General features: G+C 38.5%; 46 protein-coding genes, 1 tRNA gene, 6 pseudogenes and 2 other annotated features. Of the genes and pseudogenes, 28 read left to right on the forward strand and 25 right to left on the reverse strand.

Annotated elements, in window-relative coordinates:
• Positions 1-331: 331 nt before the first annotated feature.
• Both AAV35_RS13840 and AAV35_RS13845 read right to left on the reverse strand, forming a co-directional pair.
• Complete coding sequence (locus AAV35_RS13840; RefSeq protein WP_008591922.1) at positions 332-631, reverse strand: helix-turn-helix domain-containing protein; 300 nt, start codon at positions 629-631, stop codon at positions 332-334.
• 4 nt (positions 632-635) lie between these two features.
• Positions 636-899, reverse strand: a complete 264-nt coding sequence (locus AAV35_RS13845) for a hypothetical protein (RefSeq protein ID WP_008591923.1) — start codon at positions 897-899, stop codon at positions 636-638.
• Between the two features lie 525 nt (positions 900-1,424).
• Between AAV35_RS13845 and AAV35_RS13850 the strand changes: the two are divergent.
• A pseudogene (locus tag AAV35_RS13850) lies at positions 1,425-4,386 on the forward strand (Tn3 family transposase).
• Here AAV35_RS13850 and AAV35_RS13860 read toward each other — a convergent pair.
• The 3 genes from AAV35_RS13860 to AAV35_RS13875 form a co-directional block, all read right to left on the reverse strand.
• Positions 4,372-4,773 carry a hypothetical protein gene (locus tag AAV35_RS13860; RefSeq protein ID WP_008591929.1) on the reverse strand — a complete coding sequence of 134 codons (402 nt, stop codon included), beginning with the start codon at positions 4,771-4,773 and terminating at the stop codon, positions 4,372-4,374. The pseudogene AAV35_RS13850 and the gene AAV35_RS13860 overlap by 15 nt on opposite strands.
• Before the next feature lie 254 nt (positions 4,774-5,027).
• On the reverse strand, positions 5,028-5,417 hold the full coding sequence (locus AAV35_RS13870; protein WP_008591934.1) for a hypothetical protein: 390 nt from the start codon (positions 5,415-5,417) through the stop codon (positions 5,028-5,030).
• A 557-nt stretch (positions 5,418-5,974) separates the two neighbouring features.
• Positions 5,975-6,730, reverse strand: coding sequence for a GNAT family N-acetyltransferase (locus tag AAV35_RS13875; protein WP_008591937.1), 756 nt, complete (start codon positions 6,728-6,730; stop codon positions 5,975-5,977).
• 178 nt (positions 6,731-6,908) lie between these two features.
• Between AAV35_RS13875 and AAV35_RS13880 the strand changes: the two genes are divergently transcribed.
• The 5 genes and pseudogenes from AAV35_RS13880 to AAV35_RS13900 form a co-directional block, all read left to right on the forward strand.
• Positions 6,909-7,451, forward strand: coding sequence for a DUF6423 family protein (locus tag AAV35_RS13880; protein ID WP_008591938.1), 543 nt, complete (start codon positions 6,909-6,911; stop codon positions 7,449-7,451).
• 74 nt (positions 7,452-7,525) lie between these two features.
• Complete coding sequence (locus tag AAV35_RS13885; protein WP_008591939.1) at positions 7,526-8,761, forward strand: MFS transporter; 1,236 nt, start codon at positions 7,526-7,528, stop codon at positions 8,759-8,761.
• Between the two features lie 31 nt (positions 8,762-8,792).
• Positions 8,793-10,166: an NAD(P)-binding domain-containing protein gene (locus AAV35_RS13890; protein ID WP_008591941.1), complete on the forward strand. Its 1,374-nt coding sequence runs from the start codon at positions 8,793-8,795 to the stop codon at positions 10,164-10,166.
• A 38-nt stretch (positions 10,167-10,204) separates the two neighbouring features.
• Positions 10,205-10,552, forward strand: a complete 348-nt coding sequence (locus tag AAV35_RS13895) for a hypothetical protein (protein WP_008591944.1) — start codon at positions 10,205-10,207, stop codon at positions 10,550-10,552.
• 237 nt (positions 10,553-10,789) lie between these two features.
• Positions 10,790-11,208: pseudogene (locus AAV35_RS13900) on the forward strand (transposase); the annotation flags it as partial.
• Between the two features lie 85 nt (positions 11,209-11,293).
• On the opposite strand, the gene AAV35_RS13905 reads toward AAV35_RS13900, so the two are convergent.
• The 7 genes from AAV35_RS13905 to AAV35_RS13935 form a co-directional block, all read right to left on the reverse strand.
• The gene (locus AAV35_RS13905; RefSeq protein WP_008591948.1) at positions 11,294-11,848 is read right to left on the reverse strand and encodes a recombinase family protein; all 555 of its coding nucleotides are present in this window, start codon (positions 11,846-11,848) and stop codon (positions 11,294-11,296) included.
• Positions 11,849-12,028: 180 nt separating this feature from the next.
• On the reverse strand, positions 12,029-12,214 hold the full coding sequence (locus AAV35_RS13910; protein WP_008591949.1) for a hypothetical protein: 186 nt from the start codon (positions 12,212-12,214) through the stop codon (positions 12,029-12,031).
• Between the two features lie 323 nt (positions 12,215-12,537).
• Entirely contained in the window at positions 12,538-13,086 is a 549-nt protein-coding gene (locus AAV35_RS13915; protein ID WP_008591951.1) for a hypothetical protein, read from the reverse strand.
• A 141-nt stretch (positions 13,087-13,227) separates the two neighbouring features.
• Positions 13,228-15,375 carry a glycoside hydrolase domain-containing protein gene (locus tag AAV35_RS13920; RefSeq protein ID WP_065757374.1) on the reverse strand — a complete coding sequence of 716 codons (2,148 nt, stop codon included), beginning with the start codon at positions 15,373-15,375 and terminating at the stop codon, positions 13,228-13,230.
• A gap of 496 nt (positions 15,376-15,871) precedes the next feature.
• Entirely contained in the window at positions 15,872-16,075 is a 204-nt protein-coding gene (locus AAV35_RS13925) for a hypothetical protein (protein WP_008590940.1), read from the reverse strand.
• Complete coding sequence (locus AAV35_RS13930; RefSeq protein ID WP_156330904.1) at positions 16,072-16,569, reverse strand: sigma-70 RNA polymerase sigma factor region 4 domain-containing protein; 498 nt, start codon at positions 16,567-16,569, stop codon at positions 16,072-16,074. The genes AAV35_RS13925 and AAV35_RS13930 overlap by 4 nt, the downstream gene beginning before the upstream one ends.
• A 122-nt stretch (positions 16,570-16,691) precedes the next feature.
• The gene (locus AAV35_RS13935) at positions 16,692-19,673 is read right to left on the reverse strand and encodes a Tn3 family transposase (protein WP_008591736.1); all 2,982 of its coding nucleotides are present in this window, start codon (positions 19,671-19,673) and stop codon (positions 16,692-16,694) included.
• A 202-nt stretch (positions 19,674-19,875) separates the two neighbouring features.
• Here AAV35_RS13935 and AAV35_RS13940 point away from each other — a divergent pair, with 202 nt between their 5' ends.
• Positions 19,876-20,442, forward strand: a complete 567-nt coding sequence (locus tag AAV35_RS13940; protein ID WP_008591734.1) for a site-specific integrase — start codon at positions 19,876-19,878, stop codon at positions 20,440-20,442.
• A gap of 242 nt (positions 20,443-20,684) precedes the next feature.
• Here AAV35_RS13940 and AAV35_RS13945 read toward each other — a convergent pair whose 3' ends face one another.
• Together AAV35_RS13945 and AAV35_RS14645 are read right to left on the reverse strand one after the other, a co-directional pair.
• A complete protein-coding gene (locus tag AAV35_RS13945; protein ID WP_008591733.1) occupies positions 20,685-21,866 on the reverse strand; it encodes an MFS transporter in 1,182 nt (393 codons plus the stop codon).
• Positions 21,867-21,987: 121 nt separating this feature from the next.
• Positions 21,988-22,122: a hypothetical protein gene (locus AAV35_RS14645; protein ID WP_272947622.1), complete on the reverse strand. Its 135-nt coding sequence runs from the start codon at positions 22,120-22,122 to the stop codon at positions 21,988-21,990.
• 514 nt (positions 22,123-22,636) lie between these two features.
• Between AAV35_RS14645 and AAV35_RS13950 the strand changes: the two genes are divergently transcribed.
• From AAV35_RS13950 to AAV35_RS13965, 3 genes are all read left to right on the forward strand, one after another.
• Positions 22,637-22,882 carry a glutaredoxin family protein gene (locus tag AAV35_RS13950; RefSeq protein WP_065757375.1) on the forward strand — a complete coding sequence of 82 codons (246 nt, stop codon included), beginning with the start codon at positions 22,637-22,639 and terminating at the stop codon, positions 22,880-22,882.
• A gap of 1 nt (position 22,883) precedes the next feature.
• Positions 22,884-22,957, forward strand: a tRNA-Cys gene (locus AAV35_RS13955).
• Positions 22,958-23,232: 275 nt separating this feature from the next.
• Complete coding sequence (locus tag AAV35_RS13965) at positions 23,233-23,382, forward strand: YvrJ family protein (protein WP_073992000.1); 150 nt, start codon at positions 23,233-23,235, stop codon at positions 23,380-23,382.
• Between the two features lie 1,015 nt (positions 23,383-24,397).
• On the opposite strand, the gene AAV35_RS13975 is transcribed toward AAV35_RS13965, so the two are convergent.
• The gene (locus AAV35_RS13975) at positions 24,398-25,081 is read right to left on the reverse strand and encodes an N-acetylmuramoyl-L-alanine amidase (RefSeq protein ID WP_008591807.1); all 684 of its coding nucleotides are present in this window, start codon (positions 25,079-25,081) and stop codon (positions 24,398-24,400) included.
• A gap of 216 nt (positions 25,082-25,297) precedes the next feature.
• The gene (locus tag AAV35_RS13980) at positions 25,298-26,260 is read right to left on the reverse strand and encodes a S8 family peptidase (RefSeq protein ID WP_008591806.1); all 963 of its coding nucleotides are present in this window, start codon (positions 26,258-26,260) and stop codon (positions 25,298-25,300) included.
• Positions 26,261-26,571: 311 nt separating this feature from the next.
• Between AAV35_RS13980 and AAV35_RS14650 the strand changes: the two genes are divergently transcribed.
• Both AAV35_RS14650 and AAV35_RS13985 read left to right on the forward strand, forming a co-directional pair.
• Positions 26,572-26,700, forward strand: coding sequence for a hypothetical protein (locus AAV35_RS14650; RefSeq protein WP_280522078.1), 129 nt, complete (start codon positions 26,572-26,574; stop codon positions 26,698-26,700).
• A 236-nt stretch (positions 26,701-26,936) separates the two neighbouring features.
• A complete protein-coding gene (locus tag AAV35_RS13985) occupies positions 26,937-27,206 on the forward strand; it encodes a hypothetical protein (RefSeq protein WP_008591701.1) in 270 nt (89 codons plus the stop codon).
• A 45-nt stretch (positions 27,207-27,251) separates the two neighbouring features.
• On the opposite strand, the gene AAV35_RS13990 is transcribed toward AAV35_RS13985, so the two are convergent.
• A complete protein-coding gene (locus AAV35_RS13990) occupies positions 27,252-28,028 on the reverse strand; it encodes a phospholipase A2 family protein (protein ID WP_008591703.1) in 777 nt (258 codons plus the stop codon).
• A gap of 971 nt (positions 28,029-28,999) precedes the next feature.
• On the opposite strand from AAV35_RS13990, the gene AAV35_RS13995 reads away from it, so the two are divergent.
• Entirely contained in the window at positions 29,000-29,254 is a 255-nt protein-coding gene (locus AAV35_RS13995; protein ID WP_008591704.1) for a hypothetical protein, read from the forward strand.
• A 205-nt stretch (positions 29,255-29,459) separates the two neighbouring features.
• Positions 29,460-29,885, forward strand: coding sequence for a hypothetical protein (locus AAV35_RS14000; protein WP_008591706.1), 426 nt, complete (start codon positions 29,460-29,462; stop codon positions 29,883-29,885).
• Positions 29,886-30,252: 367 nt separating this feature from the next.
• Here the strand turns inward: AAV35_RS14000 and AAV35_RS14005 are convergent, their stop codons facing one another.
• Together AAV35_RS14005 and AAV35_RS14010 are read right to left on the reverse strand one after the other, a co-directional pair.
• Positions 30,253-30,522 (reverse strand): DUF5839 family protein, encoded by a 270-nt coding sequence (locus AAV35_RS14005; RefSeq protein ID WP_008591708.1) that lies wholly within the window; start codon positions 30,520-30,522, stop codon positions 30,253-30,255.
• Between the two features lie 261 nt (positions 30,523-30,783).
• The gene (locus tag AAV35_RS14010; protein WP_008591710.1) at positions 30,784-32,286 is read right to left on the reverse strand and encodes a primase C-terminal domain-containing protein; all 1,503 of its coding nucleotides are present in this window, start codon (positions 32,284-32,286) and stop codon (positions 30,784-30,786) included.
• A gap of 548 nt (positions 32,287-32,834) precedes the next feature.
• Here AAV35_RS14010 and AAV35_RS14015 point away from each other — a divergent pair.
• From AAV35_RS14015 to AAV35_RS14035, 6 genes and pseudogenes are all read left to right on the forward strand, one after another.
• The gene (locus AAV35_RS14015) at positions 32,835-33,980 is read left to right on the forward strand and encodes a ParM/StbA family protein (protein ID WP_008591712.1); all 1,146 of its coding nucleotides are present in this window, start codon (positions 32,835-32,837) and stop codon (positions 33,978-33,980) included.
• Positions 33,981-33,985: 5 nt separating this feature from the next.
• Positions 33,986-34,387, forward strand: coding sequence for a hypothetical protein (locus AAV35_RS14020; protein ID WP_008591715.1), 402 nt, complete (start codon positions 33,986-33,988; stop codon positions 34,385-34,387).
• Between the two features lie 710 nt (positions 34,388-35,097).
• Entirely contained in the window at positions 35,098-35,754 is a 657-nt protein-coding gene (locus AAV35_RS14025; RefSeq protein WP_008591717.1) for a hypothetical protein, read from the forward strand.
• A gap of 26 nt (positions 35,755-35,780) precedes the next feature.
• Positions 35,781-36,784 (forward strand): annotated as a pseudogene (locus tag AAV35_RS14030) (DNA/RNA non-specific endonuclease).
• Positions 36,785-36,968: 184 nt separating this feature from the next.
• Positions 36,969-37,133: a hypothetical protein gene (locus AAV35_RS14510; protein ID WP_008591718.1), complete on the forward strand. Its 165-nt coding sequence runs from the start codon at positions 36,969-36,971 to the stop codon at positions 37,131-37,133.
• Positions 37,134-37,235: 102 nt separating this feature from the next.
• Positions 37,236-37,458: a binding site (T-box leader), on the forward strand.
• A gap of 30 nt (positions 37,459-37,488) precedes the next feature.
• Positions 37,489-37,711: a binding site (T-box leader), on the forward strand.
• A 49-nt stretch (positions 37,712-37,760) separates the two neighbouring features.
• On the forward strand, positions 37,761-38,273 hold the full coding sequence (locus AAV35_RS14035) for a TGS domain-containing protein (protein ID WP_008591720.1): 513 nt from the start codon (positions 37,761-37,763) through the stop codon (positions 38,271-38,273).
• A gap of 38 nt (positions 38,274-38,311) precedes the next feature.
• Here AAV35_RS14035 and AAV35_RS14040 read toward each other — a convergent pair whose 3' ends face one another.
• Complete coding sequence (locus AAV35_RS14040) at positions 38,312-39,502, reverse strand: IS256 family transposase (RefSeq protein WP_065757343.1); 1,191 nt, start codon at positions 39,500-39,502, stop codon at positions 38,312-38,314.
• A 102-nt stretch (positions 39,503-39,604) separates the two neighbouring features.
• Between AAV35_RS14040 and thrS the strand changes: the two are divergent.
• Positions 39,605-41,038 (forward strand): annotated as a pseudogene (thrS, locus tag AAV35_RS14045) (threonine--tRNA ligase); the annotation flags it as partial.
• A gap of 227 nt (positions 41,039-41,265) precedes the next feature.
• Here the strand turns inward: thrS and AAV35_RS14050 are convergent.
• Complete coding sequence (locus AAV35_RS14050) at positions 41,266-42,468, reverse strand: IS110 family RNA-guided transposase (protein WP_008591815.1); 1,203 nt, start codon at positions 42,466-42,468, stop codon at positions 41,266-41,268.
• Positions 42,469-42,837: 369 nt separating this feature from the next.
• On the opposite strand from AAV35_RS14050, the gene AAV35_RS14055 reads away from it, so the two are divergent.
• A complete protein-coding gene (locus AAV35_RS14055; protein ID WP_008591910.1) occupies positions 42,838-43,215 on the forward strand; it encodes a hotdog family protein in 378 nt (125 codons plus the stop codon).
• A 387-nt stretch (positions 43,216-43,602) separates the two neighbouring features.
• Complete coding sequence (gene xerS, locus AAV35_RS14060; protein ID WP_082409548.1) at positions 43,603-44,679, forward strand: tyrosine recombinase XerS; 1,077 nt, start codon at positions 43,603-43,605, stop codon at positions 44,677-44,679.
• Between the two features lie 461 nt (positions 44,680-45,140).
• Here xerS and AAV35_RS14065 read toward each other — a convergent pair.
• From AAV35_RS14065 to AAV35_RS14075, 3 genes and pseudogenes are all read right to left on the reverse strand, one after another.
• Positions 45,141-46,102, reverse strand: a pseudogene (locus tag AAV35_RS14065) (IS256 family transposase).
• 283 nt (positions 46,103-46,385) lie between these two features.
• Positions 46,386-47,315, reverse strand: coding sequence for an ABC transporter ATP-binding protein (locus AAV35_RS14070; protein ID WP_008591914.1), 930 nt, complete (start codon positions 47,313-47,315; stop codon positions 46,386-46,388).
• On the reverse strand, positions 47,316-48,005 hold the full coding sequence (locus AAV35_RS14075; RefSeq protein ID WP_008591916.1) for an ABC-2 transporter permease: 690 nt from the start codon (positions 48,003-48,005) through the stop codon (positions 47,316-47,318). It abuts the gene before it with no gap.
• A 214-nt stretch (positions 48,006-48,219) separates the two neighbouring features.
• On the opposite strand from AAV35_RS14075, the gene AAV35_RS14080 reads away from it, so the two are divergent.
• Both AAV35_RS14080 and AAV35_RS14085 read left to right on the forward strand, forming a co-directional pair.
• The gene (locus tag AAV35_RS14080; RefSeq protein WP_008591917.1) at positions 48,220-48,516 is read left to right on the forward strand and encodes a DUF2089 family protein; all 297 of its coding nucleotides are present in this window, start codon (positions 48,220-48,222) and stop codon (positions 48,514-48,516) included.
• Between the two features lie 2 nt (positions 48,517-48,518).
• Positions 48,519-48,803: a hypothetical protein gene (locus AAV35_RS14085; RefSeq protein ID WP_008591918.1), complete on the forward strand. Its 285-nt coding sequence runs from the start codon at positions 48,519-48,521 to the stop codon at positions 48,801-48,803.
• 305 nt (positions 48,804-49,108) lie between these two features.
• Here the strand turns inward: AAV35_RS14085 and AAV35_RS14450 are convergent, their stop codons facing one another.
• Positions 49,109-49,267, reverse strand: coding sequence for an aureocin A53 family class IId bacteriocin (locus AAV35_RS14450; protein ID WP_156330908.1), 159 nt, complete (start codon positions 49,265-49,267; stop codon positions 49,109-49,111).
• 344 nt (positions 49,268-49,611) lie between these two features.
• Between AAV35_RS14450 and AAV35_RS14090 the strand changes: the two genes are divergently transcribed.
• From AAV35_RS14090 to AAV35_RS14595, 3 genes and pseudogenes are all read left to right on the forward strand, one after another.
• The gene (locus AAV35_RS14090; RefSeq protein ID WP_008591919.1) at positions 49,612-50,139 is read left to right on the forward strand and encodes a PH domain-containing protein; all 528 of its coding nucleotides are present in this window, start codon (positions 49,612-49,614) and stop codon (positions 50,137-50,139) included.
• The gene (locus AAV35_RS14095; protein WP_008591920.1) at positions 50,132-51,640 is read left to right on the forward strand and encodes a PH domain-containing protein; all 1,509 of its coding nucleotides are present in this window, start codon (positions 50,132-50,134) and stop codon (positions 51,638-51,640) included. Before AAV35_RS14090 ends, AAV35_RS14095 begins: the two co-directional genes overlap by 8 nt.
• Positions 51,641-51,934: 294 nt before the next feature.
• A pseudogene (locus tag AAV35_RS14595) lies at positions 51,935-52,388 on the forward strand (tyrosine-type recombinase/integrase).
• The last annotated feature ends 284 nt before the right edge of the window (positions 52,389-52,672 follow it).

Consider the following 52,672-nt stretch of genomic DNA (forward strand, 5'->3'; position numbering starts at 1 on the left):
GTTTCCGGAGCGTAGCTTCACCATTTTCGAGTCGGAAGACGCAGCTTCTTTGGTTCGATCTCATCGTCACCTAGATCCTTCTTACCTAACGAAGAGCGTAGCTACATTCAAGGAGATGCGTCGCACCTCTCACTCGCCAGGAAAACGAACGTAACCTTCAAAGATAGAGATAGTGCAGTTAGTAAAAGGTGTATGAAAATCGTATTAAGAAAGATACCATTATTTCTTTGATCTAGAAGTTTACCGATGATAGAACAAAAAAACGGCCACCTCCAGCGTGAAGAAGGTGGTCAGAAATTTGTCATAGGTATGCCTTTGCATGCTTACACACCTACTCACTTATAGATTGCTGAGCCTTCTCAAAGAGAGTCGCATACTCCCGCGGCGATATACCGAGCGCTCGAAACAGCTTGTCATACATACGGACCTCAAGACCACCTGAACCGCCCTCGGCTCGTGTGACGGTTTTAAGATCAACACCGGCTTTCTCGGCAAGCTCTTTCTGCGTGAGCGACGCTTCCATGCGGGCGGAAAAGACAGCGCTTCCCAATATCGCACCGATACCGTGGAAGAATACCTCAGTCTCCGGAAGTTCTTTGACGATGTCCTCGGTACGAGTCAGGTCCTTCATCGAATCATCTCCTTTTAAGTATCTTCGTATACGTATCCTTTACCGAAAATACGTCTCGGGATTCTCCTGAATGGTACGTAACCACCTCCCCGGACAACGCCTCGCATAACCTGTCGTAGTCCCCGTCCACCGGTTCGTGGGTGAACCGTACTTCTTTCCCGGGTAGCGTTTGATTCCGGTACGGATCCTCGTCAAACAGGCTTTCCGTATCGATACTCTTGCTGCGCCAGCTGCTTCCGTCGTAACTAATTCGCTGATAAATATACATAAAAATTCGCCTCCTTATCTTATAATCGTGACAAGGAGGCGTTTTGGTGTCATGGAATAATAAAAAGATGGGAGATTAACCGTCGTAGAAGTCACTTTCAATCAGTCGCTTGTGCCGAATAAAGAAATCCTGGACGTCAGGGTCGTCTTCGTAGGGGATGAGGGAGTAGATATAAGTAGTAGGTGTTTCTTCGAGGGAGCCAACATCGCGCACCGTAGTGTATCGGTCACCGTCCGTCTGTAAGGTGCAGGCGATGATCTAAAACTGTCCTTCTCCTTTCATATCTCTGATTATTTGCGTTGCTTCGTTCCTTAAAAAAGCTTCTGGTCGTTTCTTCTCCATCCCATCGCTCCTTTTTCAATACATACACTTACTTATTCGGCACATATCGAACGTTTCCTTTATTTTTAACCATATTAAAAGTTCGTAGTTCCCATAATACAATTATATTATCGATCACACGATTACACTCTATTGATATAATCAAAAGAGAAAAGTGAATATTCTAAGAAATGGGTGAAGTAAATGTCTATTGCTAGAGGGAGAGAATTGCTCACTAATGAACAAAGGCAATCCTTTATAAAGGTTCCTGAAGACGAACTCGTAGTTGGAACATACTACACATTCTCTAATTCGGATTTAGAACTGATTAACAAGCGTAGAAGGGATGAAAATAGACTGGGATTTGCAGTACAATTAGCTGTTCTCCGACATCCGGGGTGGTCATATACACACATTAAAAACATTCCTACATCCCTTCTCACATATATAGCCAATCAAATTAATGCTGATCCATCTTCGATTCGCCGTTATCCCCAAAGGGAAAACACCTTATGGGATCATTTAAAGGAAATACGAACCAAATTTAAATTTGTAGCTTTTACATTGAAGGAATATCGTAAAACGTTTAAACACCTTTATCAGTTAGCTTTAGAAAATGGAGAATCCATGTATTTACTAGATGAAGGCTTGAAGTTCTTAAGAAAAAATAAAGTTATCTTACCTGCTATCACAACACTGGAAAGAATGGTGTGAGAAGCTAGGGCGATGGCTGAAAAGAAAATATTTAATTCAATTGGAAATGCTCTGACGTGTGAACAAAAAGAAAAGCTTGAAGAAATGATAAGTTCTCACCGTGGAAAAACTAAGACCATATTAGGTTGGTTGAAGGAACCACCTGGTTATCCTTCCCCTGACACATTCATTAAAGTTATAGAAAGGCTTGAATATATTCGCGAAATGAAGTTGGAAGCCATTAGCTTAAGCGATATACATCAAAATCGTTTGTTGCAGCTATCCCGTTTGGGATCTAGGTACGAGCCTTACGCTTTTAAAGATTTTCCAGAGAATAAACGTTACTCCATTTTAACCGTCTATTTATTACAACTCATGCAACAACTTACAGATAAAGCTTTCGAAATTCATGATCGGCAAATTCTTAAACTGCTGTCCAAAGGGCGAAAAGTTCAAGAGGAGATCCAAAAACAAAATGGTAAAAAGCTCAACGAAAAAGTTATTCATTTTTCTAACATAGGAAGAGCATTAATTAAGGCTAAATCCGAAGAATTAGATGTGTTTGAGGTCTTGGAATCCGTTATTGAATGGAATACTTTTGTGTCTTCCGTAGAAGAAGCAAAGGAATTAGCCCGTCCGGATGATTATGATTACTTAGATTTGTTGCAGAAACGTTTTTATTCTCTTAGAAAATATACTCCAACTCTCCTAAAGGCCTTGGAGTTTCAATCGACCAAATCCAATGAACCTCTTATGGAAGCCGTCGAAGTTATACGTACAATGAATGATACAGGAAAGCGAAAGGTACCTGACAATGTACCTGTGAGTTTTGTTTCGAATCGTTGGAAAAGGCACATATACGATGAAGATGAAACGATTAACCGTCATTATTATGAGATGGCTGTATTAACAGAATTAAGAGAACACATTCGAGCAGGTGACGTTTCGATTGTGGGAAGTAAACAATATAGGGATTTTGAGGAGTATTTATTTTCAAAGGATTCGTGGACACAAACCAAAGAAAATAATAAATTATCCGTTAGTTTATCATTTGGAGACTACATTCAAGAAAGAAAACAAAGCCTAAATGAAAGTCTTAAGTGGATATCAGCTAACAGTAACAAATTAGAGGGTGTTTCGATTGAGAAAGGGAAATTTTCTATTCGAAGGCTAGAAAAGGATGTACCAGAGGAAGCAAAAAAACTAAGCGCTAGTCTTTATCAGATGCTTCCAAGAATAAAACTAACAGATTTACTTATGGATATTGCCCATATCACCGGATTTCATGAACAATTTATTCATGCATCGAGTAACCGGAAGCCAGATAGACAGGAAACCATTATTCTAATGGCTACCCTTTTAGGGATGGGAATGAATATTGGTTTAAGCAAAATGGCAGAAGCAACACCCGGTATTACATATAAACAGTTAGCAAATGTGTCCCAATGGAAAATGCATGAAGATGCTATGAATAAAGCACAGGCCGTTTTTTTAGTCAACTTTCAACATAAATTAGACTTGTCATCCTATTGGGGAAGATGGTACGACTTCTTCATCCGATGGGATGAGAATGCAGCTGGGTGTTTCATCTCTACATGCTGACTCTAACCCTCATTATGGAACGGGTAAAGGAACAACAATCTACCGGTTTACGAGTGATCAGTTTTCTTCCTACTACACAAAAATCATCCACACGAATTCTAGGGATGCAACTCATGTTCTAGATGGTCTATTGCACCATGAAACAGATTTAAAAATTGAAGAACACTTTACAGATACAGCAGGTTACACCGATCAAATTTTTGGTTTGACTCATTTATTAGGCTTTAAGTTTGCCCCTCGAATCAGGGATTTATCGGATTCGAAGCTTTTCACACTAGGCAAAGTAACTGACTATCCAAAATTAGAACCCATTATGCGTGGCCAAATAAATGAAAAAGTAATAAAAGATAATTAAGACGATGTCTTGCGTTTAGCACATTCCATACGAGAAGGGTCCGTTACCGCATCACTTATTATGGGGAAAATTGGTTCCTACGCTAGACAGAACAGCTTAGCTACAGCTCTGCATGAAATGGGGAGAATAGAAAAGACGATACTTATTCTGAATTATCTTCAAAGCGAAACGTTAAGAAGAAAAATACAAAAGGGGCTCAATAAAGGGGAAGCCATGAGTGGCCTTGCTAGAGCTATATTCTTTGGCAAACAGGGGGAGTTTCGTGAACGAACTTTACAACACCAACTACAAAGAGCAAGTGCCTTAAATATTTTGATCAATGCCATAAGCGTATGGAATACACTGCATTTATCAAAAGCAACCGAATACTTAAGTAAAGCAAGTGAATTCGATAAAGACCTGTTGCATCATATTTCACCTTCAGGATGGGAACATATTAATTTGTTAGGAGAGTATCATTTTGATTCGAAAACAGTTGTATCAAGTGATTCCTTAAGGCCATTAAAACTCCCTTAACTTTGTTGAAAACAGGATTGCACTCGGGAAAATGCACTTAACGTTGTAAATCCGCATTTTCCTGACGCTACCCCTATACGACATGTCCGAAAGGTCAGATACTCCAAACAGCATTATACTGAAAATATAGAACCCTACGGCGACTGTCATAAATACAGATGCTGCCTGTTCTTTCAAAACGGCTTTCCAAATACCAAAAGTAACCATTGTAAGGAGTGCAGCAACGGCTGAAGCAATAAGGGTGTCCATAAGCTCTTTAATCACTTCAAAGTGTTCTATGCTTTTGATTCCCGTTGTCACTGGCAAACTAATTACCATAACCAGTAGCCCGATTGCCATCCCATCCATTCCGAAGTATTCCACTCTCTTATTCAAATGTTCTCGCATCGTTCATCCATCCTTTCGTTTTTAAAGTAAATCTTTCTTCATCATTGTTCTACACACTAGTCAACCAATACATTCACCGGACTCTTCGAGAGCATGAAGCGTCGAATACTCGAGAAGGCATGTATCGTTGTAACAGTGCGTGCACTCAATCCATCCTCCAAAGGCTCCCTTGTTGAGTCCTGAAACCTTTCGGTGACACTGAGGGCATTGCTTTATTTTTGATTCGTCCAACCGTTCTACAATTTCATATCTCATCATTTGCATACTCCTATTATCTCTACATTGCCGTTCAATTCGAGAAGCAATTCGAGAATTTCTCCTGGAGTCATGCCTGATGAGTCCACTCCTTCTTCAGTATCGACTCTTTTTAAAAATAGTAAATTCCCTGACAATTCGACATCTTCATAAGGTGTATGGACTCTAATCACAGGATTTCGAGATACAAACAACCCTTCATCACCCACTACAATGTCGTATTTATCATTGAACCTCACAATATCGATATATTGGGAACCGATGATCGAGTTATAGGTTTGATAATCTGCTTCTGCAGGAATATCCACGACACTCTCTTGGAACCTCGATTCCTCTAAATTGAACCCCAAGCGAAGTCCTTTACCAGCTTTCTTCATTGTTTTTTCCATGTTATTAGCCCCTTTTTAAATTAATTTGAATTTGAAACCTCTTTCTTCCTCGTGTGACAGCTCAGTTCTACAACTGCGTTGATCACTCCATTTTCATCACCCTCTTCACTGATTTTTTGCATATAAAAAAGACCATTAGGAAGTCACTTCTAGTCAGAAATGATGCTAATCGTCTTCAAAATATCGCTCTATGATTGTTTTAAGATAATCCACTCGAATTCTTGTGTAGCTTGTTACATACCACGCTCTGCCTCAAAGGGCATGAGTTTAATAACTGTGTTGATTCTCCTGCAAACGGAGAGACAACTGCTCCAAAGAGCAAAAATAACTAGTAATATGTATTCATTATACTTTTACCTGTTCACCATTTCAATATCTAATATAAAATGACTCGAAACATCTTTGTTTCAAAGCATACTCTTACGATGAAGCAAACTTGTATTAAGGGAAAAATGAAAATGAGTTCGGTTAATTAAGCTCCATGGTCAGGGATCAAAGTAAAGTAAGAAAGCACGCTCTTGAAACAAGAACCTACAGATATATCAACCGACCATTTATCACTTTTTCTTATCGGCTGTGTTTCCTAAAAACTGATAAGTTATTCTTTCATCAAAAAATTTACAATTATTATCTTTAAAAACATTCTGCATTATATGATTTTTATGGCCCGTTGAACCAATGTAATAACCCGCCTTTAATTGTTTAAGATATTGTAGAGATTTTTTGTGAATTAACCTACCAAGTCCTTTTCCTCTATACTCTGGGAGTAGTCCAAAGTAAAAAATACGCCCCTCATCCAATTTTCCCTGCTCAATATGAGGTATGGTAACACCTATAGGAATGTTGTTTTTCGATATAGTCAAACAATTACCCTTGTAATTATTCCCTATCTCTGACTTCATCCCCTCAAATTGTCTTTCAATAGTCGTTTGGGATGGGGCATTTAATGAATATACCATAGATTGCTCCCAGATTTTTTTAAATAAATACTCATCATTCCATTTAAGAGAACTTAATGAAATTGAATCCAATTCATTTGAAATATGAAGTTGTTCTAAATTTCGATAATAAAAATACTGAATTTCATGTTGAAAAAATCCCCTTTTTTCCAGGTATTCAAGGTAGCTAGTATTCAGGGCTTCCTGATTATTTAGTACAATAGATACTTTTTTTATATTTTTATTTACAACAAACTTCATGGTTTCTGCTATTAATTGTTCAAACTCATGAGTACCTTTGAGTTCTCCTATTTCTTCTATTATTAAATAATCGGGAGACCCATTTATTATCTTACTATTAAATAACTGCCTCATTAATCTTCTCTCCTTTTAGTGCAAAAAATTAATAATTTTGAACTTTATTACACATCTATCTAGAACATAACACATTATTATTTTTATAAATTATATCTAAATATTTAGAAAATATTGAATTATCGACAAAAAGTTGTTAAAATGAAAGCGATTTCAAAATTAAGGAGGGAGTTTCAAGATGAGAGCAACTGATATTCATACTACTGCAGCCATTGATGAAAAACGTAGAATTGTGATGTTAACTGGGGCAATTGATGCAAGTGGATATGTGATTAATATGAGAACTCCATTACCGAGCGCAGGAGAATGGACTGTGGTAAAAGCCGAGACTAACTTAAGCAATCACACTTGGGCAACTTGGCAGATGGTTCTAGGGGAAAATGTTTCTGTAGCGATGGATGGAGATTCTCCTGAGTTGCTGATGTCTAGGAATTTTGAAAACGTTAGATACATTCCCGAAAAAAATGTGGTGGTTTACTATGGAGGTAAACCAGTAAGACCTGGTGAAACAGTTCTTAAGTTTTTCAAAGTACACACAAAGGTTCCTGAAATCTTAACTGCCCATCCAGCTAGAATAGCTCCTGATAACCCAGATTATGATGATGTAATCACGGGGGTCCAAACTAATCAACATTTACCTAAAATGGAGATTGTTCCTGTGGTGCAAAATGTTAACTTGCCAGAAGTATATAATTTAGAAAATCATGCAATATCTCAATAAGTAATATATAAGAACATGACATCCATTAGTGGTGTTATGTTCTTATATCTATCAACGGGCAGGTGCGTCTCTAGGTGATACCAAAACTCTTGAAAGTTCGTACATTTCGGATCTTATGGGTAGGGAGATTCGCATCTATATTTGGATCTAGGTTTTTAGATTTTGCATTTCCTTGGTTAGTACTTGAAATGACCGGATCTCCACTAGCTGCTGGTATAGTATTAGCAACTGAACAGGTTGCACCTATAGTTTTTGCTCTGCCAGCTGGTATTTGGATAGAAAAGTTGCCAAAAAAAAGTACTGCCCTTGTTTCTGAGACCATAAGAATACTTATAATTTTATCATTAATATTTCTTATATTAACAGAAAGCTTATCTGTTTGGGCATTTATGTGTATAGCTCTAATATTGGGTTGTGTAGAGGTATTTTTTGGTACTTCATATAAATTATTTTTATTGTATGCAGTGGGAAGAGAACATTTAAGAGAAGCCTATAACCTTACTGAAGGAGCCGACTCAATAGCTTCTGCTATTGGTCCAGCAATCGCTGGAATTATTTTCTTAAACTTCGGAGCTGAATGGGCTATAGCTGTAACTGCACTAGGCTTTGTAGTCTCACTTTTAACTATTGCCATTGTTAAAGTAAAAGAACCAGCTAATGAAAAAGAAAGTCATCAGAGGTTAACTTTTAATTTTGCTCTAATTTGGAAGGACTTGAAAGAAGGGATTACATATATATCTAAAACTAAATTTCAAAGTAGCTTTTTATTAATCAATATAATTTTAGGTTTTTGTGCAATGTCCTCGATTCTTCTAATTACTATTTTAGCTCAACAAAACTTAGGGTTAAATGCAGGTCAAGCAGGATCATTACTATCAGCAATGGGAGTCGGTGCCATAGTAGGTGTATTAATACTACAAACTTTAAACAAATACTCATGGAAATATGTGTTGACAGGAGCGTTAACATTATCTTCCCTAGGTGGCATTATACTCGCAGTAGCCTCGTCTTATACAGTTGTTTTAATAGGTGCATTTTTATTGGATTGCGGTCTATCTATTTCGTTTGTAGTACATGCAAGTACCCACCAAATAAATACCCCAAATAGATTATTAGCTAGAGTGAATACTGCTAGTCTTTCAGTGGATGGTGTGTCTCGCCTAGGTTCTAGACTTTATGCCGGCGGTTTAACTCAATTATTCGATGTAAGAACCCCGCTTTTTATAATGGGAATAATTTTGGTATTTGGGGCAATAGTTGCATTTAAAACAAATGAACCGGACTTATCAGAGGAAGAATTATCGATATAACCTACTTTATCGTGACGAAAGGGTAGTTTCTATGATTTATAATTCAGATTGTGATACTGTTGGAAAACTAAAATTCGATTTAGAAAGTTTTGCATCATTAGAACACAAAAGAAACCCTTTTAAATTGGAATTACCAAGCTTAAAATCAAATGCACATCTCCCTACTGAAAAAAAAGTAGTGATTATTGGAAGTGGACTAATAGGAATTGGATTGGCAGCGCGAGCATCTCACCTAGGGTTTAACAATGACCTTGTAATTTTGGATAAAAATAAGAATTTCGCACAAAATTTTCATTCGAGAACTAATCAAATAAATCAAAAAGTAATGAGAAGCCCGTATACACACCATTTAGCCCCTAATGAAGATATAGGGTTAGCTGATTTCGGACGCTTGAAGTCGAAATGGTTAACCCATGCTGAAAAAAAAGGCTTAGAACTCGCTAGAAAGTTTGAAAGATCACTACCAGCACTTGATATTTTTATGAAACATACTGAAGGAGTCGTCCGAATTCATGATCTTCAAGAAAAAGCATTTCAATTTAATGTAGAAAGCATATCTCGCGACGACAAAGCGAACAAATGGATAATTAAAAATAAAAATGGCAAAGTAATCAAATCAAAATATGTAATATTAGCTTTAGGACAAGGTTATAATAATGACAATATTTTCAAATCTATAAAGGCTTCAAAACGGAATAGTCATAGAGTCGTTATAACCGGTGGTGGAAACACAGCAGGTCATTTAATTCTTGACAGTATTAGGAAAGGACATAAAGTTGATTGGGTGATAAGGGATGAACTACGTTTTTTATGCTCCGATGTCCCTCATAAATATTTTAGAGAAGAAGGCCAATTTGAATTCTTGTCTAAATCTATAGAAGAACGCAAGCAGTTACTTGACGAAAAATTAAGAGGTAGTTGCATGTTAGAACATTTTCATCTTTTTAAAAAATTTATACAACAAGGACTACTGAATGTCCATCAGCATACGTTAATTGACAGTTATCAAGAGAATGATCAAGGATTAATTTCTTGTAAATTGTCCACTGGTAAAACAGTAACTTGTTGTGAATTAATAAAGGCTCACGGATTAAAACCAAATAACTTACCGAATATTGATCCACCCATAAAAAAGTTTGGAGATTACCCTATATTGAATGATCAAACATTGGAAGCAAAGAACCATCCTAACCTATTTGTTTCTAGTATTCATAGTTCATTAAGTTTAGGTCCAGCTGCGAAATTAATTGATGGTGCAAGGTTAGCCAATGAAAAAATATTTAAAACTATTTTACAGAAAGAAAGAAAAAATAATTGCGAAACAACCCATGATTATAAAATCAAACGGCCTATGTGGGGACAAATTACAGCTGTATCCAAACCCACCAAGGTGTGGAGGTATTAATTATTAAAACTGATACTCTTACAAAAGACTTAGAAGAAATGGCTTTTACATTACTTTTTTTAGATGAAAAATATCTTTTTACTGCTCTAGGACTATCTACTATGACTGAAGATATTGATGAAATTATCGAAACTACACTAGTATTTTCAAATCAACATTCTGTTAAAAGGATTAATCAAATCATAGAAGAAAAAGGAAAAAAAGTTCTTGAAGAAATTTCATCTAAATTTGAATCAATGGGTGGAAATAATAAAAGAACTATCTCTGACTCAAGGGACTTTATTAGAAGGAATATCCCTTTAATAGATCAAGTTTGTACTAGCCTTGGTTATAGATCAGAAAAAATTTATGCTCTATCTCTAGCAATGATATGTAGGAAGCTATAAATGAAAAAGATAGATTAGAAGTACTTGGAGTAGCTAATATTATGCTGTTTTGGTTCTTTTATGTGTCTATAGCATATTTAAAATGAAATCGAGAATTACTTAGTTAAGTTTTTTCGCGATCTAATGGTATAGAGGCAACCATCAAAATGTCGATTAATGGATAGGCTACACTTGGTTGGACAGTTTCGTTAAGGTCCGGTACACTTTACTAAATATTTCAGTCGAGGAGAGCGGACCTTGACCAAAAGAAATCGTCGTACGTTTACAGAGGAATTTAAGAAACAGATTGTTCAACTTTATGAAAATGGTAAGTCTAGAAAAGAGATTATTAAAGAGTATGAATTGACGTCTTCTTCTTTTGACCGATGGATCAGTCAGTATTGGCAATCCGGTTCCTTTAAAGAAGATAACCGCACACCGGAACAAAAAGAACTTATTCAATTGCGCAAAGAGAGCCAGCGCCTAAACATGGAAAACGACATTTTAAAGCAAGCAGCGCTGATCATAGGACGAAAGTAAATGTGATACAGAATAACCGTCACAGATACTCGGTATCAGCAATGTGTACTGTCCTACAACTTCCTAAAAGTACGTTTTATTACGAAGCAAAAGAAAAAGACACATCTGAAGAAGAAGACTTAACCACTCTTATTATCATCTAGTATAGAAATAATTATCTGTTATTATTGGGGAATTTGAAACCGTTGTTATTAGGGATTTTATCACCGTTGATTACACTATCTACTTTTTTTCCAAATAACGATAAATTGTAGTTCGGGACACGCCCCACTTCTCCGCAACATCTTTGATAGGAGTCCCATTGGTAATCAAAGAGCGCATCATTTCAATGTCTTTTTTCCCAAACTTCTCCGGACGTCCTCCGAGACGTCCTCTTGCTCTTGCAGCTGTTCGTCCTGCAGCCGAGCGTTCCTCAATCAAATTCCGTTCAAATTCGGCAAAGGCCGCAAACAAGTGAAACATTAATTGACCGGTCGCATTACTTTTATCCATCGTCAGATTTTCCTGTAAACTATGGAAAGCTACGCCTCGTTCATTTAATTCATTTACCAGTTGAATTAAATCCTGCATATTTCTTCCTAAACGATCTAAACGCCAAACGACAATCGTATCTCCTTCACGTGCATAATGAATAGCCTCCTCTAAACCTGGGCGTTGTTTTTTCGTTCCACTCATTTTATCGTGGAACGTTTTCTCACATCCATAATCGGTTAACGCATGTAATTGTAAGTCCAAATTTTGTAATCCTGTAGAAACACGTGCATATCCTATAAACATTCTATCCCTCATTTCTCTTTTCCCGTATTTCATTGTACCATAAGATGAAAGAACAGAGGTTAATGAACATTGAATAATGAACAGGGTTTTTGTACATGAAATACATAAAAAAAGATCCTTTTCGTATGCAATGACTATGTGTACAGAAAAGGACGAGTTTTGGAACAAAGACAATAATTGTTATCTACGATTGAATATATTTGTGGCTCCATTAGTGACACGGCCCAGTCCTTGCGTTAATAATTTCTGAACTCCACTTAAATAATAAAGTTGTACTTCATATGCCTCGTTTCCTTCAACATCTTTTATTATCGATGGTTTTTGAGAAAAATTGAAAATATTCTCCCGATAAGTATAACTTTCCATCTTAAATATCCTCCCTGCCCTTGGCATATTTGTTTGATTAATGATTCTAGAAATGGTCTTCTTAGTTTTTATTCTAATGGTAAAAATGATGAAAATGATTATAATGAATCAACTGCACAAGAAAGTTTAAATAACTTAAAGTCTTTGGTACAACCTTTATAAATGTCAACATCCAAACAATACCACTCCATCAGTAGGACAAGGGAAAATAAAATAAGCACTTATATATAATCCCCCCTTGTTGTCTACTCTTTAGCTACTTGCGAGCGATAATGATGTTTTGCTATTAGTAAAAGAACACAGCATATGATGGAACTTTAAAGTCAACTCATTATCATAATAAAGATAATAAAGAAAAAGACATTAAGAAGTAGAAGGAGCCATTTTATTCCTCCTTCAATACGTAAAGCATTAATAATTCCAATAATTGCACTAAAAAACAATATCGTCATCCAAATAACAGTACTCCATCCACTAAGGTAAGGATGAAGAAAAAAGGTACTTAAATAAGTAACCAAAAAGATTCCACTACAAATCAATGCTATATAATAACTATTGAAAAGTCCCCCTGCCCAAACTCTAGCTACTTGTAAATAAAATTCCTGCTCATCTTCTTCTAATAAATACCGATTTTTTTCAAATGCATTTATTAATTTCTTAATTGATTTAGTAGGTCCTGATACCATCCCTTTAGTTAGGTCTTGATTTAGACGTTGAGATTTAACTAGATTTTGTTGTGCTATTTTCATTAAATCTTCAATACTATTGTTAACGTCTTTTTTCTCACGCTTTTTATCTGGGTGGGAAAATAACACCCATAACAGAAATCTAATAAATTCAATAATAAATACGGCATACACTTTCTTAAACAAAGACTCAACTCCCACTTCTTGTATCTATTGTCTTTAAAACTATATCATTCATAGATAAACCAAAAAAATTATCTCCCTTCATTATAAGAGAGATAATTTTTTTGTGAAAAAAGGTTTACACTCATATATTTTAAATTGAAATCATTTTGATAACATACCCATAGATCTAGCTAAAGCCTGACCTAAGCGCTTTCCAAGTGCAGCTATTACTGCTGCACTTACCGCAAACGAAGTAGCATAAGCAAGAATTAAGATTAAAATTATAATTTGTGCCTCTTTTTGCAGTTTATCTTCATCCCAATCTACATCGGTTAGAGCTAACTTTTCTTTTACGTATACACTAGGGGCAGATTTTCTCATTATCTCTATAACAAGGTATTCCATTATGAAAAATGGAGATTCAGATGATAACTTAGGATTCAGTTGATCAACTCTAATCTCCGAGATATTCGGAATTTTATCCATTATTCTGTCAACTTCTGCTCGTGCCTCTGTAACTTCATTTACTCCAGAAGGAAGATAACCATCTTCTAACATCTTATTTAAAAATTGGTTTATAATTCCATCCATTACGTCACCATTTATAGCTTTGTCGACTCCTAAGTCCCAATTACCTTTACTAGCATCTCCAAAAATAATTTGTCCTGTTAGCTCGCCTTCTATTCGCCCAAGCTTAATATCATAAGCCTTAGAATAGCTTATAGTATCTACAGATTCTGAGCTATAAATCTCTTGAATTTCAGCAAATGGTGAGCTAACACTATGCACACTAGGATCATTGTTGGAAACTTCACTACTTACTGAAGAAGCTCCATTATCACGTCCGGATTTAATGTTATTATCAATTTGAATTTGACCGTCTCCAGATCCAATTGTAATTGTTGAAATTTGATTAAAAGCCCAATTACCAGGAAGAGGATAACCTAGATTCCCACTAAATCCTGTAGACATACCACTTACGAAGCTACTCACCGCATGACCAGCCTCAGATACTTGGATACAGACATTTCTAGCTCCATAAACACCTACTTTGTAGTCATATCCCAAAACATTTAGACTTTGCTTAATTGATCGAAAATAAGGAATAATATTTCCTGAGATCTGATACCCTAACGCATCAAAATCCACAGCAAAATAAATGATGGTTCCATCCTTAAAACCATAGTCTTGAGCTGCCTTAAAAGCTGAAATTGCGTCTTCCTTACCCTGCTCTTCATTAAAGTAAGAAGCATCTCTTCCTACAGTTTGGTATATTGGATAAACTGTGAGCCCAGCATTAAAAATGTTTTCCAATTCCCCTGGTTGGATTTTTTTATTTAAACCGCCAGGTACATTTGTTAGATATCGCCCTACAGTTTCATAACCATGCTGTCGCAAAGTTTCGGCTCGAGCAGGAGTTATTTCCGTAATACAATCACAAGCACTCCCGTCACGGCTCGGATCTCCGGTACTTACTAATAAAGAAGCCCATGTTTGGAAGTCAGCTTGTCCATTAACAGTTAATTTAGTGAAAGATTGAAAGTCCTTAACCTTACTACTCAAATTTGCATCAAATTGGCCGTCAAATGAAACATCATATCCATTAAACCTCATAGCCGCCTGAAACAATCTAACAAAATTGTCGGTACCATCCGCATCACCCACTTGCAGCGTAGGTAACAAGCTCTGAGTGCTAGGACCAAAGTGACCATTAGCAATTGAATCACTCAAACCTTCTTCATATTGAATAGCGTAGATTAGAGCCTCTTGCGTATTTCTGGAGTATAGTCCATCACAAGGCATATAAAAAAAGTTTTTCCTATGGATGTAAGTTTTGTTCATCCATTGCTGGACGGTACGAATAGATTGTTCTCCTCCATACAATAAAGAATAAGCATCCATGGATAGTAAAGCTTTAAAAAATTTCCCATCCACACTTCCACTCGGATTATCTTCTCCCATATCTCTTTGTAAAACGGTCACCGCTCTTTCAGTTCCGGACCCATAAGTTCCTGTAACTCCCCCAGGACCGTACCCCTTACAATACAATGCTCCCTGAATAATTTTCACAATATTTTTATTGATATTCGAATTTTTAGATATAGGAGTGATACCTCTAACTCTCGCTAACGTTCCAGCTCCAAAGTTATCAGCTGTATTAGTAATTCCCAGTTCAATTTGAAGCGCTCGTGTTAAAGCATGAATTGTATTCCATCCAGTTTTACCATTTTCATCGATGGTATTGTAACCCGGGTTATTTCCGTAAGTTTCATTTACCCACTCTTGTGTTAAAAGCACCATTTCATCCACAAAAATACACCCCTTCATAAAATTTCACAACTTGTAATTAAAGCTCCGTTACTTTCAACAATACAAAACATCCCATAATTCAGATCCTCACAAAAGTAACAAAAAACTGCACTATAAAAGTTGAATATATTTTTCTTCTACGGGTGAAGTTACTTTTTCCGTAAATACACCCATTTCTTTTAATTTCTCTTCTATCTCTTTGTCAGTGTGTGGGTGAGTAGCTTCCAGCTATAAAAGATTCATAGTCATCCGGCCTACATCCTCATCCACATAAAGCCTTGTGGCTTCTTGAACTTTTCAACATTAGATTCAGTTTTGGCCCAAAGTTTCCATCGACTGAGCTTTGTTAAATATAAAAATACAACAAATCGTTGTTTCTGAACCATGTCGATCACCTTGGAACTTCGTTTGAATGAATGGATTGGTTATCAATATTCATGTAAAATCTCTCCTTTTTTGTTGGTCTATCTATAAAAGAAGAAGAAGCCGTAATTTTTCAACCATTCTCCGTATTTTTTTCAAAGTTTTGTTTAAAGGTCCAAAATGATATAACGTCCATGTCGTGAGCCACCTTCACAAGACGCATATGGATATCTTGTTTTACATCCTCTCTATCCTGAAAACCCGTGCCTTTGGCACCTGTTTCAATCCTCGCATTCATTCTTTCTACGACTTCCATGATAATTTCATTCTTATTCAACGCCTGTCCCTCCCTTCTCGTAATTGACTCAACGCTTTCGCTTTCAATTTGGAAACATTTTGAGGAGAACAGGAAAGGACTTCTGCAATTTCTCTGATAGATAACTGAACATAAACCCATAAATGAAGAATGATTTGTTTTTGCTTACTAAATGACTGGTAGATCTGAATCATTTTTTTCGTGGGTAGAATATCTTCGATAGAGCGTGCCGTCTCCTCGACAAGGGGCGGTTGCGGATGAGGATACAGATCCTTTATGGATGTTTCTCCTTCACTTCCGTTTTGGACAGATGTGTCCAACGTTAGTTCCGCATAGTGTTTCCTCTTTTTTTCTCCGTAAGATTTCACGTATAAACGAGCCAATTTATCGGCATAATGAATCAATCGAACCCTTAAATAGAATTCCCGAAAGCGCTGATCCAGACAGTTGGACGCTTCAAAGTTATTTTCGTTCGTAGCTTCTCTAAACAATTCTTTATTATTCCCTTCGTTCATAAAAGATTGAATCAAAGGATCTGAAAAAAAGTCGTCGTTTTCTCTATAAGGGGTACAGCCAACATTTTAACGAAAATATACGCTAAGCCAATAATTGGAACATAAAGCCGAATTCTCCTACGCTAAGGAGTTCCGGCTTTAGTTATATTCAATGATGGTAAATACTGTAAACCAGTCTTACTATTGGATTCGAATTTGTATTCACCAAGAAAATTAATATGTTCCCATGCCAGTGGTGATACATGAGATAACAAGTCCTCATCTAATTCTCCGTTTTGTTTTAAATGATTAGTGGCTTCTGTAAGATAAACTGTGTTCCAAAGACTAATCGCATTGATTATAATGTTCAAAGCGCTTGCTCTTTGCAGTTGATCTTGTAACGCCCGTTCTCGTAATTCTCCATGCTTTCCAAAAAAGATTGCCCTAGCCAAGGCATTCATGGCTTCTCCTTTATTTAGTCCTCGTTGTACACGCCGACGCAGCGATTCATTTAAAATGTAATCAAGTATAAATATAGTTTTTTCAATTCTTCCGATTTCTCTAAGTGCCTTTGATATTTTGTTCTGTCTTGCATAAGATCCAAGTTTGCCCATAATAAGGGATCCAGAAACCGTTCCCTCCCGTATAGAATGCGTCAACCGTAATACATCATCAAAATTATCCCGGATGATTTGGGTGTTAATTTTCCCTCGAAAAAGATCATTAATTTCTTGAAAGTTTTCCATTACATCAAAAGTATATAGTTTAGAATCGGATAAGTCGCGAAGTCTTGGTGCAAAGCGAAATCCGAGCAAATGAGATAAACCAAACACTTGGTCCGTATAGCCAGCTGTATCTGTGTAATGCTCTTCAATGTTCAACTCGGACTCATGATGTAATAACCCATCGATGACATGAACTGCATCACGAGCATTGGTATTAATGACTTTGGTGTAAAAACTTGAGAATTGATCACTTGTAAATCGATAAATAGTTGCTCCCTTTCCGGAACCGTAATGGGGATTAGCATCTGCATGTAAAGAAGAAACACCAACTTGTACACGCATTCCATCAGAAGATGATGTGCTTCCATCCCCCCAAAATGATGATAAAGCCATTTTATGATGGAAATTAACAAGAGTAGCTTGCGCCCGGTTTAAAGCATCCTCATCCATTCGCCATTGAGCAACGTTTGCCATTTGTCGATAGGAGATTCCTGGTGTTGCGTCCGCCATTTTCGTGAGCCCAATATTTGTCCCCATACCCATTAGTGCTGCCAGTATCATGGGTTTCTCTTCTTGATGCGGGGGTTTTCCAGTGGACGTGTGAATGAATGCTTTATCAAATCCTGTCCACCTGGAAACTTCCATCAATAAATCCGTTAATTTTATGCGTGGAAGCATACGATAAAGGGATGCACTGAATGTCCGGGCATCTTCCGGGACATCTTTTTCAATCCGTTGAATGTGAAGTTTTCCGTTAGTCAGATTGACTCCTTCTAATTCATGAATATTCTCTTTTACGAGTTGAAGACGTTTTAATAAAGAACTTCGTCGTTCTTCAAGATAATCATCTACAGACGAACTAACGGCAATCCTTGTTGCGTTTGTTGCAGAGGCAATCTCCCATTCTTTTTTGGAAACTAGATAATCCTCAAAGTCTTTGTGTTGTCGACTCCCGGCAATGGAAATATCCCCTGACCTTACATGGTTCCGAAGCTCCGTTAATGCTGCCATTTCATAATAATGCCGATTAATAGTCCCATCTTCTTCGTATACATGCTTTTGCCACCGATTAGATACAAAATCCAAGGGAGCATCTTCTGGTACTTTGCGTTTATTAGATTCATTCATTTCACGAATGGTATCTAATGCTTTCATTAATGGCTCTGTTGATTTGGTCGAACGGAATTCAAGTGCCTTTAGTAGAGTCGGTGTATATTTTCGTAGGTAAAAAAAGCGATTCTCTAGGAGATCTAAATAATCATAATTTATCGGTCTAGATAAATCTTTGGCTTCCTCAATAGAAGTAACAAATTTTTCCCATGGCATGATGGTTTCTAAGGTTGCAAAAGGATCCAGCTCTTCTTCGCGTGCCTTTATAAGAGCTTCACCTAAGCGAGCATAATGGATGACCTTCTCATTCACTGATTTCCCGTTCTTCTTTTGCAGTTCCTCCTGAGCTCTACGCCCTTTCGCTTGAAGGGTCATGATTTGTCTGTCGTGAATTTCAAATGCTTGATCAATTAAGTCTTGGGTCAGATGGAGTAAATAAGCTACTAATATGGGATATCTTTTTTCTTTAGTGAATCGGCGGAAGGAATGAGGTTCATATCTAGCACCTATTTTAGATAGTTGTCGCAAACGGTTGGGGTGTATGGTCTCAGTTGCTACATTAAGTTGAAGTGTTTTAATGTATTCTAATCGTTCAATTACTTTTAAACAGGCATCTGGAGATGATTGCCCTGGAATCTCTCTTAACCATGATAAATATGTTTTTCCACTGTCATCAGGCATTGGCGATAGTAAACGATCCAGTTTTTCAAGTTGAAATGACGTTAGGGAGTAGTTAAAGTGTTGAAAAATATGTTGTTCCGTTCGTTTACGTGTTTCCCAGACGACCCTTTCAATGGTGGCCATACCCGGTAGAATGACTTTCCACTTTCGCAATATCTGAATTGCAGTTTGGATAAGGTGAGTAGGGTTTCCATTGGCCATAGCATCATCGAATAGAAGTCTAGCAAGTTGGCGATATTCTGAGGTTGTAAACGTTCGGTATCCATACTCCTTACGGATTTCTACCAAATGCTCATATTTAGTAGCTTCTCGTTTTGAGTACTTTGGCAACTCATTTGGATCCACTTTAATTTGTTTAGCAATATAGGAAATGACATTTGAAGGAACTTCATCTATATCAGATAACGTCCATCCTGAAAATCGGATAATGCAGAGTTGTACCGCAAAACCCAATCGATTATAGTCACGTCTATGGCGAAGGGTGACGTCCAAATCATGTTGGCTAAGCGTAAAATATGTACCTAATGTCCATTCATCCAATTCATTAGGAATCGACATATACGTTTTTCTTTCCTCTGAAGTTAGTAATTCTCTTACTCGGGCGTACATAATATAAAAGCTCCTTTCTTGAGAAAATTGGTTCTTACGAATGATACATAACTATCTTTTGTATCATTCAAGGAAATCCTAAACACCTTGATAGATAAGGGTTTTTATAGACTTTTCTATCTATCGTATTATTCTTAGCTTTTTGAATCATACATATTATATAATAGTATACATTAAGAATCATAATTTCGGAGGGGTTATTTTGGAATATGTTCAACCGATTCGGGATCGAAAACAGATTATTGCAATCAAGAAAATTTTAAAAGCTACTAATATAAGAGACTATTGTCTCTTTAATGTAGGAATTAATTCCGGACTGCGAATTAGCGACTTGCTTCAATTAAGAATTGTTGATGTGATCGATGGAAAACGTAATATTAAAGACCGTATTTCCATTCGGGAACTAAAAACGGGAAAGTCTAAGGATTTTCCCATTGGTGATACTTCCAAAAAGGCAATCAAAGATTACTTAATGACAAGAAACTATGAAGAGAACGAACCTTTATTTCGCTCCAGGAAAGGCAAAGAATCATTAAAGCGACAACAAGCCTATCGTATTATTAATGAGGCAGCAAGAGCCGTAGGAATAAAAGAAAGAATTGGGACTCATACATTAAGAAAAACTTTTGGCTATCATGCGTATCAATCTGGCGTTGACCTCTCTATTCTTCAAAAATTGTTTAACCACTCTGCACCAAGTGTTACCCTGGCTTATATTGGCATGACACAAGATGATCTTGATAATGTGTATTTAAATTTAAATCTATGAGAAGCTTTGACTGACTTTGAAAAGATAAATTGTAGCTTGATATAAAGTTATGATGTTTATAAAAAGGATGCAAAATTTTGCCTCTTTGAATATCTAAAAAGGTATTTTTATAATGAAGGGGGGGAATTTCTAAAGATGAAAGTGAACTAAGGAACTCTCGAGTAACAATAGAGTTGTTCCGTTAAAGGGCCAGTTTGGGGAAGAAGAAAAGAGTGGAGCCTTAGAATAGACTCCACTTTCGGTTACCTCTTTATAGTTTTGCTTATACCAAATACATAGAGTAAACAGAGTATGATGAACAAACAAAGGAATCCATGTTTAAAGCCAATAGTATCAATCATATATCCGAATAACGGAAACAATATCATAATGCTGAAACTATTCACTACGCTAATCATGGAGAAAAAGGTAGCACGGACATTGCTCTGCAATTTATTTTGAATGAAATTTGAAAAAATGGGTTCAAACAAAGTAACAAGCTGCGATAATATTAAAAACGATAGCACGATAGCCCAATTTGGTGAGTAAATAAATAATAAGAAGAAGGCTAAATACAACACATAACCATAGTTTGTAATGTTAAGAAAGCTCCATTTTTTCTCTAGCCTGTGAGCCATCTTGGCCATTAAGACACCTAGCAACCCTTCTACTGTGAAAATAATCCCAATCACAAAAGAACTATATCCCAGCCGTGTGAAATACTCTTGTCCATAGAAAGTTAAAATGATGATAGAAGTCGTGACCATGACAAAAAAGATAATTGGTATATGAATCGATTGATTGTTTCTCCATATATTAATACCTATTCTTAGTTGATCCATCCATTGTTGCTTTACACTAAGATGGGGAACCGAGTTTTTTTCTTTAACTGGCTCATGTAGTAAACATATTGGAATCAGGGATAATACATGAGTAATGATAATCCCTCCATATACCAGTTCCCAGCTGATTCCAGCCATCCAGCCACCCACTAGTTTGGCTAGGCTGAGCGATAATAAAGCTAATGCCGTCATGTTTCCAAACACTTTCGTATATTGATGTTCTAGGTTTTTTTCTTTTAACGTATCGTATGCGAGTGCTTCCTCTGCACCAGATTGGAAGGTCATTCCGACACCGAGTGTCATTAATGCCACTCCGAACAAGGAGAATGAATCGCTGATTAGCATAATGCTCCCGTATCCGATACTGAGCACATTACCAACGAATAGACTCACCTTTCTTCCATATAAATCAGCAATCATCCCGGTCGGAATTTCAAACAATACGACACTTAAGTGCATGAGGGCTTCGACAACACCAATCTGACTCATACTTAAGCCAGAATCGCTCAGGTAAATAACCCATAAGGCACGATCGAAAAATAATTGAGCGACAAAAATATAGATATATATATAACGAATGTTTTTCCTTAAATGCATTTCCATTTGGATATCCTCCTATTGCTCTGACGAAAAAAACCACAGGTGAAAGACTTACCTGTGGTTGAGCGAAGGATAATCCTGTCTCATTCTTATACCGTTTGTATAGAGGTAAGAAAAATTTACGTCAGAGCTGTTTTATTTTTGAAACAAGGCTGAAATTAGACATACGTGTCCCGTCATTTAGCAAAGTTCCAAAAATGGACATCATGAACACAACAAATTGCTTCACTTCGTCCACAAATTCTTCCAACGTAAACATTTCAACTACCTCCTTTCCAATGTATAATATAACCCAACCCTATAGTAAGTCATTCTGATCAAAAAGACAATTCATCATGCTTATGCACGTGTAGCCCTAAACAAACAGCGGGATGGTCTTAAGCAAACGGGCGCGTTTGTTGAACAATATAAGTGGAAAATGAACAAGCTTTACAAGGCCGGGTCTCTCTTAGCGTAGAGAAATCCGGCTTTTATGTTCCAAATATTTGCTTAGCGTATATTTTCGTTAAAATGTTGGCTGTACCCCATAATTGGCTCCTTCATTTTAGCAATGTGTTCATTTGAAAATACGTTTTTTAAATCCACTTTCATTCACCTCCTATATTGCGTGTATACGCTTTCTATTTATAAAGAGAATGAAGTTTCCCATTAGTCAAAAATTTACATAATAAAAAGGAACGTATGTTCCCATAATTTTAACACTTTTAAAACGTTTTGACTTTCAGTAAATGTATTCTCTTTATATAAAAGAACAAAATAAAGGGGGTGAAACAATGAACCAACCAAAAATTTATCTATACGGGTCACTTCGGTGTATCCATTGCGAAAACGCAAAGAAATGGTTGAAGGATAATGGTTTTAATTATGAGTACATGGATGTAGATAAATTGGAAAATATAAATACAGTAAAATCGTACAACGTGAATGTTATTCCATTTATTTTAATCAAATATCCAAATGGTACAGAGAAACATTTCGTAGGATTCAAGGAAGACGACTTATTAAAAACATTAACTTAGGGGCGGTATAGCCAAGAGGTAAGGCGAAGGTCTGCAAAACCTTGAACCTCGGTTCGATTCCGAGTACCGCCTCCAAATAAAACATATATTCTCTAACAAGGAGGAAGTGTTTATATGAGTTCTGTGAATTCTAATTTATTTCAATGTTTTTGTGATTCGAGATGTTTAAGTTATTCGATGTCAAAAATGCTGGACCATCCAGATTTGACGGCCGAGGAGAAAACATTAATATACGAATCTTTATTAGATATTCATAATGCGGCCAATAAGATCCAGCGATATTGGCGAGAGAAAAAGGAAAACACCGAATAAAAATTTGAGTACAATTATTGAAAAGTGAGTGATATTACATGGAATCCTCGTTTTGGATAGATTTAATTGGAAACTTAGGTTTTCCAATTGTCATAACCCTATTTTTGCTCATGCGGCTGGAAAAAAAGTTCAACCAACTAGAACAAGTGGTTATAAAGTTACTCGCGGAAACTCGGAAAGAAAAATGAACTTTATGTAGGGAAAGCCTGCTATAAGGTAATTAGAAGGGAAAAACTGAGTAGCATTATTACGTAATGCGACACTGAGTAGAAAAGGTAATTCGCTTTCATTCTCTCACCATCGTACGTACGTTTTCGTGTACCACCATTCAATAAGTTACGTTTGCTTTTTTGATAAGTTTTTGAAAACTCTTTAATCTCACCTTTTCAAGACTATTATTCTGAATCACTGTATGAAAAATATGGTTGCAGGCAATACGCCCGTCTCCTTTCTTTGTATTCGTCCGTCCCCAGGCTTTATGCTTGGGGATATTTAATTTCCAAAAGTTCGGAGCCATCGGCCTATATACTGCGTCTATCTTTTCATGTAGCTGATATCTTAGTAGATAATCCATCCGTAGCAGGGTCTACTATGAATTCGTCTGACTTCTTACGATTCACCAGAACATCCCTGGTTGTTCCTATAGAAAACTTCTTTTCTCTTAGCCAGAACCTTTATAAGACTCCCCTCTGAGTAAGAGCTATGCCCCCTGCATAACTGCTATATTTATTGTCCTACATTCGAGCAGTATTAGATTTCACTTTGTCTTGCAAACGTATTTATACCAAGCACACTAAAAAAAGAAACTGGCAGATTTTCATCGATTGCCAATTTCTTTGTAATGATAAAAAAAGGTAAAGAATCTAGGGCGTGATGAAGGTGAAATCCCTCAAGAAGGTGAAAAAAAGTTTTACTATATAAGTTGAATTTAAGCTTTATATGTCCGGCTTTTCGGGTATACGCGGTCCGGTAGTTCCTGCAAGATATGCAACATCACCGTGAAGAGGTCATCGATCATTTATGTGTGAGGCTATAAAACACTAGTTCAACTTATATAGCATATTGTTAACACTCCGTAACTTCAACGTACGGTCAATAACGTTATACTCGTTTATTAGTTATTAAGCGTACATTGGGCCGTATTGGAACCAAACATATAGTGGTATGAAAGGACAAAGAATAGTCATGCTCTCTTATTCAGTTTCAAGATATACGTTTCACAAAATCACGATTACCGGTAATATATAACCCGCTTTTTAACTGGTACATTGTCGAGCCATTAACCGTTAATTCAGATACAATTGTGAAAATTTCTCCTTCCTGAACGACTTCATATTTAGATTGCCAATCAGGTTCGTCATACACCCATAACTCTTCCGTAATGACCTCAAGCATTGGCTTATCTACAATGGAAGGCCCTTCACTACGGTCAGCGATTTGATCTTTGAAAATTGACCACTCGTTAAGTAATTGGGCCGGACAATCCTTACCTGTCCAATAGTAGTGAGGGACAACACGGGAAAGAGGAATATCCCATTTCCTCATGAGCAAACGAATGAGTTTAATCCCACGGTTTCGTGTCTTAAAAAAGTCTCCGTCGTTATTTACACAAAGTTCAACTCCGATAGATTTTTTGTTTCCTTCCGATCCGGCATGCCAACCTATTTCGTCCTCTAGAAGGTGCTGGTACGTTTTAGAATCATCTACTGTATAATGCCAGGAAACTTCACGTTCTTGCGCCTCTTCACTTTTTAAATAATTCGCGTGCATTTGAGCATTGGCTCCTACATCGGTATTAGCTGTTTCATGAACTGTGATATGTGACGGCCGTATTGGGTTGCCGGGTCTGTTAGTGTTTGCTTTTGGAATGAAATCTTCAATAATCATGTGTATTTTGAACCTCCTCTTTTTCTTCTATACTTTAATTAGTAACTGTCCTAGCAATTTAATGAATCGTGCCTGATGCTTAATAAGCTGCAAGAGTTGATTATAAGTAAAACTTATAGAAAACAAGGGAGAAAAGGTAACCGAGTGACCGGTTACCTTTTTTGAAGATTTTTTCTAAAATATAATGTGTGTACATTTTGCCCGAATAAACGGTATTTACTTATCTTCTTTCTTTTCAAGAACGTGTTCCTGGTCAAGCTGGAGCGACCTAATGACTCTATCTTTTCCGACGCGTACAGAGGTGGTATGCTCCCTCAAGACAGCCATAATTTCTTCTGTGGAGAGTTTTCGAAATAGTATATATTCATATTCTTCGATTAATAAGGCCACGGCTCCCGCCACATGGGGGGTAGCCATCGATGTTCCCGATAGAGATCGAAATTCCCCATCTAAGGATGTTGAATAAATGCTCACTCCAGGAGCATATACATCCACTTCATCATTCGTGTTGCTGAAATAAGCTACATCTGGAGCATGGTCTTTGTCGATGGCTCCTACCTGTTGCACTTCTTTATAGGCACCGGGATACCTAAATTCATCTGTTTTTAGACTGCCATCCCCATCATTACCGGAGGATGCAACAACGATAATATCGTTGTTGACAGCTCTTTTAATGGCCTTATGAAGCTTTTCATTATGTTTTTTCAATCCAAGGGAAACGGAAATAATACGCACCTGTTCTTGGTTTTCACCCCGCCAATCAATAGCGTAGTCGATCGCTTTAATCAGGGCTTGTATAGAACCTGTTCCTTCTTTGTTTAATGCTTTTAGAATGAGTAAATCTGCCCCGGGAGCTACCCCTACGATTCCTGTTTTGTTAATAGCTCCAGCCAAAGTTCCAGCCACATGGGTCCCATGACCGTTCAGGTCCTCTATGATGGAGGCATCGCTGTTATGTTCTTCTGTAAAATTATGCCCCCCGATGATCCCCTCCTTTAAATCTGGGTGGTTCGTGTCGCAGCCCGTATCAATAATTGCAGTAACTACACCTTTTCCGTAATAACCCTTTTGCCATTTCGCTTTTGCTCCAACTGAAAGGATGTTAGGCGGTAAATCCTCTCCTATATTTTCTGTTCTTTGCTTTGATACTGGTGGTAACGTAATTTTTTGTGTACTCATATAAAAAACCTCCATTGATAGGTGATTGTTTTATAAAGAGAGTTAACAAAGCCATTTGACAAACGGCTCTCGGAGAAAATATCCTGCGCATTTCATAAGGTAGTCCCTCTCTACCAATCAAGCATGAATTTCGTGGCTCATATCCTTCACGAAAACTGTTCCTCATGAGGATATATTGGGAGATGAATCGTGCCGTGGACCGCCGACTAACCCGTTATACTACTTTTCTGACCTCGACCGAACGAATACACTTGACTGGTAGCGTAACGGCGCGATCATCCAACGTATTTAGAATAGGAGAGTTTGGATTTGTGAAAGGGTTAGAAGGTGAAAAAAATAAAACTACTTCTTTTCACGTAGAGGAGAAAATAGAATTGGTATTTATTAATACGACGATGCACAGAGCAAGCACCAATAATTCACTAAAAAAAGAACAGTAAGAGGTTTCTACTTATGCTCCAGAGGAGGGCTGTAATGAAGTCATGAGGGTCATTTGCATTGCCATAGTATTTATCACTATTATGTAAATGGGGTTTGTATATACGCATGAGTTTCATACATTGGAAATGTTTGATCTTTATAACAAAATATTACTTTCTTTTCGTTGCAAAAACCTATTCTAAAAGATAAAATTACGATAGCAAGATAAATTTAGAGGCTAGGGGGGAGGGCAACAATGGCCAAAAAATATATACATACGATTAATATAATTATAGGTGTACTGGCTGTAGGATTTAGCCTTTTCTTAACCTGGGCGGTCTCAGCTTTTGCTCCAGAAGAAAATGCTGGGGTGATTTTTATTCCGATATTGGTGACAGCCGTTTGGTTTATAGGATACATGTTGCAAATTAAATATAATACTTTAAAAAATGTATTGATTACACTCCCTGTCGAAGCCATTGTAATTTACCTGATAATTACACAAATCTCATCAATTATAAGTTGATATTCACATTTAACCCCCCACATTTCAATAATGTGGGGGGTTCTATTAGCTGCAGACTCCAGTCCGCGTTTTCGCTTCAAAAGCTAGGATAAGGCGTGAGCCACCTGCTTCGTCAGTTCCTTCTGCACAGTTTAGGAGGGCGTAGTCACATGCGCAACTATTAAAATTACGACCATAACAAGAGTCATGCGTTTCGCAACATGCGTCAAGAGGGTTTTCTGGCTCCAACCATGAACGTGTACATCCTGCTCCGCAGTAATTGTATTCAACAAGTTCCTTCCACGGGAGACCATTATATCTGAACTGACAACATTCTGCATTGGCCGGGTTAACATCAAAACATGGAACACCCCAAAATTCATCAGGATCTGAATTTGCCGCACTTACTTCATTGTCTGACAAAAGTTCTTCTCCATAAAAAGTAATTTCAGGGTGAGTAGTCTCTACATCATTTTTATGAACCAGCTCACCGTCTTCAAATTTAAGTTTATGTTTCACAATTTGAGCGTCGTTTTTCGTAACGACTGTCGCCCTAGTTACGAAGTTCACATCGTTTAATTTTTGGTTTTCATAACGTGTGATTTCTATAGCGGATTGGTTGTTATTCTTTAGTACCAAACCCAGCCCTTTAACCTCAGCATTTTCAACTTGTGTTTCTTCGTTTTCTGTAACGAAGAATTCAATAGCGGATTTTTTTGTGATTTCATCTTCTGAAAAAACACCGTATTGATTCATTTCTTTTTTCACTAACTCAAGATCAACACCTTCAAGCATTAATTCCTCAATACTGTTCGCCTCAATTTTAGCGCCTTTAATAAACAATAAATTCTCCTCCTTGTTATTTGGGATTCCCAAACAAGGAATTTTATCCTTAATATTTGGGATCTATCATATAAAGAGGAAATGCAAGATAATTATAAAAATAACTTAGAAATAATTTTAAGAATAGGTAACAAAAAATACAATATCTTCGTATAGATCACATGTGATTTTTAACCTTCTAAAGGCACAGGGTCTCGGTACATTGTGTGTTCTCAAATGAATTATAGCAACTATCTAAAAGCATGCTTTTCATATTAATTTCAAGGCTTGTAGTATCATTTGCTAAATTCATGGTGTTGCCATTCTTAGCTGTATATTTGAATCATCACACTGAATTGACCATAGTGCAAATAGGCTTTTTGATTGGTTTATCACCCTTAGCTCCGACCATCTTTGGTAAAGATCTCCTCTCTCGCAGAAACAAAACGATGGAAAAGATACCATAGAAAAAGGAAATATACGCAGCAAAACTATAAAGAAATGTCCTCGTAAAAAGAAGAAAAAATGATAGAAAGAATGGCCAAAAAAGATAACACCTAAAGAAATAAAACGAAGCATTAGATACGGAGATTTATTGTCTAAAAAGAAACTCCTATTCTTTTAAAAAATAATCAAAAACAAGAACAAAACTTAGAAAAACATCCCCTAAAAAAGCAAGAACAAACGAGCCTATATTACATGATCATCAGATAGAAACGTCCTACATGGGAGACCTTTCCACCTGACTTTTTCTATCCCATAAATAGCTTTCTAGCACCACATCACCTATGTACAAAAACGGTACAAGGGTGTACAATAAAGGTACAAATCATGTACACACCTGGTACAAATTTAAAAATCGTGTACCCACGCAAAGTCCGGCTCTGCCGGACACCCCAACCACATTTGGGGTCATTTTTTCCTTATGCTCTTTCTACCTAGGTACACCTACATCCCCTATTATGGTGAAGCTCACAGAAAGGAGTGATCGAATGGAAATAAAAATCAGAAACATAAACCCGTCTATCGTCCAAGAATTCGATGAAAAAGCAAAGAAACAGGGCCTATCACGTCAAGAATATTTACGAAGTATTTTAGAGAATTACACTCTACTCAATAACATCAATGACCGGGAACTCGAATACCAAAATAGATTAGAAAAAAACACAAAGATGCTAGAAATCATAAGTGAAAAACTTGATAAAAATAATGAGTTTTTACATTACTTAACCGAGGACGATTCATAATTATGAAAAGCTATACAGAGATCCTTCCTCGTGAAGAAATCAAAGGATAAGGAACGTAAAACCAACACATTCATGACCATAAAAAGGCCAAGACGTATCACAAAAATCTCCATAATCCTACGGTTATCTACGTAGAGGATACCCTCGTACATAGAGAAGAACCATCGAAGAAAAATCAAAAAAACCAGGAAGGGAGCGTCTCCCTATGAAAGAACAAAATCCCGCAATACGACTGAGACTAACGAAAGAATCACGAGCCTATATAGAAAAATATGCGGAAGAAAATAATATCGTCTATAATAACCGAACCATCAATAAAATCATTGAAGAACACAAACAGATGAAAGAAGAACAAACGTCTTCCCTTGCATCTTCTATCTCCCAGGAAGTATCCAACCAAATCAATAAAGAAATCAGGCGTATACGCTTAGGAACCAATAACGCAGACCGTAATACACAAATCTTACTTGAACTGTTGAATGGTATGTTTGTAAATCAGAGCATTGACGATATTGTAACGACTGCTGACATGGAAACAAACGCTTATCGAACAGCTACCCAACACGTTCAAAAGAGAATCGAACATCAACAACAGCGACGAGCCGATGCCAAACATCGAAACCACCTATAACAATAAGTATCCCATCTACCTTCACAGAAACGCACGTATGCCTCTCTCCTTCACTAAACATCAAGGGAGAGGTTTTTATTTCGATCTTTGTTTGAGGACAAAGATGTGCTTCTCTGAAAACCACCGAAGAGCTTCATGAACGAGCCGTAACTTCTAAGGTATCCATAAGTGCTTCAGGAAAGGCTTCTGAGACCCATAGAAAGAAAAGCTTCCTAGATACTACAGAAATAGAAGACAACCCTTCTAAAAACAATACGGCCATCTCTTTCATGACTGTTCGAAAGACGTAAGAATTGGTCCTATCTCATCTAGAAATAATCATCATCCGAGACACCAAACCAGAACGTCCTCCATCCACCTACAACTTTCATTCTTCCTCCGGAGCTCTCTCAAGCACCTTCAAGACCTTCTTATATCTTCGCTGCGTTTCTTCAAATTCTTCTCGAAACACATCCATCACCAATACAGGCTTTCTCCCCCGAGACGTCGCCACTTCTACAATGTCTCCGGGCTGGATCGGATCCTGACGTAAAACTTTCGGGATATTCCAAGAATACAACTTACTCGTTCGCACCTTCCATAACCCATCCTCATCCCTCAACACATGACACCCAGCAATCGTGTTATTCGTTTTCATTCAAACGTCATCCTTTCCTTCGAAATATAAAACCACTACCATTAGACTCTTACCCTTTCTCAAAACCTCCAAAATAAAACACCCTCCCGCCTACCTAACACACAAATACACTCATCTCCTACAACAAACATACCTAAAACCTTGTATTCAGTTGTCAAAGATCTAGAACTCTATCATTATTCGGAGTAACTACTAAGTATTAACTCAGATGTATAATGAGAAAAGAAATAGATATGTATTGGCAGACTGGCTTATTCTTTTTCAACAAATCCACGGGGATCGAAAATGCTGCTCTACCCGGGTGGCCCAACGGGTGAATGTCTCCTGTGTTTCTGCAAGTAGACGGTTCACCGGAAACGGTGCTTCGGTCACAAGGACTTCGACCATAGCTTTCCAGGTCGTCGCGTGAACGACCCGTTCCTGACGGACATAAAGAAGGTACGCAAATAAAACTGCACGACTGGCCAGATACGTCCGCTGGCCCCTTCCGCGGCCTTTTACGATTTTCACTAACTTCGTCGAGCGTTTCAGTACCTCTTTCAGCGTAGATACAGCCATCCCGAATTGTTCGGCCAAATAGGCTTGCGAACCTTCGAGAAACAGTTCTTCGGCACATGTGGAGGAGGTGTGCAGCTCCAGATACCTCAGGATATCCGTCTCCCACTCCTCGTAGTGCGAACGCTGACGCTCGGAACGGTCTTTCTTGAACTTATACCATCCGGATCCGTAAGTATCGGTACTCGCCTCTCCGGTCCATTGCATCAGCAGCATATCGATATATGTCCGTTTCGCCCCCTGATAGCGTCCGCTGTAGGCAGAGGCCATGGTGCGACGGAACTCCTGGAGGGAAAGAGGATGCTCCAGCCGGGAGTTGAATTCGTCCAGCTCGTCATACGCCTCGTCATAGCTCCGACCACTCGCATAATTCGCGATGGCTAACGTGAGAAGCGTGTTGTTCCGGCTGCTGGTGTAGTGCCCCGACGTGATATGACGGCACTGGAGAAGCGTCTGGTACCATACCTGGTCAATCTGACGCACCTGCGCGCCGCCATGCACCACGTGGAAAGCGCTGTATTGCTGACGTTGTTCATAGCTCTGAGACCACGCTATGAGCTCCGGAACCGATGCTTTCGTTTCGGATTGATATTTTACATTGTCTGCCGTCGGCATACGGAAGAAGCCGAACGGATTGCAGGCCGTATCAATCGGCACATACGTAGCAAGCGCCTGTTTCATGTTGTCGGCTATTCGCTCGGCTACCTTCAGCGACCGGTGGCCGGTGGAAGGAGAGATAAACATCGGCTCCTCCAGCACAAAGTACACGTGGTACCCTCGCGGCGTTTCGACGATGAGACTCGGATCCGGGAGGTTTTCTTCGGCACACCCGAGAAACAGGGCGTAGAGGTCCGTCTGTTTCGTGTCGATATCAAGCACGATCGTATTGATCTGTTTCAAATTGTCTTTGCGATGCCCGCGTAAGATACGTTTCCGGCGGTCCGTATAGCTGCCCCACAGAAACGTATTCGGCGTCCAGTGGGTCAGCTGGCGCTGCTGATCCTGAAGCGTCTCGTAAGACGTAACGACGTGTCCTCGCGCCTCCTGGAGCTCTTCTTTGGACCGCGACACGAAGACGACGCCCTGCTTCTGACGATTGTTCTTCTCCGCCTCACGACGTGCCGGCAGAGGTGCGCGGGAATGCATGCGCTTATATGTCGATAGACTTTGATGCGTAATAAAAGCAAGAATGTTCGTTGGCGTCTGCATGGATGGCTCTCCTTTTCTACATACACAAAAAGACCAGTCCCAAGCGTACCTGCGACTGGTCTTGAAAATGCTTCTGTAGAAAAGCGAGCAACGATATCAGAAAACCGGTTTTCTTCCCGGGAATCCGGGGAAAAACAGAATCATGAGGGTTGCAAGCCCCGAATCATTTATGGTATAGTTTAGCCATAAATGAATTACATTCGTTACACGTTAGCGCGTGTAACTCACATTCTCAAGCTAGTGGTTGGTAGCCGTGGTAGCTTGATAGCTTTCGAAAAGATCGTGTTGTCGCACGGTCTTTTCTATTTGCCTTTTTATGTATAAAATTTTTAACTCACGTATAGATGTAAACGAATTTTGAACGATTTCTGTGAATCTAGGAATAATTCAACTATACAATAGATTCACATACGCGTAAACCCCGAATGGTCGGGGTTTTTTTGTTTGCAAAAAGGGGGTTCTGTGCAAACATTATTGCTTTTGTTTGCAAAAAGGGGTACAATTGCAAACAAATAGATGATTAATTCATTTCAAGGAGGAATTATTTTATGAGAATTGCTGCAATTGATGTCGGCAATGATGCGCTGAAAGGCTATTTTGGCGGGTTAGATGAACACATGTACATACCAAACGTGATTGCTGAGGAAGACGAAGAAAGGCAAACATATGACTACGAAAAAAGCATACTTAATGGTTTGCATGTAGAAATCGCTTCCTCTTCCTTGGATCGTGGAAAAGGAATTTATGCTGTCGGAAGTCTCGCTGCGACGAAACAATTTAATGATGAATTGACGAGTAACAGTGAAAAAGCAAGCAGTGACCAGACGCTCGTGATGCTTCTTACATCTCTTGCGGTAGATGCAACGAAACATTTCAAGGAAGAAAACGGGGTTATTGAAGCGACGTACTTCCTTTCTACGGGGCTTCCATTAGATGAAACGAAGAAAAAACGCCGCAAGCAGTTCCAGGAAAAGCTGCTGCACAGCCAGCATGAAATTACATTCTTGCAAACACCACTGGTACAAGGGAAAAAAGTGAGAATCAAATTCAAAGACGTGCTCGTGAATATTGAAGGGTTCGGAGCGTTCATTGATTTGACGACGCACGAGAATGGTGCAACGAAGAATGAGGAAATGCTCGAGAGAACCGTACTTATCAATGATATCGGCGGTATTTCCACTGATTCAGCCGTCATCAATCCAAACGGAGATATCGATAACAACGCGAGCATCGGTATCGATGAAGGAATTTCTACGTATCTGGATGAAATCGCGGAAAAAGTATATGACGAATACAAATATGAATTCCGCAGTCGTCCGCTTGTAGCGAACGTCCTGACCGGAAAAAACCATGAACGAAAAAACCACATCAAAGTGGACGGCAAACCGGTATCGATCCAGTCGATTGTCGATCCCGTACTGACACGCGCGGCCAAAACGCAGTACAAACATATCCAGAAAATCTGGCGAACGGCACCAAGTCTTGATGATGCCTACCTCATCGGCGGCGGATCTCTTTTATTGAAACCATATTTGGAGCGTATCAATGAACAGGAGAATGAATTCCCTCTTCATTTTGTTGGAGAAACGGATGAGCAGGAAGCTGTCTGGACGATCGCACGTGCCTACTACAAACTGCTGCACATTTACGCAAACCAGAAAAACATCACGCTTGATGCAGCAGCTGGCGAGTGATTCGCATGAGCGAGCCATTCTATCCAGGAAAAACGATAGCCATTCGACTTCCGAAAGATACGCCTCCTGAAGTGCTGGATCGACTGGATGAACTGAAACAGACGGAAGGACGCGGGTTCAGCCGTGCCATCACGGATCATTTGTTCCACTCTATTTTATCGGAAACAACGATGAGAGACAACGCCTACCTCCCTCTCCCGGGGCCATTGACGTTTGAAGAAAAAGAAATGCTGAATACCCCGATGCAACGAAGGGTCCTCGGACATTTCGTTTATCACTTGATTAAGGAAGATTTTCCGTTGGAACTGCCGAAAGAAAAAAAGGAAGAATCAGCCTCCTCCACGTTCCAAACGAGCACCATCCACAACAAATTTGCGTCGAACCTATTCAATATGGATGATGATTGATGTAAGCAGCTTCGGAATCTTCTTTCGAAGCTGCTTTTGTTTTACTCTTGTGGTCTCTATATAGCCTGTACTCAACATGTGTTCTAACAGAAACACGCAAATTACCTCGAAATCGAAACATCCAAAACCCTATCAGAACGGCACTTTATGTTCCACATGTGCTTTATGGTCCCCATGTAGTCGCTTATTTCAGAACCACTAATAAGCAATTTTCCCTTTGGTGTGATTTTTAGATCAATGACTGACTACTGGATTGTATTTGTAGTCTCCATGTAGGAATGTGCTCAACATGGATAATGATTTCCACCAGTACAGGACGTTCGCAAATATTAAAATGTGCTCTCTATGTAGGGTGTGGTCTCCATGTGGTAAACTATGTTCCTCCGTAATTTCAAAAATGAAAACCCTACAAATCACTGTTTTACGAGTATGTGTGCTCCATATGTGGGATATGGAGCACATGTGTTTAATAGCAAACATTTATTAATTCTATTTTTCACTAAGAAACGAGGAGCGTACCATACCTGGATCCAACTAAGTTTACAGCAAGAGTCTTATTATCGTTGTGATGTGGTCTCCATGTGTTGTGTCTTCTCCATGTGGAGGGGTATAATAGAGAAAGCATAAAACAAGGAAACGACTGTCATCATCCAATTTTGTGCTCTATATGTGGCATATGGTCTCCATGTAGAGCAGGGGAGGGAAAAGATATGGAAGATTTTTATCGTATCAGCGACGTTGCGGGAAAAGTAGGGAAGCATGTGAACACCGTCGATGGCTGGTTCAAACGACTCGAGGAAGAGGAAAAGCTTCATTATATCAATCGGGTAGGAGGCGAGAAAGCCTACGATGCTGATGATCTGAACCTTGCTATGTACATAAAGGAAAAACGAGAGAATAAGTGGTCATTTGACGGCATCTTCAACTACCTGCAGCAGGGAGAGGCGGATATTCCGCTCCGTCCATTTCCGGAAGGAGCAGGGGAGGAAGAAGCTGCTGAACTCGTCGATGTGTCTGCCCTCAAACGGGAGATGTACCGCGAAATGGAAGACATGGCTCGCGAGATGGCCAAAGAGCAGGTCCAGGAAGTCCAGGAGCAGTACCAAGCGCTCCGTAAACAATTGCCGGATCCGGAGCAGGAACGACAAAAACGGATCAATGATTTGTTTACGCGCCGACGTGTGGAGCAGAAGCTTGAAGAGGAAGCACTGGAGAAGTGGCGAGAAAAACCGGATGAGGAACGGATGAAACGTGTCGGATGGTTCCGGAAAGAAGAGGACCGGGACAAGCGAGAATTGTTTGTAAAAGATTATATGAACAACCGCTTTGAAGAAAGAATCCTGGAAGAGTACGGGGAAGAAAGGTAAGAAATCGAGGAGAGGAGAATCCTGCGTTGAAAAAGAAAATGAACTATATTCTATTGCTGCTGATGACCGTCTTTATGATCGGTTGTACCGAGGCGGAAGATACCTCCTCGACAGAAGGAGGAGAGCAACCGGAAACCGAGGAAGTAGCGACCGATGATGCTACGAAGGAAGAAACAGACACGGATTCTGAGACCGAAGAGAAAGACACCTCGGATAGTGAGAGCAATAATGAGACAAAAGATAGCACTGCAGCTGAAGAGAACTCAACAGAAGAATCAACGACCACAACAGATGATCAATTTTCCGGCTACGAACACATCGACGTCGACGGGGGAGATCAAAGTGGCCATCGACAAGCGAAGGTGGTTGTAGATATAGGGTTCGGGGACAGAGAATACTGGGCTTTTACATTGAAAACGGACAGTTAGTGAGAGTAACCGCGGAAGAAATCGTTCTGCAGGACGATGATACAGAGCCGGTCGTATCCTCCGGCAGATACTACTGGGATGAAGCGCAAGTACCTGGGGTCGAAAGTGATCAGTTGGATCAGGGGCACGTCATTGCAGATTCGCTTGGAGGGGTCTCCAATGCTTACAATATTACGCCACAGGAAAGTACGTTGAACCGTCACGGCGATCAGCCTTATATGGAAGATGCTATCCGTAACGCCGGAGGCGCCACGGATTTTGAAGCAGTAATTTCGTATCCGGATACAGAGACGCAGATTCCTTCCAGCTATCAGTATACCTATACGATCCAAGGGAACGAAGTCGTTGATACCTTTGATAACGTGAATCCGGATGAGGTGAACGAGTCCCTCGGGCTGACTGATGATGAATCATCTACCGATTCTTTTGACTCCAACGGAGCTGCCGAAGAAGCAAACGTTTCCAGCGTAGACGCGAATGGCAATGGCCAGGTGACGATCCAAGAAGCTGAAGATGCTGGTTACAGCATGCCGATCACCAGCGATCACTGGTTGTATCAACACATGCAGGATAGAGATGGAGATGGAATGGTGGGGGAATGAGTTTTTTACATGCACGTTCATCACCTCAAAACTGAGTCTTCAAGAATAGGGCAGGATAGTGGAAGACTCAGTTTCGAGATAACTCTCTTTATTTTTATAAAAATTTAGAAACTATTTCTAATGAAAATCGTAATTTTATTAGAGGAATAACTATTATGTTGGATGATTATTTGGAGGAATGAAAATGAAGCAATTTGAGTACAGAGTAGAAGATATTCAATTTCAGTTAAAAGCAAATAATGATTTTAGTGCAGTGATGGAAGAAAAATTGAATTTTCTTGGTAAGGATGGTTGGGAACTAGCTGGAGTTAATGGGACAGTTTTTTACTTTAAAAAAGAAGTGAAATAATTACTTAACAATCGGGGGCGAATCTAAAATAACCTCCTAATAAAATCCCTGGAATGTATTGACTAAATTTGGCAAAAAATATATAGTGAAATAAATTTAAAATAATTTGTGATGAAGAGGACAAGAGATATTATGAACGGTTATCAGAGAGGGAAGAAAAGGTGTGATCTTCCTAACGCAGCGTAATAGCTTACCACCTTGGAGCTGCATGGGCGAAATATAAGTAGTTCATGCCGTAGTGCTACGATACAGCAAACCAAAGCCGTTACTTTATCAATGTAACGGGAAGTTGGGTGGAACCACGAGTACAGCACTCGTCCCTTTTTTAGGGACGGGTGTTTTTTTAATTAAATAAGTTATAGTGATGAAGAGGACAAGAGCTATTAGGACGGTTATCAGAGAGGGAAGAAAAGGTGCGATCTTCCTAACGCAGCGTAATAGCTTACCACCTTGGAGCTGCATGGGCGAAATATGAGTAGTTCATGCCGTGTGCTACGATACAGCAAACCAAGGCCATTACTTTGAAAGGTAGTGGGAAATTGGGTGGAACCGCGGGTAAAACCATACTCGTCCCTTATAGATAGGGATGAGTATGGTTTTTTTTATTATATAAAAGGATGTGTATGTATGAATCATGAAAAAATGGTGATTTCGTTTCCAGATGGCAGCAAAAAATCTTACTCAAAAGGGAGTACATTGGAGGATGTTGCCCAATCTATAAGTCCTAGCCTTAAGAAAAAATCAGTAGTTGGGAGAGTCAATGGATCCTTATATGATATGCAGAATCCTATCAACTCTAATGCGGAGATTGAATTATTTCCACTTAATTCTTCAGAGGGATTAGAGGTGATGAGACATACCGCAGCTCATATTATGGCTCAGGCCGTTAAGCGACTTTTCGGAAGAGTGAATCTAGGTGTAGGTCCTGTTGTGGAGAATGGTTTTTACTATGATATTAATACGGATCAAAGTATTTCTAAAGATGATCTATCTAAAATTGAAAAAGAAATGAGTAACATTGTAGCTGAGAACTTGTTTATTAAACGGGAGTTAATATCTAGAGAAGAAGCTGAAAGCATTTTTTCGAATGATCATTTAAAGCTGGAGCTATTAAAGAAAATTCCTTGGTACCGTCAATAAGTTTGTGTAAATTGTCAGGGTGATCCTCGGAGGAGGGGTTATCTTTTCTCCTCTGTCTCAGTTTGAGACCCATACCGTTCTTCGAACATGGTGTGCAGTTCAGGGCTTGCTTCCTTGAAGCCACGGAGTCTGCGTGTGGACCATTTGGTGTTACATTCGTCGGAAATCATATAGATCACCTTTTCTACGGCTTCTTCGGAGGGCAGACTGTTCATCGTCTTCAGACGTTTCTTGAATTCTTTCATGGTGCGCTCGATGATATTCGTCGTGTAGATCATCGGTCGGATGGAGGAAGGATAGTTCAGGAACGTCGTCAGGACGTAGAAGTCTTCCCTCCAGGACTTGGCGATTTTCGGATATTTCTTCTGCCATGTGTCACAGAAGGCGTCCAACTGTTTTTCCGCTTCTTCTTTACTGTTGGACCGATAAATGGCTTTCATGTCTTCACTGATGGCGGAACGGTCCTTTTTCCGGACCTTGTTCAGCGTGTTCCGTACTTTATGGACGACACAGCGCTGCACATCAGCTTTCGGATAGATAGCTTTCATCGCTTCCTCCAGACCGGGAAGTCCGTCGAAGATTCCGAGAAGAACCTCCTCACAACCACGGCGGTAGATGTCCGAGAGGACTTCCTCCCAACCGAGAGAGCTTTCCTGACCACCGACATAGAAACCGAGAATCTCGCGATACCCGTCTTCCGTAACGCCGATGACTACGTAGACGACCTCATTCGCCACATCGTCCCGGCGCAATTTCAGGTACGTGCCGTCGAGATAAAGAACGGCATATCTTTTCTGGAGAGGGCGCTCCTGCCAGGCACGGATGTCTTCAATCACCACATCGGTGATGTTACTGATCGTGCCAGGGGCGTAAGCATGACCGAGGATGTGCTCGAGGAAGTTTCCGATTTCACGCGTGCTCATGCCTTTGTGATACATGGTGACAATCGTTTCCCCCAACCACTGTTCGTATCGCTGATAGGGCTGGAACATTTCCGTCTGAAATGCATTGTCCCGATCTCTCGGTACCTGGAGGTCTTCGATCCTTCCGTACTTTGTATCCAATTGGCGGCCATAGCTACCGTTTTTATAATTTTTCAATTCCGGATTCTCTTCGAAGAACTGGTTCATTTCTTCCTTCATGACAGTCTCCAGCTTTTCCTGAACGAAGGAACGGACCATGTCCTCTAATTGATTTTCAAAGTTGTTTTGTCCTATACTTGTAGACATAGGTAGGGCATCCCCTTTCATGAGTTGATTTGGTCGTTAACTATGAGGATACCCTACCTCTTTTTTTGTCTTCAAGAGCTTTACACAAACTATTGTACGTCATCAATTCCTTGGGAAGAAGATATCTCCATCTACAAACAAGGAGAATTTATAGATCTATGCAGAGGTCCCCATTTACCTTCAACTAAATTTCTTAAAGCATTTTCCTTAACAAATATCTCGGGGGCTTATTGGCTGGGGAATAGTGATAACGAGATGTTACAACGAATATATGGCGTAGCTTTTCCATCAAAAAAAGAACTAAATGAATACTTTTATTTTTTGGAAGAAGCCAAAAAGAGAGATCACCGTAAATTAGGGAAACAGCTTGAATTGTTTATGTTTTCAGATGAAGCACCAGGGATGCCATTCTATTTAAGTAATGGTCAGGTGATAAGAAATGAGTTGGAATCATTCCTTAGAAGTTTGCAAGAATCGTTTAATTATAAAGAAATGAAAACGCCCCTAATGATGAACCAGAGGTTATGGGAACAATCGGGACACTGGAATCATTATAAAGACAATATGTACTTCTCTGAAGTTGACCAGCAGCAATTCGCTCTTAAACCAATGAATTGTCCAGGACATATGCTTATTTTTAAGGACCGTTTGCGCTCCTATAGAGACCTTCCTATACGTATGGCTGAATTCGGTCAAGTTCACCGTCATGAATTTAGTGGAGCATTGAACGGATTACTAAGAGTTCGCTCCTTTTGTCAAGATGATGCTCATATCTTTGTCACACCTCATCAGATAGAAGAGGAAATCACTTTAGCCTTGCAGTTAATTGATAATGTTTATCGAACATTCGGATTCAATTATGAAATTGAGTTATCTACTCGACCTGAAAAATATATGGGAGACACACACTTATGGGATCAAGCCGAAGGCGCACTTGAAAATGTATTAGAGAACCTAGGTTATGATTTTAAAGTGAATGAGGGGGACGGTGCTTTTTATGGTCCTAAAATTGATATTCACATAAAAGACGCCTTAAATAGGAGCCACCAATGTGCCACTGTACAACTGGATTTTCAAATGCCAGAAAAATTCGATTTGGAATATATCAATGAACATAATGAAAAAGTTCGTCCAGTGGTTATTCACCGAGCTGTGTTTGGGTCCATTGATCGTTTTTTGGGCATACTCATCGAGCATTTCGGTGGAGCATTTCCAACTTGGTTAGCACCTGTTCAAGTAAAAATACTCCCTGTATCAAACGAAGTTCATAAAGAATATTCGGATCAAGTAATGAATCGGTTAAAACAAGAGGGAATTAGAGTGGAAAAGGACAGTAGAGAGGAAAAGTTAGGGTACAAGATTAGGGAAGCCCAAATAAACAAAACACCTTTTATTCTTGTGCTGGGAGACAAGGAAGTTGAAAAAGGATATGTAAACGTTAGGTCCTATTGGGATAAAGCAACAAAAGAAATGGAATTAGATGGATTTGTTACAGGTATAAAACAGTCCATTGCTAATAAAGATTTACTTGAATAAATAATATCCAAGTACACTTATAGTAAGTACTTCAGTATTGCATAGGAACTCTTCCAGCTGGTTCCTATGCCTCTATTTTAATTTTTTATCTCGAAACTGAGTCTTACAGAATAGACCAGCTATAAAATGTCAAGTAACTAAATAGATGTTTCTTGTGAACTCATTGAAATGAAATTTGGCATGCCAAATAAACCTCACTTATAAAATTATTAAAACGACAAAATTCGTTAATCTCCATTGGTTTGAGGGCGAGGGACATAGGGCGTCTGATCTCTTAAAATGGCAAAAATAATGTGTGTCAATTTACGTGCTACGGCACCTACCGCAGTACCGTGAGCCTTCCCGCGTTCGCGTAACTTTTGATAATAAAGGGATAGGGCAGGATCCTTAAAACTAGCCACGAATGCTGCTTGCCATATTGCACGCCTAAGGTAAGGAGACCCTCTTTTGGAAAGCTTCGTTTTAGATCTATTAAATTCACCGGATTGGTGTACGGAAGCATCCAGGCCGGCAAAGGCAACTAATTGTTTTGGGTGTTCGAAGCGATCAATGGAACCAACTTCACCTAAAATGACTGCCGCTGTGACATCATTTACGCCTGTTATGGTTGTTAAATAATGATTTTGACGGTCTGAGAGTTCCTTTAATTCCTTCTCTATTTGACTCAATTGTTTTTCAAAAAGAGCTATTTGTTCCAGGAGAAGATGAATCTGCATTTTAAACGCCTCTGTACCTATGGAAATACCGAAGGTATTTTGGGCACTTTCTTTCAATTGTTCAGCTTTCCAACGAGCTCTTGTAATCCCGTATCGTCCCTTACTGACACGGTAAAGGACATCGGCAAGTTTTTCTGTATCAATGTCTAAAAGGTCTTCGGGTAGTGTATAGTTTAAAAGAATTTCAGTGGAAGATAGCCCAAATACATCAGAAAATACTTGTTCATACTCAGGGAAAACCTGATCTAGTAAAGCAATGATTTTACGCTTAACGTCTGAGCTTTGGTCTACCAATGCATAACGCAGCCTCTCGAGGTGTCTAAGTTGAAGGAGATCCTCTTGAACGAATGGAGTCGCTTCTGGAGAGTCGATGCGAATTACTTGAGCAATTAAGTACGCATCTTTAATATCTGTTTTGGTTTTGCGAATATAAAAATTTCGTAGGGCGTCTGATTGCATAGGATTGAAAGACGTCACTTTGTATCCAAGTTGATAAAGGAAAGAAAAGAGAGATAACCAATAGTGACCCGTGGCTTCCATTCCACAAGCACAATTCTCAGGTGTCACCTGGTGTTGGTTTAAGAAAGTCAGAAGCTTTTCACTACCCTTTTTGGAATTAGCAAACCGAATGGTTTTCCCAATAGGGTTCCCACTTTCATTGATTAATCCAGCTTCATGATGACGTTTTCCAATATCAATACCAAGATAAATCATCAACGATCCCACCCACATAATATTAATCAGATCAAAGGAGACCTCTTACCTTTATAGATACTCAACCTCGTTAGATATACGGCAACGATGTACCATCCAGCTCATACGAATAGTTCTATAAAGAAAGAGGTGTCAGTCTATAGCACGAAGACAATGCTTCAAGGGGGCAGAGCGACAACCTCAATCTGATTTAACCCCATTATACCTTCGGAAAAGGTATGATGGATTTAAAACCAGAAATAATCTGGTTAATAATAATATACGAGGGGGCATATATTAAACAAAATGTGCTCCCTTTATTGACAATATATATCGAGAAAGCTTCTGAGTTCGAAGGCGCGGATTGTTCAAATGAAGGGAGGTATAGCGTTGGCTTTAAAGGTGGGAGATAAGATTACTTTTGAACGTACCTTTTCAGTAGAAGATGTAGAATTGTTCACGAAGATTTCAGGTGATGAAGGAGTCCATCATTTAACTCCGGATGATCAGGGAAGACTCGTAGTTCAGGGGTTGCTGACAGCAACGTTGCCGACAAAAATAGGTGGAGATAACAATGTCATGGCGCGTCATATGGATTTTGAATTTCTTCGTCCTGTTTTTACGGAAGATACCATTCGATGTGAGGCTCAAATTGAAAAGTATGAAAAGCAAGAAAAGAACAGAATAGCTATTATTGCTTCTTTTATTTGTACAAACCAGAAGGGGAAAGAAGTACTAAAGGGTGGTTTTTCAGGGGTGATACTTTAGCTAGGGAAGCCCGAGAAGGTTTTCATGAGTTCATAAATCTCGTTTCAACAAGTAGAGGGTTTTCAGGTAACCTATTCAAAGGTACCCCTGTGATTGATGATCTCGAGAAAGGGAAGACAGGAACCTGTGTAGAAGGGAGGAGAGGTTATTACTCTCTTTTTCAATGGTTGTTATCTTTGCGTGAAATTTCATTTTAACGAATAGATTAGAGAATCAAACCCTGATATACTAAAAAAGAAGTATCGCATGGATAAAGCTCCATGAGACACTTCTTTTGAACAACGCGTCGCTAATCAAGGGCGCAACGAGTTGCATTGAACCATACACAATTGTTAATGACATTGTACTTGCAATAGGAATTTCTGTACATACCTTAAGGAGTGAAAAATGATGGCCGAACGCCTGACCCGTCAACAACGTCAACATAAAGAAAAAGTGGAAGAAAAACTTACATCTCTGCCTCCTTTTATTGATGAATATAAAGACGACATGTACACCGGAAACACGTCTCCGTCCACCCTTCTCGGGTATATCCATGACTTTGAGACATTTTTTCGCTGGTTGATGCGTGAAGGGATCGTAGACGTCGAGCATATAAAAGACGTTTCTTTGTCGGCACTGGAGCATTTGCGTCTTGTCGAAACGAATGCTTTCTTTACACACCTCAGCATGGAACGGGAGCTCCAGGAGGAATCGATCAATCGCAAGAAAAGTTCACTCAAGTCGCTGTACAAATTTTTGACTACTCGTACGGAAGACGAAGATGGGGAATGTTACTTTTACCGGAACGTCATGGCCAAAGTGAAGATGGCTAAAACTTCGGAAACTTTGTCCTCTAGAGCCGAGCGTATTAGTAACAAGATTCTCACCGGAGAAGACATCGAAGCATTTGTCACGTTCGTTGGTGAAGGCTATGAAGAAATCGTACAGGGTCAGAAACAACGCCTTGCTTACTACAAACGCGACAAAGAACGAGACCAGGCGATCATCGCCCTTCTCCTAGCCTCCGGGCTCCGGGTCAGTGAGCTAGCCAATCTACGGCTCTCCTCCATCAATTTGAAGCGGCGAAAACTCTCGGTGCTGCGCAAAGGAAACAAGGAGTCGATTGTGTTTTTCCGCTCTTTTGCTGTGCCATACCTACAAGCTTACCTGGAGGTACGAGAGGAAAAATACAAAGTGCAAGACAAAGAGCCCTACCTATTCCTTTCCGTTTATCGAGGTACGGCGAATCCGATGTCCGTCCGCGCCATCCAGCATACCGTCATGAAGTACACGAAAGCCTATCGGGACGAACAATTGTCTCCTCACAAAATGAGGCACAGCTTTGCAACGGAGTTCGCCAAACGAAATACGATGTATGACCTAATGCGTCAGCTGGGGCACACCTCTACGGATACCTCTACGCTTTACGTGAACGCACAGGAACAAGAAGCACAGAACTCGATTGACCGGATGGATGATTAATGAAAAGGAGAAGTTCCGATTGATTATGTCTCTCAGTACTTCTTACTTTTTTTGATTCGATATACGGTTGTTCTAGGAACAAACAAATGGTACGATACGTCTTCCATTCGCTTCAAAACCAAAGGAGGTCTTTCCAAAAGCAATCAAACACCTTTTGTCTAAACTGGTACCAGAGGGGCTGCCTGTGAGGCATACGGGCGGGCAAGGGCAATTCCACGGCCGGGTTAGAAGATGGTCAAACAAAAGAGTAAAGTCTTTACGCCTCTCACCTTTTGCTCCGTTGGGGTTAATCAAAAGAATGAGACAAGTGCATGTTTGCTTGTCTCTCTTCCTTCCGGTTCATACGTATGATGCTTAACCTTTATCTGTCAACGTCTTCCACAAGGTAAAAATCGTCACCAAATAATGGTACCGTCAATAAGTTTATGTAAATCAGTAGGGTGATCCTCGGAGAAGGAGGGCTAGTTCTCCTCCTCGATTTCGGTCTGGAATCCATAACGTTCCTCAAACATGGCGTAAAGTTCAGGGTTTGCTTCTTTAAATCCCCGAAGTTTGCGAGTGGACCACTTGGTGTTGCATTCGTCGGAAACCATATAGATTACCTTTTCTACGGCTTCTTCGGACGGTAGACTGTTCAACGTCTTCAAGCGCTTCTTGAATTCCTTCATGGTGCGCTCGACGATGTTTATTGTGTAGATCATCGGCCGGATGGAGGAAGGATAATCCAAGAACGTGGTCAGGACGTGGAAGTCTTCCCTCTAGGATTTTGCGATTTTCGGATATTTCTTCTGCCATGTGTCCCAGAAAGCGTCCAGTTGCTTTTCAGCTTCATCGCTACTATTGGAGTGGTAGATTACTTTCAGATCTTCACTGATGGCGGATCGGCCCTTCTTCCAGACCTTATTCAGCGTGTTCCGTACTTTATGGACGACACAACGCTGAACATCAGCCTTCGGATAGACGGCTTTCATCGCTTCTTCCAGACCGGGAAGACCATCGAAACTGCCGAGAAGCACCTCTTCACAACCGCGACGGTAGAGGTCAGAGAGAACTTCTTTCCAGCCAAGAGAGCTTTCCTGACCGCCGACGTAGAAGCCGATGACCACGCAGACCACTTCGTTCGCCACGTCGTCCCGGCGCAATTTCAGACACGTCCCGTCGAGATAAAGAACGGCATACCTTTTCTGGAGAGAACGCTCCTGCCAGGCACGGATATCATCCATCACCACGTCCGTGATATTACTGATAGTGCCTGGGGCGTAGGCATGACCAAGAATGCGCTCGAGGAAATGTCCGATTTCACGCGTACTCATACCTTTTTCTGATACATCGTGATGATCGTTTCCAGCTTCTCCTGGACGAAGGAACGGACCATATCGTCCAATTGATTTTCGAGGTTGTTTTGTCCTATACTTGTAGACATGAGGTAGGGCCTCTCCTTTTCTGGTTGATTTGGTCGTTAACTATGAGGATACCCTACCTCTTTTTTTGTCTTCAAGAGCTTTCACACAAACTATTGTACGTTATCGCAGACAATGTCTGCTCTTTTCATTTTCAAAATTGAGGATATCAAGGATAGATACACTTAGGAAAAGCCACCTACCCATAAACACTTTTACGAGCATAATTATTTAGGACCTCGCAAACAAGCTTAGCTTTGAAAAACCACATTTGACTTGATTCCTGTTAACCATCGTTATAAGATATTAAGCTGTTTGTTTAGTTTCTCCTGTATTCAAGAATATTTCTTCTAATGTAGGTTCGTCCACTTCTATCCTAAAAACATCAATCTCCATATTTAAAAATATTTTATTTACTATAGGAATGGTGTCTTCATCCGATACCACTATACTAGTTTTATTTTTGGCCATTTGAATATTTGTTCCAAGAGCATGTAGTTCCTGTTCCAGCGTTTTTGATGTACCTTCTAGCAAAGTTCCATGTTTAATGCTTACGGTAAGGTTGTTTTGATAATTATTTTTTAGTTGTTCCATAGTTCCTTGCGTTCTTATGACTCCTTTATCCATAATAGCTATTTCATCACACATTTTTTCTACTTCATCTAAATTATGTGAAGTCAAAAATATGGTAGTTCCTTGTTCTGCCACATTGTTTATGATCTCATGTATGTTTAGAATTGCATTTGCATCAACACCGGAGGTTGGTTCATCTAAAAAAAGTAAATCTGGCTTATTTATTAAAGCTTGGGCGATTCCTAGCTTTTTTTTCATACCAAATGAGAATTTCTTGGCTTTTTGATTTATGGCATCTTCTAACCCTACACTTTTTAATGTTTCTATCATGTCTTCTTTACTTAAATTCAAACCGAGAATTTTACTGAAATACTTTAGGTGACCTATAGCAGTAAGGTCATCATAAAATGTAGAATAGTCTGGTAAAACTCCAATCTTAGTACGTTTCTCTTTAAGAGTCATATCCTTGTTTGACAGCAGAGAATAAGAACCTTCAGTGGGGATAGTTAATCCTGTTATCATATTTATAAAAGTAGATTTTCCAGCGCCGTTCTTGCCCAAAAAACCGAAAATAGTCCCTTTTTTCACTTTTAAACTTATTTGATTTACTACTCTCTTTTCGCTATATTTTTTAGTTAAGTTATGTGTTTCAATGGCATACATTTATAGATCCCTCTTTCTCAAGATTAGTAAGCTTAATCCTAAAAACAAAACAGGAAAAATTAATACTGTGTAAGCCAAAAATTCTTTATCTTGGCTATAGTAGAAATATGGAGTTACGAAACTATACAATTTAAGAAAAATATTATCGGATGCCATGCTCCAGAAACCCAAAACAGTAAAAGAAGTAGCTAAAATTACTCCAATAAACATAGTCAACGTAGGTTTAGGTATAAGGGTAGATAGCAAAATAGTTATGCCAACAAAATAGAATATAAATACAAAAGACTGGCTGAATTCCAGGAAGTAAAAATCTTCAGAAAATGGAATGATGAGTAAAAAAGCTATAAACAAGCACAATAACCAAAAAAAAGTCACTCCTAAGAATTTACCTGCTATAAAATTAAATCTGGAAGTTTTTGTTGCAATAAACCTTATTGTCCGAGAACTAATTTCTTGGTTTATTACATTGTGAGATAAACTCAAAACAAACAAGGGTCCAGCAACTAAAACAATTATCATTGCTCCACCTGCATAGGCGTTATTACCTAAACCAACCTGTTCAAGCTGGCCTTGGAAACTATTGACTAGTTTCGCAGCTCCTAAAGTTACTCCAAAGAGTACACCTATTACGATTATGGAACGTACGCTTTTAAATAGACTCTTAAATTCCTTAAGACTTATTGTTAGCATAGTAGCAAATCTCCTTAAATAAATATTTGTTTAATTAGATTTTTATTATATATAACCCAATTCTCAACCTTCCATTAATGTATCATCCATTTCAAATTTGTTCCACATAAAAATAAATTTTATTTAATTAAATTTAATAAAAGTAAAAAAAACATAAAAATTATTTGAAAAAGTTAATTTGTATGGTATGATTCTCATATAAGGAGAGAGGTAAATGAGTGGAAAAAACATTCCTTCCTGGGTTTTGTCTTTGGATGTTGAAGACCTTGAATTTATCAAAAAATTCGTAGTAAACTCTGGTTCACTAAAAAAACTGGCTGATATTTATAATGTCTCTTATCCTACTGTTCGAACAAGGGTAGATAGATTAATACATAGAATAGAAATACACAATGAACAAGAAGAAGAAAACCTGGCCAGCTTTATTAGACAACTTGCAATTGAAGAGCGTATCTCTCTAGAAGATGCAAAGCTTTTGATAGAAAAATACAAAGTAGAAAGGAAGGAATAAAATTGCCGGATATTTCAATGTTTATTGCCATAATAATAATGGTAGGAATACAATATTTTATGTCTACAAGAAACAGTGCATTTTTGGGAATTATAGTGCCTATAGCTTTTATTACCGTAATGACATGGATGTTTGTGACAAATCAAATTAATAGTTTTCTTAAGTTTGCTGTTTTACTCATAGTAGGTTTACTCTTCCTTCTTGAAGAATGGGTTAGAGGAAGGAAATCTCTAAGTAAAAAGAGAGATAATGAACTAAATAAAATGAAATCGAGTGACTTGAAATAATATATCCAAGAAATTGATGTTTGATATTTTGGAAATTGTGGGATAATAATAAAACCTACCTTTTTTCAAAATAGTTGGAGTGTTGAAGTGGAGGTTAGGACTCCATTGCTCCGATTGAAAAAGTAGCACCATCTTTGATCCAATTGACTATCATTTTATGTAAGAAGAACTCATAACTATGAGGGTAAGCGCTGAAGTGGAGGTTAGGACTCCAGTCTTTTAAAGTATGAATACGTAGTCATAAATATTAAGCTACGGGGATAGAGGTTAGGACTCTATCCCCGTAGCTTTTTGTGTTGAATAAATTAATCTAAGATACTATCAATCTTATCGCTAATCCATTCAAAAGTAGCACCATCTTTGATCCAATTGACAACTCTAGTAAAGTTTCTACGTGCCCAGCTTGCCGCTGCTCCAGATAAACGTGAGATATAACTCCATGCTCTAGTTACTGCTCCGATCATAAGTAAACTCTCCTTTTAATATTATTTTTTGTATTTTGCAAGCTTGCAATTTATACTATAAATTACATTTAATTGCATTTCAACAATTTTAAGATAATTTTAACTAACTAATCCAATTTTACTACATTTACATTACATTGACATATTAACGTAAAAAACAAGGTGAATTATTCCTTTTTTTCACATCAATATATTTAATTTGTCGATATATGTTGTTGTAATCTGTATTTTCGAAGGTTTTATATATATCTGAAATAATTTACAGTTTTTACATAATATATTGGAGGTGATATAATCCCAATTGAAAATAAACAAAGAAAATTTAATATGTAGGGAGTTAAAGTATGGACCAAGAACTAATAGAACCGACCCAAAAGATATCAAAAAATGCTGTGAAATTATGGAGAACAACGAGTGTCCTGGGTTTTATAGCGATGATTATAATTCTGGTAATTTTCAAGTTTCTAATCTCATATTTTAATTGGTTAGATTGGTTAGATATATTGGTTTATATTGTTGGTGGTTTATTTATAGTAGGTCTCTTTTTTGACCTTTTTGTTGTTCCTGCATACAAGCAAAAAACATGGCGTTATGGAATAGATCAAAACTGTATTCAACTCAAGTATGGGGGGATTATAAAAAAGACTCATACTGTCATTCCCATGGATAAGGTTTACTTTGTCAATACTTTTCAACATCCTCTTTTGCAGAAATACAAATTATCTTCAGTGAAAATAGGTACAGTTGCTTATACACATGAAATCCCTGCTTTACCTGAGGAGCAAGCAAAAAACGTCCGAAGACATATTGCGGCTTTATCTGGTATTAGTGATTCAAACTCAAGAAAAGAGGAGGGAGGAAATATTGAATAATAAGAATAGTCCTGAGCACCCCATTATACGCTTACATCCTTTATGGATACTTATCCAAGTTGGAAAGTCTATTAAGGGTTTATTTTTCTTCTCCATATTTCTGTTTTTGATTTTAGAATGGGATTTCAATATATTCTCAATTAATGTTGGAAAATGGCTTCTCATAACCTTTCTTGCTTACAATATAATTTCTATATTGCTTCAATGGAGATATTTTGGTTATTACCTTTTAGAAAATGAGTTATTTGTTAGGAAAGGTCGTTTCTTGAAGGAAGCTCGTTATGTTCCGTATGAACGTGTACAGGGGATAAATCAGTATACACCTCTTTTACATAAGTTACTCGGTTACACAATGTTACTATTGGATTTAGGAGCAAATGAGAAGGAAGGTTCTATTAAATTAGATATGTTAACTTATAAGGAAGCTGAGCGTATAAAACAACATTTAACAATGAATGGAGCTACTTCCGTAAAAGCTCAAAATGATAGTAGTGAAAATGGAATAAGCATTTCTAAATCTAGTTTATATGTAAATCATTATGAAATTTCTAAAGAGGAGATTGTTATAGGTTCTCTCACTTCTTTAAAAATAGTTCTATTTTCTACTCTTATTTTCTCTACTTATAGTGATATACAACAATTCTTTTCAATTGAAAGTTATGTAAACCAGATACTCGCTTTCTTGCTCTCTTCATGGTGGATAACTACATTGGTGTTATTTTCTTTAGTTACTGTTTCCATAGGATATGGACTAATCAAAACTTATGCCCAATATGGAGGATTTGTAGTAAATTCAGATAATGAAAGAATATATATCCATAAAGGTAAAGTAAATAATACAGCATTTTCTATTCCAAAGGTAAATGTACAGGCACTTACTCTAAAATCTACTCTAATACATAAGTTATTAGGTATTGTGAAAGTAAAAGTGATTAGTACTAACAGTAAAGAAGATGGTGAAGTTCTAACATCAAATATACTATTTCCATTTATCAAAGAAGAGAAGGCAAAAAAAATAATTACAGAGATGCTACCAAAATTTCGTATAAATAATGATATGGTACACCTTCCTAAATCGTCAATTGTGATTAAGGTAATAAGAACGAGCTATATTTGGATAATAACTTCATTTTTAGTGTACTTTTATGCCCCATCTTTCTGGTATCTAGCTTTATTAATTACTATTCTAACCATTTCAGGTCAAATAATGAATGGTTTATTTAGTAGTTATTCTCTTAGTAAAGAACATTTTCAGATGAAAAAATGTTTTTTTTCATTCAGGACATTCTTCACCCCTACATCTAATATTGAAGAATTAAAGTACTCAAACAACCTATTTCAAAACCTATTTGGTTTGTCCTCTTTAATAATTACAACTCGTGCGAATCCAGTAAAGATTACTAAATTGCTAGATTTTCCTCATGAAAACGCACAAGATTACTGCTATAAATACCAGGAATTTATATATAGTCGAGAAAAATCGAGAAAATCAGTGAATTAAATAGATGCTCTATCCTCGAAACCAGGTCAGGTATATCGAAATCCTTCATTTCTATATCATTAAAGCTCTGTAGTACCTTGGAATTTTGAACTCTATCCTCAGAGTATTTGTGTAACTGACTTATTTTATGAACTCGATATTCAACGAAAAGTAATCTAGACTAAATAAAGAACACATGAAACATAATGAAATTAGAGTTGTATTATAAACAACATATAAAAGGTGATCAATTTGCCCCCACGTCTCAGCCAACAGAGCGTTGAACCCATCCGGGACCCATATCTAATCCGGGATATGAAAGTGTATTTGCTTCACAAAAGCTACCGGGATTATTTTTTATTTACTTTCGGCATCAATTCCGGCCTACGGATCAGTGATATTTTGCCCCTGCGGATCCGGGAAAAAAACACGGAACATCCGAAAAATCAAAATGACCCCCAATTTGCGCAGTGAAATCGATAAGTACATCCAGGGCAAAGCCGCCTCGGAGCCCTTGTTTCCTTCCAAGAAAGGTGGATTGATTGATCGGACCCAAGCCTGGCGCATTGTTCATGGCGCTGCGGAGGTCTGTGGGGTCCCCGGACCGATTGGCACGCACACCTTGCGATAGACGTTCGGGTATCACTTTTATCAGAAAACCAAAGATTTGGCCATGTTGTAGCAGATTTTTGGCCATACCATCACCCTCAAATACATTGGGATTAGTAATGACATGGTGAATCAAGCCTTAGAAGATTTTTCTTTATAAACCAGAAGGGAAAAGAAAAAGGACCGTTTGCGTACGCGAACAGTATATAAAACCTGTTCCTCAAGGGGAGTCCCGAAATTTTCTTTAGGGCCTTCTTATGATCTTCAGTTGAGCTTGTGAAATCCTAAATCATTTTTTGAAAATTCAACTAAACCGAAGATAAAGAAAGGTGGCAACAACGGTTTGAAATGCCCTGGTTTCAACGAAATCAAATTCATAGATGAGTTTTAAGAAGTAGCATCGTCAGAGGACACGAAAGAGGTGTACAGCGAAATGAATAAGGT

The organism is Salimicrobium jeotgali (assembly GCF_001685435.2).
GTDB lineage: Bacteria > Bacillota > Bacilli > Bacillales > Halobacillaceae > Salimicrobium > Salimicrobium album.

Coding starts and splice junctions, on each gene's coding strand:
- AAV35_RS13995 (WP_008591704.1), top strand. CDS start 29,000: ATGGAAATAAAAATCAGAAACATAAACCCGTCTATCGTCCAAGAATTC.
- AAV35_RS14000 (WP_008591706.1), top strand. CDS start 29,460: ATGAAAGAACAAAATCCCGCAATACGACTGAGACTAACGAAAGAATCA.
- AAV35_RS13965 (WP_073992000.1), top strand. CDS start 23,233: ATGGAATCCTCGTTTTGGATAGATTTAATTGGAAACTTAGGTTTTCCA.
- AAV35_RS13875 (WP_008591937.1), bottom strand. CDS start 6,730: ATGAGGCAGTTATTTAATAGTAAGATAATAAATGGGTCTCCCGATTAT.
- AAV35_RS13860 (WP_008591929.1), bottom strand. CDS start 4,773: ATGCGAGAACATTTGAATAAGAGAGTGGAATACTTCGGAATGGATGGG.
- AAV35_RS14010 (WP_008591710.1), bottom strand. CDS start 32,286: ATGCAGACGCCAACGAACATTCTTGCTTTTATTACGCATCAAAGTCTA.
- AAV35_RS14040 (WP_065757343.1), bottom strand. CDS start 39,502: ATGTCTACAAGTATAGGACAAAACAACTTTGAAAATCAATTAGAGGAC.
- AAV35_RS13890 (WP_008591941.1), top strand. CDS start 8,793: ATGATTTATAATTCAGATTGTGATACTGTTGGAAAACTAAAATTCGAT.
- AAV35_RS13895 (WP_008591944.1), top strand. CDS start 10,205: ATGGCTTTTACATTACTTTTTTTAGATGAAAAATATCTTTTTACTGCT.
- AAV35_RS13870 (WP_008591934.1), bottom strand. CDS start 5,417: ATGGAAAAAACAATGAAGAAAGCTGGTAAAGGACTTCGCTTGGGGTTC.
- AAV35_RS14050 (WP_008591815.1), bottom strand. CDS start 42,468: ATGATTTATCTTGGTATTGATATTGGAAAACGTCATCATGAAGCTGGA.
- AAV35_RS14025 (WP_008591717.1), top strand. CDS start 35,098: ATGGAAGATTTTTATCGTATCAGCGACGTTGCGGGAAAAGTAGGGAAG.
- AAV35_RS14075 (WP_008591916.1), bottom strand. CDS start 48,005: ATGCTAACAATAAGTCTTAAGGAATTTAAGAGTCTATTTAAAAGCGTA.
- AAV35_RS13945 (WP_008591733.1), bottom strand. CDS start 21,866: ATGGAAATGCATTTAAGGAAAAACATTCGTTATATATATATCTATATT.
- AAV35_RS13975 (WP_008591807.1), bottom strand. CDS start 25,081: ATGATTATTGAAGATTTCATTCCAAAAGCAAACACTAACAGACCCGGC.
- AAV35_RS14015 (WP_008591712.1), top strand. CDS start 32,835: ATGAGAATTGCTGCAATTGATGTCGGCAATGATGCGCTGAAAGGCTAT.
- AAV35_RS13950 (WP_065757375.1), top strand. CDS start 22,637: ATGAACCAACCAAAAATTTATCTATACGGGTCACTTCGGTGTATCCAT.
- AAV35_RS13845 (WP_008591923.1), bottom strand. CDS start 899: ATGTATATTTATCAGCGAATTAGTTACGACGGAAGCAGCTGGCGCAGC.
- AAV35_RS13930 (WP_156330904.1), bottom strand. CDS start 16,569: ATGAACGAAGGGAATAATAAAGAATTGTTTAGAGAAGCTACGAACGAA.
- AAV35_RS13905 (WP_008591948.1), bottom strand. CDS start 11,848: ATGTTTATAGGATATGCACGTGTTTCTACAGGATTACAAAATTTGGAC.
- AAV35_RS14070 (WP_008591914.1), bottom strand. CDS start 47,315: ATGTATGCCATTGAAACACATAACTTAACTAAAAAATATAGCGAAAAG.
- AAV35_RS14080 (WP_008591917.1), top strand. CDS start 48,220: ATGAGTGGAAAAAACATTCCTTCCTGGGTTTTGTCTTTGGATGTTGAA.
- AAV35_RS14450 (WP_156330908.1), bottom strand. CDS start 49,267: ATGATCGGAGCAGTAACTAGAGCATGGAGTTATATCTCACGTTTATCT.
- AAV35_RS14035 (WP_008591720.1), top strand. CDS start 37,761: ATGAATCATGAAAAAATGGTGATTTCGTTTCCAGATGGCAGCAAAAAA.
- xerS (WP_082409548.1), top strand. CDS start 43,603: ATGATGGCCGAACGCCTGACCCGTCAACAACGTCAACATAAAGAAAAA.
- AAV35_RS14005 (WP_008591708.1), bottom strand. CDS start 30,522: ATGAAAACGAATAACACGATTGCTGGGTGTCATGTGTTGAGGGATGAG.
- AAV35_RS13935 (WP_008591736.1), bottom strand. CDS start 19,673: ATGTACGCCCGAGTAAGAGAATTACTAACTTCAGAGGAAAGAAAAACG.
- AAV35_RS13880 (WP_008591938.1), top strand. CDS start 6,909: ATGAGAGCAACTGATATTCATACTACTGCAGCCATTGATGAAAAACGT.
- AAV35_RS14020 (WP_008591715.1), top strand. CDS start 33,986: ATGAGCGAGCCATTCTATCCAGGAAAAACGATAGCCATTCGACTTCCG.
- AAV35_RS13840 (WP_008591922.1), bottom strand. CDS start 631: ATGAAGGACCTGACTCGTACCGAGGACATCGTCAAAGAACTTCCGGAG.
- AAV35_RS13910 (WP_008591949.1), bottom strand. CDS start 12,214: ATGGAAAGTTATACTTATCGGGAGAATATTTTCAATTTTTCTCAAAAA.
- AAV35_RS13985 (WP_008591701.1), top strand. CDS start 26,937: ATGGCCAAAAAATATATACATACGATTAATATAATTATAGGTGTACTG.
- AAV35_RS13980 (WP_008591806.1), bottom strand. CDS start 26,260: ATGAGTACACAAAAAATTACGTTACCACCAGTATCAAAGCAAAGAACA.
- AAV35_RS14645 (WP_272947622.1), bottom strand. CDS start 22,122: ATGTTTACGTTGGAAGAATTTGTGGACGAAGTGAAGCAATTTGTTGTG.
- AAV35_RS14510 (WP_008591718.1), top strand. CDS start 36,969: ATGAAGCAATTTGAGTACAGAGTAGAAGATATTCAATTTCAGTTAAAA.
- AAV35_RS14090 (WP_008591919.1), top strand. CDS start 49,612: ATGGACCAAGAACTAATAGAACCGACCCAAAAGATATCAAAAAATGCT.